Here is a 55,853-nt window from a genome sequence, read left to right as displayed (position 1 = left end):
TCGAGGAGACGGGCGATCGGCGCGCCGCCCTCCGGCCGGTCATACCTCTCGAGGTCCTCGCTCGTGGGCCATCCGAGCAGGGGCTCGGGGCCGCGCCCGGCCAGGTCTCCGGCATCCCCCGGCGGAGCGGGGTGCCGCGAAGCCGGCGGGGCAGGGTGCGGAGCGGCCGGTGCCTGCGGAGCGGCACGGCGCCGGCGTGCGACGACGACCAGTCCGGCGGCCGCACCGGCGACCAGCGCGACGACCAGAGCCACTCGTACAGGGCGAGAAGCGATCAAGCGGCGCACGCCGGGCACCTTATCGCGAACCACCCGGCGGAGTGACGCGATGTCATGACCTAAGGTCGGACCATGGAATACCGTCATCTTGGCCGCAGTGGCCTCATGGTCAGCGAGATCAGCTACGGCAACTGGATCACCCATGGGTCGCAGGTGGAGGAGGACGCCGCCGTCGAGTGCGTCCGAGCGGCTCTCGACGAGGGCGTCACGACCTTCGACACCGCCGACGTCTACGCCGGGACCAGGGCCGAGGACGTCCTCGGCCGGGCGCTGAAGGGCGTGCGCCGCGAGTCGCTGGAGATCTTCACCAAGGTCTACTGGCCGACCGGGGAGGGCAAGAACGACCGCGGGCTGTCCCGCAAGCACATCACTGAGTCGATCAACGGGTCGCTCCGGCGGCTGCAGACCGACTACGTCGACCTCTACCAGGCGCACCGCTACGACGCGGAGACGCCGCTGGAGGAGACCCTGCGGGCCTTCGACGACCTCGTACGGCAGGGCAAGGTGCTGTACGTCGGCGTCAGCGAGTGGTCGGCCGACCAGATCGCCAGGGCCCTGAAGATCGCCGACGAGATGGGCTTCGACCGGCTGGTGTCCAATCAGCCGCAGTACTCGATGCTCTGGCGGGTCATAGAGGCCGAGGTCGTGCCGTTGTGCGAGAAGGAGGGCCTGGGCCAGATCGTCTGGTCGCCGATCGCGCAGGGTGTGCTCACCGGCAAGTACCTGCCCGGCCAGCCGCCGCCGGCCGGATCCCGCGCCACCGACCCGTCCGGTTCGGGCTTCATCGGCCGGCTGATGGACGACGAGCTGCTGCGCCGGGTGCAGGACCTCAAGCCGATCGCGGCCGACCTCGGGCTCTCGATGGCCCAGCTCGCCGTGGCGTGGGTGCTGCAGAACCCGAACGTGTCGTCGGCCATCATCGGGGCCACCAAGCCCGAGCAGGTGCGCGACAACGTCAAGGCCGCGGGCGTGAAGCTCGACGCCGAGGTGCTCAAGAAGATCGACGACGTGCTCGGCCCGGTCGTCGAGCGTGACCCGGCCAAGACCGTCAGCCCGCCCACGCGTCCCTGACACCGTCGCCGGTCCTGCCGGACCGGTGTCGTCACGGGGGTCGGCACCGCGCTCGTCGCGGTCCCGGCCCCCGCCCGGCTCATTCGGCGCGCAGGGACATCCCCGAGTATTCGACCCGCTCGTCCTCCATGAGCGTGACCTGCTCGACACCGGCCTCGAGCAGCTCGCGCCAGCTCTCCCCCAGCCACGACTCCGCGTCCGACTGGCTGGAGAAGATCTCCCGGGGCAGCGGCCGGTCCGTGACCTCGCCGCCGTTCGCGTCCTCGTAACGCCACCGCCAAATCATCCGCACCCGCTCCTTCGGTTCCTCGCGGCCCCCGCGCGGGACTTCACGCCAGGGCCGGTGCGGCACAACGACCGTGCAGCCGGACCCTATCCTCTCTTCCCGGCGTCCACTCCCCCGCCGGCGCGGGGCGCCCGGCGACACGGACGCGGAAAGGCAGCGGCATGGAGATCCGCCTGGAGGGAACCGGCGGCCCGGAGGGCTGGCCCGTCCCCGGCTGTCCCTGCGCGTCCTGCGGCCGGCTCGCCCCCGGCCACCGGCGTCCGGCCTCCATCGTGCTCGACGGCCGCGTACGGCTCACGGACGCCCGCCCGCCCGCCGGGTACGTGATCCGCCGGACGGCCGACGGGTGCGAGGTCACCGGGCCCGGCGGCGATCGCCTGCTGTACGCCGTGGGACCCGCCACCGGCTCTCCCGCGCGGGACGCGGACGCGCCCTTCGACGTGGTGCTCATGGACCTGCCCGACCGGCCGGAGCGGCTGGGCGACCTGCGCCGCCGCGGACGGGTCACGCCCGCGACACCGATCATCGCGGTGCACCTCGGCCACCGGGTCCCGGCGGAGAGCGAGCTGGCCCGCCGCCTGGGATTCTGGGGCGCGACGGCCGTCCCCGACGAAACCGTCGTGGACACGGCGAGCGTGCGGGCGGCGAGCGTGGAGGCGGCGCCGTGGGTGCGGCCACGCCGGACGCTGCTGCTGGGCGGGTCGCGGTCCGGCAAGTCCGAGGAGGCCGAGCTCCGCCTGGCCGCCGAACCCGAGGTGACCTATGTCGCCACCGGGCCCTCGGGCGGTGACGACCCGGCCTGGCTCGCCCGTGTGCGCGCCCACCGTGAACGGCGCCCGGCGCACTGGCGGACCGTGGAGACGACCGACCTCGCGTCCGTCCTGTCCGGCGGTCCGGGGACGTCGCTCATCGACGGGATCGGCACCTGGCTCGCCGCCGTGTTCGACGAGTGCGCCGCCTGGCCGGACGGCACGCCCGCGGCCAGCCATCGCGCCGCCCTCGACCGGGTGGCAGAGCGGTGCGACGCGCTGACGGCCGCCTGGCGCGGCACCCGCGCCCGGGTGGTGGCGGTGACCGACGAGGTGGGCCTCGGGGTGATCCCGGCCACGCCCGCCGGACGGCTGTTCCGCGACGCGCTCGGCCGCCTCAACCAGGCACTCGCCCGCGAGTCCGAGGACGTCGCCCTGGTGGTCTCCGGGCGGGTCGTCCCGTTGCCCCTGTGAGAACTACGATCTGCCCTCGTGCCCCACGAACCCTCCCGCATGAGCGAGCGAAGCGAGCAGATCGGCAAGCACAGGGTGATCCGCTCATGCGACCGTGAGCCGCCAGGCAAGGAGCCGGCATGAGCGGCCCCGGCGCGGCCTGGCGGCTCGCGGTCGGGACCCTCACCGTCTTCCCCGTACGGCCGGTGGAGGTCGACCGCGCCGTGGCGGGACGCGCCATGTCGCTGGCGCCGTTCGTCGGCCTGCTCCTCGGCCTGGCCGCCGCCGTGGTGCTCGCGGTCGCCGGCGCGGTGTCGGGCTCGCCGCTGCTCGGCGCCGTCCTCGCGGTGGCGGCGCTGGCCTGGCTGACCCGGGCCCTGCATCTGGACGGCCTCGCGGACCTGGCCGACGGGTTCGGCAGCGGCAGGCCGGCCGACGGCGCGTTGGAGGTGATGAAGCGCTCCGACATCGGCCCGTTCGGGGTCGTCACCATCGTGATCGCCCTGCTCGTGCAGGTGGCCGCGCTGTCGCGGGACGGCACGGCCGCCTGGGCCGCGCTGGTGACGGCGGCGGCGACCGGCAGGCTGGCCGTCACGTGGGCGTGCCGCGGGGGCGTGCCCGCCGCCCGGCCCACCGGCCTCGGCGCGCTCGTCGCCGGCACCGTACGGCGGGGTGCCGCGATCGGGGCCACCCTCGCGACCGCCGCCGTGGTCGCCGTGCTCGCTCTCGCGGAGGCCGCCGGTCCGTCGCTGCTGGACTACTGCCGGCCGTCCGGTCTGTCGAACCCCTTCGACCGCCCTCATCCCGCGCTGGTCACCTACTCCGAGGTGACCGGGTACACCTCTGGCCCGGACGTGCGGCCCGCCGGGGTGCTGCACCACCTGGCGGCCGATCCGTACCTGATCACGGTGGCCGGGCTGCTGCTGGCGATGGCCGCCGGACTGGGGGCCGCCGCGCTGCTGCGCCGCCGGGCCGTACGGCGGCTGGGCGGCGTCACGGGCGACGTGCTCGGCGCCCTGGTGGAGACGGCCACGACGGTCACGCTGCTGACCGCCGTCCTGCTGATGTGACCCTCGCGAACAGGCGGCTCAGCGCGGCGCGGTGACGGGACGCAGCCGGTAGGCGACGAGGACGGCGGCCGCGAGCAGCACCCAGCCGACGACCCCGGTGATCCCGGCGAGCGCCGCGTTCGGCGGGGCGGCCGTGTCGCCGAGGAGCAGCGCCAGGCCCGCCACGGCGTTCAGCGAGCCGTGTGCGATGACCGCGGGCCACACGCTGCGGGACCGCAGCCGCATCCAGCCGAGCAGCGCCCCGAAGATGACGCAGAAGCCGACGAACAACACCGCCGCCCAGGCGCCGAGCTCCGGGTAGTTGTAGCCCTTCAACGTGAGCGGCGCGTGCCACAGACCCCAGATCACGCCGGACAGCACCATCGCCGGCCACACCCGGGCGGGCCGCCGCTCCCCCGGGCCGGGCACTCCCGCCGGCTCGGGCGAGACGCCCGGCATCGGCGAGACCGCCGGCACGGGGGCGACCGCCGGGTCGCCGAGCAGGCGCGGCAGCAGCCAGCCCCGCCAGCCCCACTCCTCTCCGAACGCGGGGATCGCGTTGATGAACGGGGCGATCAGCACGGCCTGCACGACCTGCACGACGTACAGGACCCGCGGGTCCAGCGGCACCTTGTCGGCTGCCGCGCCCAGCTGCGCGCGGAACAGGCTCAGCCCGGCGAAGTCGAGGCTCACGACGCCGACGGCGGCGCTCACCAGGAGGGCGACGGCCACGAGAAGCGGCACGCCGAGCAGCGCCGCCACCAGGAGCGGGGCCGTCGTGCCCCGGTCCGGTCCGAGCGTGAGCCCGGTCGCCCGCGCCCATTCCCGCAGCGGCGTGCCGCGCCGCCGGGTGAGCCACACGGCCAGTACGCCCAGGGACGGCGTGAACATGATCGGGATGCCGAGGAGCTGGAAGGCGGACGGGCTGACCGGTCCCGTCCACAGGGGCAGCGCGATCAGCCACGAGGCCCCGAACGCGACGAGGAGGAACAGGCAGACATCGGCGTTGCGCCGGATCACGCTCATCACCTTTCGACGGAGGGGTGCTGCCGGGCGATGAGGGCGTTGAGCAGGGCGGCGCCCGCGGCGGCGTCGTCCACCGTGATCCCCAGCTCACCGCCGGAGGTGTACCTGACGACCAGGCACTCGCCGCCGCGGATCATGATCGTGGCCCGTCCGGGGAGCCCTCGGTAGCCCCAGCCGCCCACCTGCGCCGGATACCGCTCCTCCACCCACGCCCGCTCCACACGGTCGAGACGCACCCTGCGCAAGGGCCACCGCAGCGGGCCGACCGACACCGTCAGCGATTCGGGGACGACCCGCACCGATACCGACGACAGCACCGCGCCGACCACGCCCGTCAGGGCCAGAGGCACCACGGCGCCCCACCCGTCGCGGATCAGGCCGGACCGGGCCGCGGCCGCGATGACCACCGCGGCGGCGAGCGCCACGAGCGTGAGCCAGGACGCCCACGGCGCGGTGGCGGTGGAGACCCACACCGGCCGCTTTCCCGGACTGAGGTCGATCACCGGTTCCGCCGGCGGCGGCGCCGGGGAGGCGTCCGGGCCGCGGCGGCCGGCGAGCCAGCCCAGCGCCCCGAGCGCGATCGGCGCGACGACGACCACCGCGACCTGCCAGGTCATGCCCGCCGCGCGGGTCCAGTCGCCGCGGTCGAGGTTGGCGGCGACCGTGAACGCCTGCGTGGTGATCAGGAGCCCGCCCGCCCAGGCCAGCCCGGCGCAGTAGAAGGCGCGCGGCGCCCGGCGGACCAACGTGCGAGCGCGCGCCGCGACGCCGATGCCGATCCCCGCGACGGCGACCCACAGCACGACCGGAAAGAGCGCGAAGGCGGCGAATGACATCGAGCCGTCGGGCCGCCCGGACGGCCCCCAATGAGTGGCCAGCGGGTCCGGCAGGCGGCCGGCGAGCACGAGCGGCACCGCCACGAGCACGGCGGCGACCAGGACGGCCCAGGCCGCGGCGGCCGGCAGGAATCGGGTGCGGAAGCCGGTTGCGGAGGTGTCGCGCGGGTCGGTCATGCCATTTCCTCACTGAGGTCCGTGATGAGAGCGACGACGTCGCCGGCGGTGAGGCCATACCTGGCGGCCTCGTCGAGCAGATCGCGCGCACGCGTCCTGAGCGCCGCGCGGCCGTCCGGCCGCCGCAGCACCGACACGCCGCGCCCGCGGCGGAACTCCAGCAGGCCCTCGTCCCGCAGGTCGCGCAGCGAGCGCAGCACCGTGTTCGCGTTGACGCCCAGCGCGTGGGCCAGGTCGCGGGCGGGCGGCAGCCGATCGCCGGGGGCGATGTCCCCGGCCTCGATCGCGCGCCTGATGGCGACGGCCACCTGTTCGTGCAGGGGCCGCGGATCGTTGAGATCGAGCGTGAGCAACATGATGCTACCGACATTAGCACCATATGTCCGGAAGGGCGCGATGGTACTAGTTCCATTGGCATCATCGAGGCCACCGATAGGTAGGATGAACCCTCGTTTATGCGTAGCCGAGTAAGCCCAGCTAGCATCGGCTCACGTGACCACAGTGCGCATCAACGCATCTGACGCGGTCTCCATCGAGACCAGTGCTCTCATAATCGGCGTCCACACGACCCCGGAGGGTCCACGCCCGGCTCCCGGAGGTGAAGGCCTCGACCAGGCCCTGGACGGACGACTAGCCGAGATCCTCACCACCATGGGGTTCACCGGCAAGGCCCAGGAGATCGTCAAGATCCCGACCTTCGGGGCGCTGCCCGCGCCCGTCGCCGTCGCCGTGGGACTCGGCGACGCCCCGCAGGACGGCCCCGGGGATAACTACGACCTTGAAAACCTGCGCCGCGCGGCCGGAGCCGCCGTCCGCTCCCTCGCCGGCACGGCGTCCGCCACGCTCGCTCTGCCCGCCCGTACGGCCGCCGAAGCGGAGGCCGTGGCGCTGGGCGGCCTGCTGGGCGCCTACGACTTCACGCGCTACCGCACCGGCGGTGACCGCAGGCAGCCGGTCGGCGAGCTGACCGTCCTGTCCGGCGCGGCCGGGGCCGAGGAGGCCGTCGCGCACGCGGCGACGCTCGCCGACTCCGTGACCCTCGTCCGCGACCTGGTGAACACGCCGCCGTCGGACCTCTGGCCCGCGCGTTTCGCCGAGATCGCCCAGGAGACCGGCCTTGAGGCCGGCCTGTCGGTCGAGGTGCTGGACGAGGTCAGGCTCAAGGAGGACGGCTACGGCGGCATCGTCGGCGTCGGCCAGGGCTCGGTCAACCCCCCGCGCCTGGTCCGCGTCGCCTACACCCACCCCGAGGCCACTCGGAAGGTCGCGTTCGTCGGCAAGGGCATCACTTTCGACTCCGGCGGCCTGTCGCTCAAGCCCTCCGCCTCCATGGACTGGATGAAGTCGGACATGGGCGGAGCGGGAGCCGTGTTCGGCGCGCTCGTCGCGATCGCCCGGCTGGGCCTGCGCGTCAACGCGGTCGGCTACCTCTGCCTCGCCGAGAACATGCCCTCGGGCAGCGCCCAGCGTCCCTCCGACGTCCTGCACACCTACAGCGGCAAGACCGTCGAGGTGCTCGACACCGACGCCGAGGGCCGCCTGGTGCTGATCGACGGCATCGCCCGCGCCGCCGAGGACGAGCCCGACGTGATCATCGACGTCGCCACCCTGACCGGCGCCCAGATCGTGGCGCTCGGGTGGCGCACGGCCGGCGTGATGGCCAACGACGACGCCCTGCGCGAGGAGATCGTCCGCATCGCCGGCGAGCAGGGCGAGGGCGCCTGGGGCATGCCGCTGCCCGCCGAGCTGCGCAAGGGGCTCGACTCCGCGGTCGCCGACATCGCCAACCTCCAGCCCGAGCGGTGGGGCAGCATGCTCGCCGCGGGCATCTTCCTGCGGGAGTTCGTCCCCGCGGGCGTCCGCTGGGCGCACGTGGACATGGCCGGGCCGGCGTTCAACAAGGGCGAGCCGCACGGCTACACGCCCAAGGGCGGCACCGGCGCGCTGACCCGCACGCTCGTCGCCGTGGCCGAGCGCTACACGGGGAACGGGACGTCCGCGCAGGCTGTTTAGACAGAAAGAGCCTTCGCGGGCTGTTCGAAGAGGGAAGACGGCTCCGCCGCGGCCTGCCGTGCGGGCCCGGGCCGGGGCCACGATCTTCCGGGACAAGTGAAAAGATGCTGCCGGATCCACCCGGCGGTGTGAATACGACCAAGGAGCATTCCAGTGGCTGATGGCAGCGGCCCCTACGACATCGTCGTCCTAGGTGGCGGTAGCGGTGGTTACGCCTGTGCCCTGCGGGCGGCCGAGTTCGGCATGAACGTCGTCCTCATCGAGAAGGACAAGGTCGGGGGCACCTGCCTGCACCGCGGCTGCATCCCCACCAAGGCGCTGCTGCACGCGGCCGAGCTCGCCGACCAGGCCCGCGAGGGTGAGTCGTTCGGCGTCCGCACCCGGCTGGAGGGCATCGACGTCCCCGGCGTCCACGCGTACAAGGACAAGGTGATCGCGGGCCTCTACAAGGGCCTGGCCGGGCTCGTCAAGAGCAAGAAGATCACCGTGGTCGAGGGCGAGGGCCGCCTGGCCGGCCCCGGCCGCGTCGTGGTCGGCGACCAGGTCTACGAGGGCCGCAACGTCGTGCTGGCGACCGGCTCGGTGCCGAAGTCGCTGCCCGGCCTCGACATCGACGGCGAGAAGGTGATCAGCAGCGACCACGCGTTGGTCCTCGACCGGATCCCGTCCTCGGTCGTCATCCTGGGCGGCGGCGTCATCGGCGTCGAGTTCGCCAGCGTGTGGCGCTCCTTCGGCGCCGAGGTCACCATCGTCGAGGCGCTGCCGCACCTGCTGCCGCTGGAGGACGAGTCCAGCTCCAAGCTGCTGGAGCGCGCCTTCCGCCGCCGTGGCATCAAGTACGAGCTGGGCACCCGGTTCGAGAGCGTCAAGACCACCGACACCGGGGTCGTCGTCTCCCTCGAGAACGGCAAGACCCTCGACGCCGAGATCATGCTCGTCGCCGTCGGCCGCGGCCCCGTCTCGGCCGGCCTCGGTTACGAGGAGAACGGCGTCGCGATGGAGCGCGGCTACGTGCTGGTCAACGAGTTCTGCCAGACCAGCGTGCCGGGTGTGTACGCCGTGGGCGACCTGATCCCCACGCTGCAGCTCGCCCACGTCGGCTTCGCCGAGGGCATCCTGGTCGCCGAGCACATCGCCGGGGTGAACCCGGTGCCGATCGACTACGACGGCGTGCCGCGCATCACCTACTCCGAGCCCGAGGTCGCGTCGGTGGGCATCGCCACGTCGGTCGCCCGCGAGCGCGGTCACGACGTCGTCGAGCAGAACTACAACCTCGCCGGCAACGGCAGGAGCAAGATCCTGCAGACCCAGGGCGAGGTCAAGGTCGTCGCCGAGCGCGACGGCCGGGTGCTCGGCGTCCACATGGTCGGCAGCCGGGTGGGCGAGCTGATCGCGGAGGCTCAGCTGATCTTCAACTGGGAGGCCACGGCCACCGACGTCGCCCAGCTCATCCACCCGCACCCGACCCAGTCCGAGGCCCTCGGCGAGGCCATGCTGGCCCTGGCCGGCAAGCCGCTGCACGTCCACAACTGAAGCCCTCCTAGCGAACGCGAGAGAAGACACACCATGCCGGTCTCCGTAACCATGCCCCAGCTCGGCGAGAGCGTTACCGAGGGCACCGTCACCCGCTGGCTGAAGAAGGAAGGCGACCGCGTCGAGGCCGACGAGCCGCTCCTCGAGGTGTCGACCGACAAGGTCGACACCGAGATCCCTTCGCCGTCCGCCGGCTACCTGACCAAGATCATCGTTGCTGAGGACGAGACGGTCGAGGTCGGCGCCGAGCTCGCCCTGATCGACTCCGAGGCGGGCGCCGCCCCGGCCGCCGCCGAGCCCGCGGCTCCGGCTCCCGCTCCGCAGCCCGAGCCGGAGCCCGCTCCGGCCCCTGCGCAGGCCGCGGCGCCCGAGCCCGCCCCCGCCGCGCCGATCTCGTCGATCCCGCAGCCGGCGCCCCCGGCGCCCGCCCCGGCCCCGGCCCCGGCCCCGCAGGCTCCGGCCCCGCAGGCTCCGGCGCAGCAGGCTCCGGCCGCGCAGCCGAGCGAGCCGACCCCGCTGCCCTCGTCCGGCGAGAGCCCGTACGTCACGCCGCTGGTCCGCAAGCTCGCCGCCGAGCACAACGTCGACCTCGACGCGCTGACCGGCACCGGCGTCGGCGGCCGGATCCGCAAGCAGGACGTGATCGAGGCCGCCCGCGTCCAGCGTGAGCAGGCCGCCGCCGCTGCCGCCGCTCCCGCGGCCCCGCAGGCGGCGCCCGCCCCGGCCCAGGCTCCCGCCGCCGCGCCCGCCGCGGCGGAGGTGCGGGTGGACACCACGCTGCGCGGCCGTACGGAGAAGATGTCGCGCCTGCGGCAGACCATCGCCAAGCGCATGGTGGAGTCGCTGCAGGTCTCGGCCCAGCTCACCACCGTGGTCGAGGTCGACGTCACCCGCATCGCCCGCCTGCGCGACCGGGCCAAGGGCGAGTTCCTGCGGCGCGAGGGCGTGAAGCTGTCGTTCATGCCGTTCTTCGCGCTGGCCGCGGTGGAGGCGCTCAAGCAGCACCCGAAGCTGAACGCCACGATCAACAGCGAGACCAACGAGGTCACCTACTTCGACGTCGAGCACCTCGGTTTCGCGACCGACACCGAGCGCGGCCTGCTCGTCCCGGTGATCAAGAACGCGGGCGACCTCAACATCGCCGGGCTCGCCCGTAAGATCGCCGACCTCGCCGAGCGCACCCGCACCAACAAGGTGAGCCCGGACGAGATCACCGGCGGCACGTTCACGCTGACCAACACCGGCAGCCGGGGCGCGCTGTTCGACACGCCGATCCTCAACCAGCCGCAGGTCGGCATGCTGGGCACCGGCGCGGTCGTCAAGCGCCCGGTCGTCGTGGACACCCCGGAGGGCGAGGTCATCGCGGTCCGCTCGATGGTGTACCTCGCGCTCAGCTACGACCACCGCCTGGTCGACGGCGCCGACGCGGCCCGCTTCCTCACGACGATCAAGCACCGTCTCGAGGAGGGCCGCTTCGAGGCCCAGCTCGGCCTGGCGTAGCCGCGGGCCCGGGGCCGGCGCGAGCCGTACGCCCCGGACGCCTCTGGGGGCCGTCCCGCGTTTCGCGGGGCGGCCCCCTTCGTTTCCGGGTAGTGATCGGTGCGTGGAGACGATGACGACAGTGGTGACGGGCTCCTCGGGACTGCTCGGGACGGCTCTGGTGCGCGTGCTGCGCGCCGACGGGCACGAGGTGCGCCGCCTCGTACGCCGCGCGCCCGCCGGGCCGGACGAGCACTTCTGGGACCCTGCGGGCGGCACGCTCGACCCCGGTGCGCTGGAGGGCGCCGACGCCGTCGTCCACCTGGCCGGCGCCGGGATCGGCGACCGCCGGTGGTCCGAGGCGTACAAGCGGGAGCTGGTGGCAAGCCGGGTCAGCGGCACGCGCACCCTCGCCGAGGCGCTGGCCCGCGCCGACGGCGGACCGCGGGTGCTGCTGTCCTCCTCCGCGATCGGCTTCTACGGCGACACGGGGGATCGCGCGGTGGACGAGTCCGCGCCGGCGGGCACGGGGTTCCTGGCCGATCTGGTGGGCGCCTGGGAGGCCGCCACCGCGCCCGCCGGGGAGGCGGGCGTGCGGGTGACGCCGATGCGCACGGGTGTCGTGCTCAGCGGCCGGGGCGGCGCGCTCGCCCGGATGCTGCCGATATTCAAGATGGGCGCGGGCGCCGTGCTCGGCAACGGCAGGCAGTACGTCTCATGGATCTCGCTGCCCGACTGGGTAAACGCGGTCCGCTTCCTGCTCGCGCACGACCTGGCCGGGCCGGTGAACCTGACGGCTCCCGAGCCGGTGACCAACGCCGAGTACACCGCCGCTCTCGCCAAGGCGCTGCGGCGCCCGACGATGCCGCTGCCGGCACCGCGCCTCGCGCTGCGTCTGGCGCTCGGGGAGTTCGCGGAGGAGGCCCTGCTCGCCGGCCAGCGGGTGCTCCCCCGGCGGCTGCTCGACGCGGGTCATCGGTTCGCCCATCCCACCGTCGGCGAGGCGCTGGCCGCCGTACTCTAAAGAGTCATTCGATCCGGGAACGGGAGTGGTGGGCATGAGCCGCATCGGGCAGTCGCACATCGTCGCCATCGGAGGCGGGTCATTCCGGCAGACGGAGCGATACGGGTTCATCGAGCCGACCGCCCTGCTGCGTTACGTCCTCGACCTGACCGGCCAGGACCGGCCCAAGCTCGGCCTGCTCGCCACGGCGACCGGCGACGACTCCGAGTGGCTGCTCAAGATGTACGGCGCGTTCGCCAGCTGGGACGTCGAGGTGAGCCACCTGACGGTCTTCCCGATGCCGAACGTCGAGGACCCCCGCGAGTGGATCCTGGAGCAGGACGCCATCTACGTGAGCGGCGGCAGCGTCGCCAACCTCGCCGCGCTGTGGCGGCTGCACGGCCTGGACGAGGCGTTCGCCGAGGCCTGGCGGGCGGGGATCGTGCTGTCCGGGCAGAGCGCGGGCGCGCTGTGCTGGCACGTCGGCGGCAACACCGACTCGTTCGGGCCGAGGCTGCGTCCCTGGGCCGAGGGCCTGGGCCTGCTCCCCTACTCCTGCGGCGTCCACTACAACTCCGACCCCCAGCGGCGGGCGCTGCTGCACGAGTCGGTCGCGTCGGGCGAGCTGCCCGAGGGCTACGCCGCCGACGAGGGCGTGGCGCTGCACTACGTGGGCACGGAGTTCATCCAGGCCGTGACCACCGACCCCGAGGGGTACGCCTACCGGATCGAGCGGGACGGGTCCGCGGTCAAGGAGCTGCGTGTCGAGCCCCGGCTGCTGACCTCTACGCTGTGAACGTGAAGGACGATGGGAACGTGAAGGGCGTGGCCATCGTCCGCCTGGGCGTCGACGTACCGTACGAGCAGGCGTGGACCCTGCAGCGGCGGCTGCACGCCCGGCGGGCGGCCGACGAGATCTCCGACCTGTGCCTCATCCTGGAGCACGCCCCCGTCTACACGGCGGGCAAGCGGACGCTGCCGCACGAGCGGCCGGTCGACGGCACGCCGGTCATCGACGTGGACCGGGGCGGGAAGATCACCTGGCACGGCCCGGGGCAGCTCGTCTGCTATCCCATCATTCGCATCGGCGACGTGGTCTCCTACGTCCGCGTGCTGGAAGAGGTCCTGATCCAGGTCTGCGCCGACTTCGGGGTGACGGCCCGGCGGGTCGAGGGCCGTGGCGGGATCTGGGTGCCCGGTGACCCCGCGCACGGGCTGCCGGACCGCAGGATCGGCATGATCGGCATCCGGGTCTCCGGCGGGGTCACCATGCACGGCTTCGCGCTCAACTGCGTCAACGACCTGAGCTGGTACACCCGCATCGCCGGTGACGACGCCGGCGTCACGTCGCTGGCGGCCGAGACCGGCCGGCGGATCACGGTCGACGAGGTCATCCCGTTCGCCGGCAAGCGCCTCGCCGAGGCGCTCGGCGAGGAGCCGTACGACCTGTACGAGGAGGATCTCGCCTGACGGCTACGCGCCGCGGCCCTTCCTGCGGATCTTGATCTGGCGCATGTCGGTCACCGCGACCCGCAGGATCTCGTACGGGTGCCCGTGCGCGTCCAGGGCGGCCATCGCTCCGAGCGCGGCCTCGTCCTCGCCGTCGTCCGGCCCCGCGGGCACCTGGCAGCGGAAGGTGAAGGCGGACACGCTCGCGTCGTGGGTGAACGTGCCGCCCTCGGTGTAGGCGGCGCCGCCCGCCGCCGTCACGGCGGCCCGGCCGGCGTCGTCGAGGTCCTTGAACTTTCCTCTGATCGTCACTCTGAACACGGTCGTCCCTCTCGTACGGCGTAGGTGCGGACGCGCTCGCCCAGAAGGCTCTCGGCGACGTCGAGCAGCTCCAGCACGGCCGCGGCGATGGCGTCCGGGCTCTCCCCCGCCGTCGTACGCCGCCCGATCTCCGCGTACACCAGCGAGTGGAGGCAGCCGATGTGCCAGGCGACCACGCGCGGCAGCGGATCGCCGGCGTCCGCGCCGGTCTCCTCTGCCAGCGCGACCGCCAGCGCGTCGGTCATCTGACGGCCGAGGTCCTCCAGCCGGGCGGTCAGCGTGGGGGCGGCCCGCATCATCTCCAGCACGCGCCCGAATCCCGCGCTCAGCCCGACCGCGCGTTCGCGACCGCGTACCTCCCGGCGCAGGCGCTCCAGCACCGCGACGGCCGCCGACTGACCCGGCGGCCGCTCCCCCACGATGTCGGCCAGCCTCCGGGGCGACGCCTCCTCGGGCGGAAGCACCAGGTCCTCCTTGGCCTGGAAGTAGTTGTAGACGGTGTTCACCGAGACCTCGGCGGCCTGCGCGACCTCGGCCATCGTGACGTCGTCGAAGCCGCGTTCCACGAACAGCCGAACCGCCACCTCGGCGATGCGCCGCCGGGTCTGCCGCTTCTTGCGCTCCCGCAGCCCCTCAGCCATTTCTGCACCCTACTGCAAAATTACAATCGATTGCACTTTCCCGTGGCCCGGCCGGGCCGGACGGCCTCGGACTCGGATCGGCGCCGAGCTGTGGCGCCACCTCGCGCGATGGTCCGGGAGCCGTCCCGGATCACCTGAAAGCAGGTAATAAGCTGGGCTCATGAACGAGCGTTCCGACAGGCACGCAGGCCCGCGTACGGCGCCGGGCCGCGTGCTCCCGCTCGGACCCCGGGCCCGCGGACCGCTACCGCGGAGTGCTGCGAAGGAAGTCGCATGACCGTCGCTCCTGAAGGCCGAAAGCTCCTCCGCCTGGAGGTGCGCAACAGCCAGACCCCCATCGAGAAGAAGCCGCCGTGGATCAAGACGCGGCTGCACAACGGCCCCAACTTCAACGAGATCAAGTCGTTGGTGAAGGGCGCGGGGCTGCACACCGTGTGCCAGGAAGCGGGCTGTCCCAACATCTCCGAATGCTGGGAGGACCGCGAGGCCACCTTCCTCATCGGCGGCGACCAGTGCACCCGGCGCTGCGACTTCTGCCAGATCGACACCGGCAAGCCGGCGGAGTACGACAGGGACGAACCGCGCCGCGTCGCCGAGTCGGTGCAGCAGATGGGCCTGCGCTACGCCACGGTGACCGGAGTCGCCCGTGACGACCTGCCCGACGGCGGCTCCTGGCTGTACGCGGAGACCGCCCGGCAGATCCACGAGATGGTTCCCGGCTGCGGCGTCGAGCTGCTGGTGCCGGACTTCAACGGCGACCGCGGCCAGCTCGAGGAGGTCTTCTCCAGCAGGCCCGAGGTCCTCGCGCACAACATCGAGACCGTGCCCCGGATCTTCAAGCGGATCCGGCCCGCGTTCCGCTACGAGCGCTCGCTGGCGGTCATCACCATGGCCCGCGAGGCGGGGCTGGTCACCAAGTCGAACCTCATCCTCGGCATGGGCGAGGAGCGCGAGGAGATCGTCCAGGCGCTGCGCGACCTGCACGAGGCCGGATGCGACCTGGTGACCATCACGCAGTATCTGCGTCCCACCCCGCGCCACCACCCGGTGGACCGCTGGGTCAAGCCCGAGGAGTTCGTGGAGCTCCAGCGGGAGGCCGAGGAGATCGGCTTCGCCGGCGTCATGTCCGGGCCGCTGGTGCGCTCGTCCTACCGGGCCGGCCGCCTGTACCAGCAGGCGATCGCCGCCCGCGTGGGCGAGTCTCGTTTTCATTAAGTCAGCTCGGCGTTTGTATCCTTCACACCATGGCGAAAGACGCAGCGGCTCCGGGTCGCCTCAAGCAACTCCGGATGGTCGCACAGATCATTCAGCAGGCGAACCCCAAGGGTATGCCGATCGTCTACGCGTCGGCTCTGGGCACGCTCATCGTGTTCGTCGTCATCGGCGTGATCTTCGGCTGGACGTGGATCGTGTTCGGCGTCTTCGCCGCCGTGCTGGTGGGGATGGTCGTCTTCAGCCGGTTGGCGCAGAAGGCGCAGTACTCGATGCTCCACGGCCAGGCGGGGGCGACGTACGCGATCCTGCAGAGCCTGCGCGGCACCTGGCACGTCGAGGAGAAGCCGGTCGCGGTCAACCGCGACCAGGACCTCGTGTTCCGGGTCGTCGGATTCCCGGGGGTCATCCTGGTCTCCGAGGGCCCGCCGAACCGGGTGCAGCGCATGCTCCTCGCGGAGAAGAAGCGCGTGCAGCGCGTCGCGGTCGACGTGCCCGTGTACGACGTCCAGTGCGGTGACGCGGAGGGCCAGATCCCGCTGGCCAAGCTCCAGCGGCACATGATGAAGCTGCCCCGCAACCTGAAGAAGGGCGCCGTGTCCGAGGTCAACAACCGGATGCGCGCCCTCACCCCGGCCATCCCGATGCCGAAAGGCCCCATCCCCAAGGGCGCCCGGATGCCGCGCGGCCCGAAGATGCGCTGACCGCGTTGGACCTCGTGGGAAGGCGGCCGGTGTCCCGGTCGCAGACCTCCCGGGCCAACCGGGGCTGGTGGGACGGCGCGGCCGACGAGTATCAGGCCGAGCACGGCGGCTTTCTGCGCGACGACGGCTTCGTGTGGTGCCCCGAGGGGCTCGACGAGGCCGATGCCCGGCTGCTGGGCGACGTGGCCGGGCGCCGGATCCTGGAGATCGGGTGCGGCGCCGGCCAGTGCGGCCGCTGGCTGCTGGGGCAGGGCGCGGCGGTCGCCGCCGTCGACCTGTCCTACCGGCAGTTGCAGCACTCCCGGCGGATCGACATGTCCGCCGGGGCGGCCCTGCCCGTCGTGCAGGCCGACGCCGAGACGCTGCCGTTCGCGGACCGGTCGTTCGACCTCGCGTGCTCGGCCTACGGCGCGCTGCCGTTCGTGGCCGACGCCGGGGCGGTGCTGGCCGAGGTGCGGCGGGTGCTGCGGCCGGGCGGCCGGTTCGTGTTCTCCGTCAGCCACCCCGTCCGGTGGGCCTTCCCCGACGATCCGGGCCCGCGCGGCCTGACCGCCGACCGCCCCTACTTCGACCGGTCGCCGTACGTGGAGTTCGGCGAAGGCGGCGAGCCGTCGTACGTGGAGCACCACCGGACGATGGGCGACTGGGTGGGCCTGATCGCCGCCTCCGGCCTCGTGCTGACCGGCCTGACCGAGCCGGAGTGGCCGCAGGGCCACGACCGCACGTGGGGCGGCTGGAGTCCGCTGCGCGGGCGGCTGCTGCCCGGCACGGCTATCTTCCAGTGCGCCAGGGCGGCGTCGTAGGTCCCGGCGGCGACGTCAGAGGAAGTAACGCGGCCGGACATGCACCCAGGCCATCGCAATGACCCTGACCAGGGTTCGACGCGGTGTCAGAGGTTGACCACGACCGTGCGGCTCGCACGGTCGTGCAGGCCGCGCCGGTCGCGGTCCCAGATGAGCGCGGGCACGGCGAGGCACAGCAGCAGCGTGCGCACCAGCACGCTGGAGAAGGGCGGCCGCCCGCCGTCGAGCGCGGCCACGCGGATGCCGAACAGGCGCATCCCCAGCGTCATGCCGATCGTGCCGACCAGCAGGACGTACTCCGCGGCGAAGACCCCGAGGCCGACCGCGCCGATGTCGTTGCCCTGCACGCGCAGCAGACCGCCGGCGATGGCCCAGGTGCACAGCAACCAGTCGACGACGACGGCGCCGACTCTGCGTCCCCACCCGGCGACCGCCCCGGGACCCTGCTCGGGCAGGCCGAGGCGCTCCCCCGGATAGCCCAGGTCCATCCCGGCGGCCCGCGGGCCCCCGATCCAGGTCTGCGTCCAACGCGGCTGCCGGTCACTCATGGTTTCCCAGCGTATCGGGGAGGGACACCGGTCTGGCGTCCGGCCGCGAAGCCGTACATCATGGGCGGGCTTATCGCGTTAGATCCCGGTATCGTGAATCGTTTCCTATCTGAGCGCTTTGGAGGGAACCGTGCGACCGGCGGACCCCGATGACATCGACGCGCGCTTCGAGGCGCTGGTCGCACAGTTCGACAAGGACGAGATCCGCCGGATGACCGCGGCGGCCGGGTCGGTCGCGCCACCGCCGGGTCGGCGACGCCGCCCGGCCGTGCTGGTGATGATCGCGGGCCTGGTCGTGCTCGTGGGGGTCGTCGTCCTGCGGCCCGGCGTCCTGGAGAGGCTCGGCTTCGTCCGCCCGGCGGCCGGCGGCGAGGACCTGGTGATCTCCGGCGCCGTGGTCGCCCGGCCCGGGCCCGTGCTGACGCCGATCCCCGACGGCGAGGAGGGCCTGTTCGACCACGGCCCCGTCCCGGCGCCGGCCGCCGGCCCGTTCGCCGGCACTCCCGCCGTCGACTACGCCGACGGGGAGCAGGGGCTGGCCATGCCCGCGGCCCGCGCGCTCGGCGGGCTCACGGAGAAGGAGGTCGGCCAGGCCCTGCAGCGCGTACGGCGGCTGCTGTCGGCGGCGCACCTCGACCCGGCCACCGTGCGTGGCGGGCGCCCGGAGGCGTTCGCCCGCCTGTTGCATCCCCGGCAGCGTGAGACGTTCCTGCGCCATCTGGACGACAGCGGCCCCTCGGGCACCCGGTCGTGGCTGTTCAGCCTCGCCCCGGACGCGGCCGAGCCGGTCGGGGACGTCGTGAAGGTCTCCGGCGAGACGACGGTCTCGGAAAGGGCCGGTGGAGGCGTCACGATCGGGACGGACTATCTGTTCGTCCACCCGGTCAGCCGCACCGGCGCGCCCCTGATCGTGACGAGAGTCGTCGAGCACCACAGGAGCGAGTTCTCCGCCTATCGGGAGGGCGGGAAGCTTGTGGTCTGGCTAGTAATGGACAGATCAGCCCTCTTTGGCGCGAATTGCGGTGCGGATAACGGATTCATCCACCCGCGATTTCCTGGTGACCCACAGGGAGCGAGGCCCTCCGGCGAGCCCGTCGATCCCTACGACCGCGCCTCCGGTGTTTCCGGCAAGCCGCGCTGCCCGGCCGCGTTGGGCACCTGACCTGCGAGAAGGCCGTAGGATGGAGCTCGTGAGCGGCGGGCCGACGTTGTGGCCGCAACCGCCCGGGTAGCGCTTTCCCTTAACATGCGCGAAACAATCGAGACATGGGGCGGAAACGGCATCGGCCTATTTTCGGGTTGCTAGCCCATGCCCCTGGGAGGTTCGAGAGTGTTCAACTCCGCCGATGACGTCCTCAAGTTCATCCGGGACGAGGGTGTGCAGTTCGTTGACGTCAGGTTCACGGACCTGCCGGGGACGACGCACCACTTCACCTTCCCGTCCGAGAACTTCGGCGCCAACGTCTTCACCGACGGCCTCATGTTCGACGGCTCGTCGATCCGCGGGTTCCAGGCCATCCACGAGTCGGACATGCTTCTGCTGCCCGACCCGTCCACGGCCGTGCTCGACCCGTTCCGTCAGCACAAGACGCTGAACATCAATTTCTTCGTGCACGACCCGCTGACCGGCGAGGCCTACAGCCGCGACCCGCGCAACGTCGCGCGTAAGGCCGAGGAGTACCTCAAGGGCACCGGCATCGCGGACACCGTGTTCTTCGGCCCCGAGGCCGAGTTCTACATCTTCGACGACGTCCGCTTCGAGACGAGGCAGAACGCCGGCTACTACTACATCGACTCCGTCGAGGGCGCCTGGAACACCGGCAAGGCCTCCGAGGGCGGCAACCTGGGTTACAAGCCCCGCTACAAGGGCGGCTACTTCCCGGTCCCGCCGATGGACCACTTCACCGACCTGCGCTCGCAGATGGTGCGCAACCTCATCGAGGCCGGCATCGAGACCGAGATGCAGCACCACGAGGTGGGCACGGCCGGCCAGGCGGAGATCGACTTCAGGTTCGGCACGCTGCTCGAAACGGCCGACAAGCTGATGCTGTACAAGTACATCATCAAGAGCACGGCCATCCAGGCGGGCCGTACGGTCACGTTCATGCCCAAGCCGATCTTCGGTGACAACGGCTCCGGCATGCACTGCCACCAGTCCCTCTGGAAGGACGGCGAGCCGCTGTTCTACGACGAGGTCGGCTACGCCGGTCTGTCGGACATGGCGCGCTACTACATCGGCGGCCTGCTCAAGCACGCCCCGTCGCTGCTGGCCTTCACCAACCCGACGGTGAACTCCTACCACCGCCTGGTGCCCGGCTACGAGGCCCCGGTCAACCTGGTCTACTCGCAGCGCAACCGCTCGGCCTGCGTTCGCATCCCGATCACCGGATCGAACCCGAAGGCCAAGCGCATCGAGTTCCGCGTGCCGGACCCGTCCTGCAACCCGTACTTCGCCTTCGCCGCCATGCTCATGGCCGGCATCGACGGTATCCGCAACAAGATCGAGCCGCCGGAGCCGGTCGACAAGGACCTGTACGAGCTGCCGCCGGAGGAGGCCCGCAACATCCCGCAGGTGCCGGGCTCGCTGGAGAAGGTGCTCGACGCGCTCGAGGCCGACCACGACTACCTGCTGGAGGGCGGCGTGTTCACGCCGGACCTCATCGAGACCTGGATCTCCTACAAGCGCGAGAACGAGGTCGACCCGATCCGTCTGCGCCCGCATCCGCACGAGTTCGAGCTCTACTACGACGTGTGATCGGTGACTGCGCGGTGACGTGCATGGTCATCGCGCGGTGATCCGGCTGGTTCTGCCTCGGTTCCGTCCGAGCGGCGAGCACCACATCGAGGGCGGCGTTCGGCGCCCGAAGAGGTCAGGAGCGACGCGAGGCAGTGCCGCGAGTCGTGGAGCAGGAAGCCCGTGGCAAGGTCCCGCGCCTTGCCACGGGCTTTCCGCATCGCCCGCCCGAGGCGGCCCTGACCGGGCCGGACTCCGCCGTCACGGCGCGCACCGTGACGGCGGGCGTGGCGATGCGCAGCGTCATGCGGCGCTGACGGCCGTGGTCGTACGGCCGCCGTTCACGTCCAGCACGATGCCGTGGACGAACGCGGCCTCCGCACTGGCGAGGTAGACCGCGGCATGCGCGACGGCGTGCGGCTCGCCCACGCCCCCGCCGGAGTGCCGTTCATCATGACCTCGCCCGGGTGCGCCGCTCCCGGCGTGGGCTCCAGGACCACACCCGGAGAGATCGCGTTCACGCGCACGCCGCCGTCATCCACGTCTGCCTGTACCCGCACCGGAACCTGGTCCGGTCACCCGTGCGGCACCGCCACTGTGCGAGACAGGAATTGGACCGGCAAGTCCAATCTTGGCCACCGCGGCCCTGGAGGACGGCTGCCGCGGCGGCATGTGGATAGTGTCGCTTCATGACCATTACGGACGACATCCGGCGCTGGGCCACCGCGCTGCCCGAGGTCGAAGAGGTCAGTCACTTCCGGTTCCACGTTCCCGTCTTCAAGGTCCGGGGCCGGACCTTCCTCGGCTTGGGCAGGGACGAGACGACGGCGGTGTTCCGCGTCGGCGAGCAGCAGGCCGCCGACGCGTCGCAGGCCGACCCGTCCGCCTACGAGGCCGTACGCCGCCCCGATGCGCGGAAGAGCTTCCTCGGACTGCAGGTCGAGCTCGGCAGAGTCCCTGCGGAACGCGTCAGGAGTCTCGTGGAAGAGGCATGGCGTCAGCAGGCGCCGAAGCGGCTGGTGGCCGAGCATGACCAGCACAGGCCGGCGTGAGACCGCGAGAAGAGGGGGGTCAGCGCGCGAGCGCGGCCCGGATCAGCGCCGCGTCCTGGTCGAGAAGGTCACGCGAGCGCTTCTTCCAGTCCGCGGCGACCACGACGCCGTCTCCCGGATAACGCGGCAGCACGTGCAGGTGAAGGTGGAAGACATCCTGGCCGGCGGCCTCCCCGTCGGCCAATGACAGGCGCACCCCGTCACAGCGCAGCCCCGACGCCCGCAACGCCGCCGACACGCGCCGCGCCGCCCGCCAGATCGCCGTACCGACCGCGTCGTCGGCGTCGGCCAACCCGGCCATGTGCACACGTGGGATCACCAGTACGTGGCCGACGGTGGCCGGCTTGTGATCCAGGATCGCCACCACGCTGTCGTCGGCATGGATCACGCTGGCCGCCTTTCGCCCTGCGATGATCTCGCAGAAAACGCACGCCCTCATCGGATCATCATGGCGTCCACGCCGTGTCCGGCGCGCCCGGATTTCTCGCGGCCGCCGAGGCGGACGACAACTTCACCGGACTTGGGTGGCCGTTAGCGCGCCAGCCGGGAGAGATCACTTCCCCAGAGCGGGGTCCTGCGCAGCAGGAGGGCGAGAGCGCCGGTGGCGGTGAGCAGGAGCACAGCGAGGGCGACCACGCCCGGCCATCCGGCGTCCGTCCAGGCGCGCCCCGCGAGGCTGCCGAAGACGGAGGACCCGAGGTAGTAGGTGAACAGGTAGAGCGAGGCGGCCTGGCCCGTGGACACCCCGCCCGCGTGCGCCCGTGCCGGGACCCAGCCGCTGGCCACCCCGTGGACGGCGAAGAAGCCCGCGGTGAGGAGAGCGAGCCCGATCACCACGACCGGCAGCGAGGACGACAGCGTCACCAGCGCGCCGGCGACGGCCAGCAGGCAGCCGAGCGGCGTCACGGTCCGGCGCCCGTAGCCGTCCGCCAGCCGGCCGGACACCGCGGAGCTGACCGAGCCGATGGGATAGACGAGGAACATCAGGCCGGCGGCTCCGACGCCGAGGTGGAACGGCGCGCCCGAGAGCCGGAAGCCTAGGGTGTTGAACACCGCGACCAGGGCCCCCATCGAACAGCCGCCGATGCCGTACAACGCGAGCAGTCCGCGGTCCGAGACCGCGCGCAGGCTCCCGCGGAGCAGGGCGCGCATGCTCGCGGGGGCCGCGGTGAAGCGCCGGGAGGCCGGAAGCAGCACGCGTACGGTCAGGGCGCACAGCAGGCCGAGTGCGGCGGCCGCGGCGAGAGCCCAGCGCCAGCCGCCGGCCTGGGCGACCGCGCCGGTCAGGAGGCGACCGGCCATCCCGCCCAGCGCCGTGCCGCCGACGTACAGACCGGCGACGCGGGCGTGCGTGGACGGGTGCAGTTCCTCGCGCAGGTAGGCGGTGGCCACCGCGGGGAGACCGGCCAGTGTGATGCCCTGGAGCGTCCGCAGCACCACGAGCGCCGGCCAGCCGGGCGCCAGCGCGCACGCGGCCGCGACGACGGCGGACGCCGTCAACGACAGATGGATCAGCCGGGTGCGCCCGACGACGTCGGACAGGGGGCCGGCCACCAGCAGCGCGACGCCGAGCCCGAGCGTGGTGAGCGACACGCTCAGCGTGCTCTCCGCGGTCGACACCCCGAACTGCGCCGCGAGCTCGGGCAGGATCGCCTGGGTGCTATACAGCAGCGCGAAGGTCGCCACCCCGGCGGCGAACAGCGCGACGACGACCCGCCGGTATCCGGCGGTGCCCGGCAGGTGTCCTTCCACGGCGGAGGTCTCGAGAACAGCGGTCACCCGAATGACTGTGCACTTTGCTGCCGTCATGCGTCCAATGCGATGAGAAGCGGCTTACAATACGCGACACGTATGATGGCGGGCATGCTGCTCCGGGACCTGTCCTGGCTGGTCGCCCTCGCCGAGCACCGGCACGTGACCGACACCGCCGCCATCCTGCGCACCAGCCAGCCGACGCTCTCGCGCGCCCTCGCCCGGGTGGAGGCCGAACTCGGCACCCGGGTGTTCGAGCGGGCGCCGGACGGGGTCCACCTGACGCCCAACGGGAGACTCGTGGTGGCGGCCGCGCGCGACCTCACGGCGCGCTACGAGCAGTTGCTGACCGACCTCCGGAGCCTGCTCGACCCGGACACCGGGGTGGTGCGCCTGGCCTTCCTCGACTCCATCGCCACCTCCCTCGTCCCGCGGCTGCTGCGCGCCTTCCACGAGCACGCTCCCCGGATGCGCATCCTGCTGCGCCAGGAACCGGCGCACGAGATCGTCCAGGATCTGCGCAGCGGGGCCGCCGACCTCGCGATCACCTCCCCACGCCCACCCGGAGACTTCGGCTGGCACCCGCTCCAGGAGGAGCGGCTGGTGCTCGTCGTCCCGCCGAGCCACCGGCTGCGCCACCGGGAGGAGGTGGCCCTCCAGGAGCTGGCGGACGAGGAGCTCGTCACCACGCCGGTCGGCTTCGGCTACCGGGCCCTGGTCGACACGCTGCTGCGCGACGCCGGGGTGTCCCCCGCCGTCTCCTTCGAGAGCCAGGACCTCGCGACCATCGAGGGCCTGGTCGCGGCCGGGCTCGGCGTGGCCGTCGTCCCGGAGCCCTTCGCCGGGCAGTCCGGCACCGTCGGCGTCAGGATCGCGGCGGAGGCCGCCCGCCGCACCATCGGCCTCACCTGGCGGACCGACCACGATCCGGCCGGCCCCGCCGCCCGCTTCCGCGACTTCGTCATGACGCCCGATCTACGATGACCCGATGCGCCAGGCCGACCCGGACCCGTACTGGAACACCAACGTCGCCCGGCACCCGGGCGTCCTCCGCGCCGTCCCCGCAGGGTGCGGTGACGCACTGGACGTCGGCTGCGGAGACGGGCTGCTCGCCCGGAAGCTGACCGGCCGGTCCAAACGCGTCACCGGCGTCGACAGATCGCCGGAGATGATCGCCCGTGCCCGCGAGCTGTCCGCCGGCCGGCCGGAGCTCACCTTCGTCGAGGGCGACTTCCTCACCGCCGTCCTGCCCGCCGGGGAGTACGACTTCGTCTGCTCGGTGTCCGCGATCCACCACATGGACTTCGACGCCGCCCTCACCCGGATGCGCGCACTGCTGCGCCCCGGCGGCACGCTGGTGGTGGTCGGCCTCGCTCGCGAGGCGTCCGTCGCGGAGCGGGCGGCGATGATCGCGGCCGCTCCCGTCGTGCGCATCACGAAGGTGCTGCGACGCGCGCGGGAGCCCGAGGGGATGCCGGTGGCCGGACCGCGGATGAGCTACGGGCAGGTGCGGGCCGCGGCACGCCGCCTGCTGCCGGGCGTGCGCTACCGCCGGCACGTACTCCGCCGATACTCCCTGACCTGGACGAAGCCCGGTCCCTAGCGCTCGGCGGTCAAGGCCCCAGGGCCCGGCGGTAGCGGATCTCGGTCAGCGGGAAGCCGTCCGACTCGTCCCGCTGTACGGCGCCGTCGGGGCGCCAGCCACCGCGCTCGTAGAACCGCCGGGCGCGGGCGTTCCCGTCGACGACCCAGAGGACGGCCTGCTCATACCCGGCGGCGGCGAGGCGGTCCAGCGCGGCGGCCATGAGGCGCCCGCCGACCCCGGCGCCCCATGCCTCGGGCATCAGATAGATCGCCGAGATCTCCGCGACCTCGGCCGGGTCGACGTCGTCGTCCCGGCCGGGGCCGAGCGAGGCGAACCCGGCGACGGAGCCGTCCGCCTCCGTCACGAGGACCTCCGTGCCGGGCGGGGAGGACTCCCCCAGCAGCCGTTCCCAGACGGGCAGGCGCATGGCCGGAGTGAGCCCGTCGAGATGGGCTTGGGGCATGAGCCCCGGATAGGCGGCCTGCCACGACCGGACGTGGACGGCGGCGACCGCCTCCGCGTCCGCCGGTTCGGCGCGTCTGATGACCATGCACGCTCCCTGTCCGCTTTCGGCTCCGGGCGTCCTGGTATAACACTGCCACGCGCGGGCCAAGCGGATCAATGTTCACAAAACGACTTCCTGTGGACTTTGGGTGGCCTACCTTCGTCGTCCGTGAAACTCGCCAAGATCGCGCTCGCCGGTTCGGTGGCACTGGGGCTCGTCCCGGCCGTCTCCGGCACGGCCGCCGCCCATCCGATCAAGAGCAGGACTCTCACCGACAACCGCCTGTACGGCGCGGGAGCGTTGCCGGCCACCGACTGCCGGGAAAGACCGGTCAAGAAGAAGGACACCAGGTCCGCCAAGGCCTACCTGAACGAGGTACTGACCTGCCTCACCCGCTCCTGGGGCGCTGAATTGCACCAGGCGGGTCTCAAGCAGTCCCGGATGAAGCTCACGTACGCCACCAAGGCGCCGGCGAAGTTCTGCGGCATCAAGTGGGGTGATTGGGACGCCTATTACTGCGACGCGTCGCACACCGTCCTGATCGTGCTCAGGAAGGACCTCCTGGAGGAGCCGGGGGATCTGTACCTGTTCAACCTGCTGGCGACGAAGTACGGGGAGCACGTGCAGAACGTCGCCGGCATCTTCCGGGCCTGGGCGGACGTCCACTACCGGAGCAATGCCGAACTCGCCGAGCAGACACGGCGCTACAGCCTGCAGAGCTACTGCTTCGCCGGAGCCTCCCTGCGGAGCTTCTGGAAGTCCTTCCGGCGTGACCAGGAGGACTGGGACGATCTGCTCTACTACCTGCGCGGCTGGGCGGGCAAGTACGACGGGAACAGGAAGTCGATCACCTACTGGGCCAACGAGGGATTCAAGTCCGGCGACCCGGGGGCCTGCAACACCTGGACCGCCCCGTCCTCGAAGGTGGCCTGACGTCGCCGCCGGCCGACGGGCCTCACGTCCATGTCCACGTGTTCGGCGTTGTGGCGGTGAGTCGCTGCCTTTCTCACCCTCACCGGCCCGCCGGCGCCCTGTAAGCGCGCCCATTCCTCCATCGAGATCGAGCTCCACTGGGGACGAGCGCGGCGACGCGGCGAGCCGGCGCGGCAGCCGCGGGCCTGACATTCCGGGGTGCTGCTCGGTCGTACCAGTGAGAAGTCAAGATTGCCCACCGATGCGAAGGACTTAGGACCGATGCCCACGCACCGCGAGGAAGACGAAGCCGAGATCAGGCAGCAGATCGGCAACGTTGCCGAAGGAATCCGGGCCAAGGATCTCGACGGCCTGAGGCGGCTCTACGCGACGGACGTCGTGTCCTTCGACGTCGAGCCGCCGCTGCAGCATGTAGGGATCGACGCGAAGTTGAAGAACTGGGTGAACGCGTTCGCGTTCTTCCAGGATCTGGATTATGAGGTTCGGGACCTGACACTCACCGTGGGCGACACGGTGGCGTTCGGCCACTTCTTCGGCCGGCTCAGCGGCACACTGAAGAACGGGACCGCGACGAGCGGTATGTGGGTCCGGGGCACTGTGTGCTTCAGGAAGACCGACGGCGGCTGGCTGATCGCGCACGACCAGGTCTCCGTTCCACTCGATATATCGAGCGGCAAGGGAGTGACCGACCTCGAACCCTGACGAGCCGCGGAAGCCCGGGAGCCCGCGGGCGACGCCGCCCGTCGAGCCGCTGACCCGGCTTCCGCAGCCGCGCCCGCGGAGGGACCGTGAGGCCGCCCCATCACCTCACGGCCCCCCGGGGCCGGTGCGCCGCGCCGCCGACCGCATCGGCACTCCCGTTTCCCGAGCCGCAGCCGCCCGCGTCCCTGTGGGGAGAACCGTCATGGACGAACGACGGCCGCCGGGCTCTGGTGGTCGGTGACGCGGCCCTCGCCGATCACCCGCCGATGCCGCGGTAGGTCCACATCTCGGCGAGCAGGCCGTCCTGTACGCGGATGAGCCAGACCAGGGGGGTGCCCTCCGCGTCCTGGCCGCGGCCGGCGTTCCCGACGACCGCCACCAGGTCGCCCTCGCCGAGGACGGCGTCGATCCGGAACCGCAGGTCCGGCTGCGCGCCGCGGATCCGCTCGACCGCCTCTCGCACGCCCTGCGGCCCGGCCACCTCGGGATGCGCGTGATCGCTCCAGTCCGGGCTCAGGATCTCCTCGGCCGCCGAGGTGTCACCGGTGTTCCACATCTCGAAATAGCGCGTCGCGAGCCGCCGAGGGGCGCGCGGCCGGTCGTCGTCCATCATGGTCATTTCCCATCCACGGTGCGTACGGGTGACAGGAACAGCAGGAGCGGCCACAGCAGGGTCGCGCCGCCCAGGATGATCAGGGCGGGGCGCAGGCCGATCCAGGCGCCGAGGGCGCCGGCCAGGAGCGGCCCGAGCGGCAGCAGGCCCGCCTGCATGAAGTGGGTGGAGCCGTTCATCCGGCCGAGTATGCCGGGCGGGCACAGCGACTGGCGCACGGTCTGGGCCGCGGTCATCTGGACCATCCCGGCGGCCGTCAGGAAGGTGAAGACCAGCCCGACGGTCCACTGGCCGGCCAGGCCGGGTGGCACGAGGGGGGTGACCAGCTCGAAGGGGGCCGACAGCAGGGCGCCCAGGACGATCACGCGGCCGATGCCGAACCGGGCCGTGACCCGCCCGGCCACCATGCTCCCGACGACCCCGCCGACGAGGCTCAGGCCGTAGACGAGCCCGGCCGCCCGGGCGCTCCAGCCCAGCTCCCGCACGACGTACAGCAGCCACATCGAGCTGATCCCGCGCAGCAGCACGGCGCTGAACGCCCCGGAGACGGCGAGCACGCGCAGCACCGGCTGGGCGAGCACGAACCGCAGCCCCTCGGCGATCTCCCCGAGGAAGCGCCCGCGGTGCGGGGTGCGCTCGGGCTTCGGCTCCCGCAGGCGCATCGACGCCAGGGCCGCGGCGCTCACGGCGTACGAGAGGGCGTCCGCGGCCACCGCGCGGGCGGCGCCGACGAGGCCGACCAGGAAGCCTCCGACGCTCGGTCCGGCCATTTCCGCCAGGCCGCGCGCGGTGTTCATCTTGGCGTTGGCGTCGGTGAGCCGGTCGCCGCCGAGCAGCACCGGCGTCAGGCTGCCGGCCGCGGTGCCGAAGACCACGCCGAGCGCACCGACCACCAGCGTGACCGCGTAGAGCTGGGCCATCGTGACCCGGCCCGCGACGGCGACGATCGGCACCGACGCCATGGCCAGCGCGGACCCCGCGTCACAGGCGATCATGAGACGCCGCCTGCGGTGACGGTCGGCCAGCACGCCCGCCGGGAGCGAGACGACCAGCGCCGGCAGCGTGCTCATGGCCCCCAGCACCGCCACTTCGAACGTGGTGGCGCGCAGCCCGGCGACCGCGACCATCGGCAGGGCGATCCAGCTGATCTGCGAGCCGAACAGGCTCACCGTGTGGCCGCTCCACAGCAGCATGAAGTCCCGGTGCCGCCACAGCGACCCGGCCGACCCTCGCCCGTGCACCCGGCCGACCGTACGCACGGAGATCGGCCGCCGCAACCGGATATCGCGGCCCGGGACGGCGGCGTGCGGTGCCGCCGGTCAGGAGGGGGTGGAGCCGGAGGTCCGGGCGCGCAGGCCGCTCAGGCGGCGCAGGATGTCCCACCAGAACGGCGCGCCGAACAGCAGGGCGATCAGCGTGATGAGGAACCCCGGCCAGTGGCCCGGCGAGGTGAGGCGCTGCCACCAGTCCCCGCCGTGCCAGGCCCACGCCGGGCCCTCGGCCGCGTCCATCGTGACGCTCACCGGGGCGTGCGTGAAGATCTTCACGAACGCGGGGGTGCTCAGCACGTCGGTGACGCACACGTACGGGTCCTGGCCCGGCTCGCACTGCTCACGCAGCGGTTCCAGCGCCTGGGGGCCCGACTGCCCGAAGGCGGTCACCGCGCCGCGGTAGGCGTTGTCGCGCAGCAGGGTCTTGCCGTACTCCAGGGAGTCCATGCCGAACGCCAGCGTCACGATGAGGCCGAGCCCGACGAGGACCCAGCGGACGTAGCGGCGGTAGAGCAGGCTGAGCCGCTCCATCTCGCCGTCGAACCAGTCCTCGACGCCGCGGCCAAACGCCTCCAGGTCGTGGCTCGCCCTGTCCCACACGGCCTTGAGCGGCTGGGAGAAGGGACTCTTCAGCGCGTCGAGGTCCCGCATGAGAGCCTCCACGCCGCCGTGCTCGATGGCGATCTCCATGACGGCGACGGCGAAGCGCGCGGGCGGGATGTCGGCGATGCTCGTCCTTCCGCGCTTGGCGTGGTCGATCTCCTGCAGCCGTTCGTGGAGCAGTTCGGCCATCGACTTGCCCTGGTCCGGCGGCAGCACGCCGCCCGCCGCGCCGACCGCCGCCGGTTCCACCGTGAGGACGGCGATCTCCTCGGGATCGGCCTGTCCGGCGGGATGCGCGGGGTCGGCCGACGCGCCTGCCGGGACCTCGGCCGAGGCCGTCGCCTGCTCGGCTGCCCCAGAACCGGCGGCCACTGGATCGGCTGCCACCGACTCGGCGGCTACCGAGTCTGCGGCCACCGAGTCGGCGGCGGCGGCGAGCGGCGGGCTCTGCGCGGGCGGCGGCTGACGGCTGAACGCGGGCCGCGGGTCCCGGCCGAACGGCAGCCGCGCGAACACCCCCAGAACGCTCGCGGGCAGGCGTGACCGGCCCTCCTCCGGCGACGCCGCCTGTGTCAGCGGCGTCCGCGCCTTGCGGCCGAGCCTCTTGAGCGCGTCCAGGATCCGGTCGAGCCGGGAGGTCCCGTCCGCCGTCTCCGCGCCGTCGAGGGTGTCGCGCAGGTACGCCCACAGGAACTTGCTGCGGATTCCGAGCAGCTTGACGATGCCCTCGTTGATGCCGCTGACGAGAAGCGACAGCAGCAGGAAGGCGAGGATCAGCCCGATGGCCAGGTCTGCGTAATACGAGATCAAAGAGATCACCCGTACCGTTGATACAGCGTCGCCTCTGTGAGGGCAACGCTTTAGGCGACCCCGAATTTCGATCAGTCGACCGGACGTGGGGGGCGAATGGATAAGATCAGGAAAACCACGTCCTTGGAGCACGTAATGGCCGACGAGACACCCGCTGCCCCGAAGCTCAACACCTTGGTGCCGCACCCCGCCCGGGTGTACGACTACTGGCTGGGCGGCAAGGACAACTTCGAGGCCGACCGCAGGGTCGCCGAAGCGGTCAAGATCGCCTCCCCCGGGGTCGTCCAGGGGGCCCGGGACAACCGGGCGTTCCTGGGCCGGGCCGTACAGTTCCTCGCGGAGCAGGGGATCACCCAGTTCCTCGACATCGGCACCGGCATTCCGACCCAGAGCAACACCCACGAGGTCGCCCAGGCCGTGAATCCGGCGGCCAGGGTCGTCTACGTCGACAACGACCCGATCGTGATGGTCCACGCCCGCGCGCTGCTGCGCGGCACGCCGGAGGGCAGGACCGCCTACATCGAGGCCGATCTGCGCGACCCGGACTCCATCCTCACGCATCCGGACACGCTGGCGACGCTCGACTTCACCCAGCCGATCGGCGTGGTGATCGTGGGCACGCTCATGTTCGTCAAGGACGAGGACGACCCGTTCGGCATCGTCAAGCGCTACACCGACGCGGTCGTGCCCGGCAGTTACCTCGCCGTCACCCACGTCACCGGCGACTTCGCCCGCGAGAGCCTGGAGGCCTTCGCCGAGGCGTACAACACCGGGCCCGTACCGCTCACCTTGCGCACCGGAGCGGAGATCAGCCGCTTCTTCGACGGCTTCGAGCTCGTGGAGCCCGGCCTGGTGGCGGTCGGCGAGTGGCGCTCGGACCCGGACGAGGCCCTCCTCCTGGGCGACCGCGTCCACGGCGGGTACGGGGCCGTGGGCAGGAAGCTCTGACCGTCCGCCCCCCACGACCCCCTCAGCAGCACGGCCCCTCCGCACGGCCCGCCCCGCACCGGCCCTTCACCGGCCCCGTACGGGTCCACCCGGCCCAGGGCCCGGGTCAGCCCTCGTAGAAGACGCGCTCCACCACGGTCCTGGCCCGCCGGGTGGCGCGCCGGTAGTCCTCGACGAAGTCCTCGGTGCCCTCGGGCGGATAACCGAGCGCCCGCGCGAGCAGCACCCGCTCCTTGACGGGAGTGGGGATGCTGTCGGCCGCCCGGCCGCGCACCAGCATGAGGGCGTCGCGGATGCGCGAGGCGAACAGCCACGCCTGTGCGAGCACCTCCTCGTCGGCCGGGTCAAGCAGGCCCTCCCCCGCCGCGGCGCGCAGCGCGTCCAGAGTGCGCGTCGTACGCAGCACGGGCACGGCTCCCGCGTGCCGCAACTGGATGAGCTGGGCCACCCACTCCACGTCGCTCAGCCCGCCCCTGCCGAGCTTGGTGTGCAGCGCCGGGTCGGCCCCGCGCGGCAGCCGCTCGGCCTCCATGCGCGCCTTGAGCTTGCGGATCTCGCGTACGGCGTCGCCGGAGATGCCCTCGGCCGGATAGCGCAGCGGCTCCACGAGCGCGACGAACTCGCGGCCGAGTTCGGCGTCGCCGGCGCAGAACCGGGCCCGCAGCAGTGCCTGGGCCTCCCAGTGCGAGGCCCAGCGGTCGTAGTAGGCCCGGTAGGAGGCGATCGTGCGCACGAGCGGCCCCTGCCGCCCCTCCGGCCGCAGTCCCGCGTCGATCTGCAGCGGCGGGTCGGGGGCGGGAAGCGCGAGCAGCCTGCGCGTCTCCTCGGCCACCGCGTGGGCGGCGACGGCCGCGTCCCGCTCGACCGCTCCAGGCAGTGGCGCGTGCACGAACATGACATCGGCGTCGCTGGCGTAGGAGCTCTCCAGGCCACCCAGGCGGCCCATGGCGATCACGGCCATCCGCGTCGGGAACGGAGCCCGCCGCTCCAGGGTGACCTTGTTGATCGCCGTGTCCAGCGCCGCCTGGATCGTGATGTCGTTCAGCGACGAAAGGGCCTGGCCGACCTCCTCGATGTCGATCAGCCCCGACAGGTCGGCGCAGGCCGTACGGAACAGTTCCCTGCGGCGCAGCGCCCGGACGGCGGCGACGGCGGTCTCGGCGTCCTCCGCGTAGCGGCCCACCGCGGCGGCGGCCTCGGCGGCGAGCGTCGCGGCGGGCCGTACGGCCAGCTCGGTGGGCGAACCCAGCATCGCGACGGCCTCGGGGGCGTGCAGCAGCAGCCCGGTGACGTACTTGCTGGTGCCGAGCAGGCGGGCGAGGCGGTCGGCCGCGGCGGTCTCGTCGCGCAGCAGGCGCAGATACCACGGCGTGGTGCCGAGCTTGTCGCTCACCTGACGGAAGCCGAGCAGGCCGGCGTCGGGGTCGGGGGCGTCGGCGAACCAGCCGAGCATGACCGGCAGCAGCGTCCGCTGAATGGCCGCCCGGCGAGAGACACCGCTGGTGAGCGCGGCGATGTGACGCAGCGCGCCCTCGGGGTCGGCGTAGCCGAGCGCCTCCAGCCGCGCGGTGGCGGCGGCCGTGGACAGGCGGGCCTCGGTCTCCGGCAGCCGGGCGACGGCCTGCAGCAGCGGGCGATAGAACAGCTTCTCGTGGAGCCGCCGCACCTCCAGCGCGTGCCGCTTCCAGGTGGTGGTGAACTCCCCCACCGGGTCGGTCGTCATACCCAGCCCCCGGCCGAGCCGCCGCAGGTCGGCGGTGTCCGACGGCACCATGTGGGTGCGGCGCAGCCGGTGGAGCTGGAGCATGTGCTCGACCTGGCGCAGGAAGGTGTAGGCCTCGGCGAGCGCCTTGGCGTCGTCGCGCCCGACGTAGCCGCCCCTGGAGAGGGCGGCGAGGGCCGACAGCGTGGCCCTGCGGCGCAGCAGCGGGTCGGAGCGGCCGTGCACGAGCTGGAGGAGCTGGACGGCGAACTCGATGTCCCGCAGCCCGCCCGGCCCGAGCTTGATCTGCCGGTCGGCCTCGCCCGCGGGCACGTGCGCCTCCACCCGGCGGCGCATGGCCTGCACGTCCTCCACGAAGTGGGGCCGGGCGGCGGCCTGCCAGACCAGCTCGTTGACCGCTGCGACGTACTCCTGGCCGAGCTCCAGGTCGCCCGCGACCGGGCGCGCCTTGAGCAGCGCCTGGAACTCCCACGTCTTGGCCCACCTGCGGAAGTAGGCCAGGTGGCTTTCCATGCTGCGCACGAGCGGGCCCATCTTGCCCTCCGGGCGCAGGTTGGCGTCCACCTCCCACAGCGCGCCCTCGGGGGTGCTCGCCGAGCAGGCCCGCATCATGCCCTGCGCGAGGCGTGTGGCGGTCTGCAGCGCCTTGGTCTCGTCCACGCCTTCCTTGGGCTCGGCCACGAAGACGACGTCGACGTCGGAGATGTAGTTCAGCTCGCGGGCCCCGCACTTGCCCATGCCGATGACGGCCAGCCGCACGTCGCCCGCGTCGGCCACCTCGGCCCTGGCGATGGCCAGGGCGGCCTCCAGCGCGGCCGAGGCGAGGTCGGCCAGCGCGGCGGCGGCCTCGGCGAGGGTGCACTCGCCGGTCACGTCGCGTGTGGCCAGGTGCAGCAGGCGGTTGCGGTAGGCGACGCGCAGCGCCTCCATCGCCGGTCCTGACGTGCCCGGCCCGGCGGCGACCCCCTCCGTCGCCGGCTCGGCCACGGGTTCGGCCGCGTCGGGGTCCGCCCCGACCGCGACCAGCATCTCCTCACGCAGGTCGCCCAGCGTGGGCCACCGCGGCGACCGGATCGACGGCAGGCACTCCGGGTGCCGTACGACGTGCTCGCCGAGCGCGGCGCTGAGCCCGAACACGCCGAGCACCCTGCGGCGCAGGTCCGGGTCGTCGCGGAACGCCCCGAGCACGCTCGCGTCCCGCTCCACCAGGCGGCTCAGCGTGGTGAGCGCCAGATCCGGGTCGGCGGCCCTGACGATGTCGTCGAGCAGCGCGAAGTCGCCGACCGCCTCGGGGCCGAGCTCGTCGAGCAGCCGTTCGGCCCGCGCACCGTCGGCGAATCCGAGCGCCGCCAGGCGCCCTGCCGTCGTCTGTATCCGAGGCGCGGCGTTCACCGTTCCTTCCTCCACTCCGACGTCGATCACGTCGGCCCCCCCGAGACGAACCTTCCCAGTAACCGTACACATGGGTCGGAAGCCTCCTCACAGAGATCGGCCCCCTGCCGCGGAGCCGACCTTGGATGTCACCGCCCGGCACCTGCCGGGCTCAGCGCACACGCTAACCCTCCGCGATGTGCGCGTCCTTAGCGGTTTCTCTGCGTAATCGGCCCATCACTGGTTTTCTCCGCGCGCCCCTCCACCCATGCCGGCCCACGCAGGCCCGCGCCGGCTCCTGTCGGCGCCGGGCGAGCTGGGCCGCGAACGCCTCGGCCCGCTCGGGCGGCGGTTCCCCGCCGCCGGGCCAGGAGAACATAACGGGACAGTCGAGACCCGAGAGGGCCGTACCGTACAGTCCGCACCATGAACATCGATGAGGTCGCCGTCCCCGGCGGACGGCTGCGGATCGCGCGGTTCGGCGGCGGTCCGCGCCTGATCATCGCGGCGCACGGCATCACCGCCTCCCTCATGGCGTGGCGGGCGGTGGCCGAGGCGCTGCCGCCCGGCTGGTCACTGGTCGCCGCGGACCTGCGCGGGCGCGGCCACAGCGCCGACCTGCCCGGCCCGTACGGCCTGGACCGGCACGCCGAGGACCTGGAACGAGTCGCCGAGCACGTGGGCGCGGACGGCACCAGCGTGCTCACCGGGCACTCGATGGGCGCCTACGTCGCGGCGCTCCACGGCGCGCACCGGCGCTATGCCCGGGTGGTGCTCGTGGACGGCGGCCTGCCACTGCCGCTGCCGCCCGGCGCCGACCCCGACGAGGTGCTGGAGGCGACGCTCGGGCCGGCCGTCGCCCGGCTCTCCCGGACCTATCCGAGCGTGGACGCCTATCTCGACTTCTTCCGCGCTCATCCCGCGCTCGCCGACGACTGGTCGCCGCTCATCGAGGAGTACGTCCGCTACGACGCCACCGGGCCGGACGGCGCCGTCCGCTCACGCGCCCGCGAGGACGCCGTGCGGCAGGACGGCCGCTGGCTGCTCACCGAGCACGAGGCTATCGGGGCGGCGCTGAAGGCCGTCGAACCGGCGCCGCTCCTGCTCCGCGCGCCGCGAGGGCTGCTGAACCAGGACGTCGGAATGCTCCCGGACGACCTCACCGCGCGGTGGGCGGCGGAACTGCCCAGCCTGCGCGACGAGGTCGTGCCGGACTGCAACCACTACACGATTTTGTTCGCTCCCCGCTGCGCCGCGGTCGTGGCCGCCCGCCTCACCGGATAACCGCGGCAGGGCGGGTCACCCGCGGGGCAGGATCCACGTCGCCTTGGCCGCGGCGACGAGCGCGCCGTCCACCTCGTAGACCGCGCTCGTGCCGAACAGCTTGCGGCCGTCGCGGCCTTCCGCCCGGGCCACGACCGAGTATCGGCCCATCGGGTAGACCCGGCGGAACACCTGCCCGGTCAGCCGCCCGAGCAGCGGGGGCTGGATGGGCCGCCGGTCCGGGAAGCTGCGGTAGTGCGCCCATCCGGTGGCACAGTCCAGCGCCGCCCAGATGATCGAGTCGGGGACCACGCCGTGCTCGTCGGTCACGTTGAACGGCACCCGCCAGCCGGCGGCCACGAGCTCGGCGCCGTCCACCGGATTGCCCACCGTGTTGTCCACCGGGCCGGGGAAGATGCGCAGTCCGTCGCCCGGCTCGCGCAGCCCGCAGGCGAAGCAGCCCGCGATCGCGTGGCCGTGCCTGCCGGGGAAACCGGCCTCCGCGCGGGCCGCGTCGGTGAACCGCACGAACGGCGGCGGCGCCAGCGTCTCGGCGACGGGAATCGCCTCGACGAGGTGGTCGTCGCCCTGGCTGAGGACGACGGCGTTGCCGACGTGCTCGACCGGCAGCTCGCTCTCCAGCGGGACCGGTCTGCGAAGGGTGACCTCCACCGGCGAGTCGTGACCGCCCCCCGTCAGCGTTCCCGCGAGGGTCCCCGCGATCCAGCCGCCGTTGGCGGTGCCCTCGGGCCCCCGGAAACGCTTCGGTACCGTCAGAACGGTCTGCAGCCCCGCAGCCGCCGTCATATAGCCCACGCCCTCCCTGAGTCACGTCTTGATACGGCTCACCCGCAAAAGTCGTAACAAGTGAACCGATTTTACTGTTCCGGCGTACGGATCAGATAAACAGACGGGAGTGTCAGAAGAATTTGCAGGCTGTTAAGCCCCGGTGACGGAGCGGGCGTCGGTCAGAGCACGGGCAGGTAGCGGCCGAGCTCGTACTCGGTCACCTGGCGGCGGTAGTCCTGCCACTCCGCGCGCTTGTTGCGCAGGAAGTAGTCGAAGACGTGCTCGCCCAGCGTCTCGGCGACCAGCTCGCTGTGCTCCATCGCCGCGATCGCCTCGTCCAGCGACTGGGGCAGCGGCTGGATGCCGAGCGCCCGCCGCTCCGCGCTGGTCAGCGCCCACACGTCGTCCTCGGCGCCCGGCGGCATCTCGTACCCCTCCTCGATGCCCTTCAGCCCGGCGGCCAGGATGACGGCGAAGGCGAGGTAGGGGTTGCAGGAGGAGTCGACCGACCGGAACTCGATGCGGGTCGAGCCGCCCTTGTGCGGCTTGTACATGGGCACGCGCACGAGCGCGGAGCGGTTGTTGTGCCCCCAGCAGATGTACGCCGGAGCCTCGCCGCCGGCCCCGGCGATCGCCTCGGCGCCGCCCCACAGCCGCTTGTAGGAGTTGACCCACTGGTTGCAGACGGCGGTGATCTCCGCCGCGTGCCTGAGCAGGCCGCCGATGAACGATCGGCCGATCTTGGAGAGCTGGTAGTCGGCGCCGGGCTCGTAGAAGGCGTTGCGGTCGCCCTCGAACAGCGACATGTGCGTGTGCATGCCGGACCCGGGATAGTCCGTGAACGGCTTGGGCATGAACGAGGCCCACACGCCCTGCTCCAGCGCCACCTCCTTCATGACCAGCCGGAACGTCATGATGTTGTCGGCCGTGGTCAGCGCGTCGGCGTAGCGGAGATCGATCTCCTGCTGGCCCGGCGCGCCCTCGTGGTGGCTGAACTCCACCGAGATGCCCATCGACTCCAGCATCATGATCGCGTTGCGGCGGAAGTCGTGGCCCGCGCTGTGCGGAGTGTGGTCGAAGTAGCCGCCCTCGTCGATGGGCTGGGGCCTGTCGCCCTTCTCCGGCCGGTTGCGCAGCAGGAAGAACTCCACCTCGGGGTGGGTGTAGAACGTGAAGCCCATGTCGGCCGCCTTGGCCAGCGTCCGCTTGAGCACGAAGCGCGGGTCGGCGTGCGACGGCGAGCCGTCCGGCATCAGGATGTCGCAGAACATGCGGGCGGCGCCCGGCGACTCGCTGCGCCACGGCAGGATCTGGAACGTCGACGGGTCGGGCTTGGCCAGCATGTCCGACTCGTAGACCCGCGAGAAGCCCTCGATCGCCGAGCCGTCGAAGCCGATGCCCTCGGCGAAGGCGCCCTCAAGCTCGGCGGGCGCGATCGCCACCGACTTCAGGAACCCGAGCACGTCGGTGAACCACAGCCGGATGAACCGGATGTCTCGCTCTTCGAGCGTGCGGAGGACGAATTCCTGCTGGCGGTCCAAGGCGTACCTCACGGAGTTACAGGTCTGGTCGCGTACCAGTCTGCCTCCTGAGTGTTTCACAGGGGTTACAAGGGAGTGTGAGCCGGCTGTCCTGGAGATCACCACGGACCCGGGACCGCGACGGCGCCCGGAGAAACGGGCGGAGACACGCGCGGGTCACGGGCGGACAGACGGGCGGGCAGACGGGCGGAGACCACCCGGCCCGGCGTGATCAGCTGACGGCGGCGAGCGACTCGCCGACGGGTGTCCGCCGGTAGAGCACCTCGCGGCCGAGCCGCCGCCGCGCCACCAGGCCCGCGTCGGACAGCACGGCGAGGTGCTGGCTGACCGCGCCCGGCGTGAGGCCGAGCCGCCGGGCGAGCGCGGTGGTCGAGCCGGGCTCGGCCAGAGCGGTGAGCACCTGCGCCCGGGTGCGGCCGATGAGGGCGGCCAGCGCCTCGGGCGTGCAGGGCGCGCCGTCCGACCACAGCGTCCCCACGCCCCGCGCCGGGTAGCACAGCATCGGCCGGTACGGCTCGTACATCACCCAGACGTCCGGCCAGGAGAAGGCGCTCGGCACGAGGACGAGGCCGTCCCCGCCGAGGTCGCCGTCATAGTCACAGCTCTTGGCCGCGACGAGCCGGTCGCCGTGCCAGGCGACCCCCGGGTGCAGGTCGGCGAACAGCTCGCGCACTCCCCCGGCCGCCAGCGTGCGGGCCCGCCACATGACGTCGGCCTCCAGCAGCGCGCGGATCCCCGGCCAGAACTCCTCGAACGCGACCGCCCAGTAGGCCCGCAGCTGGTCGGCCACCCTCCGCACGCCCTCCGCCGGGTCGTCGGCGAACCGCCGCAGCGCCGCGGTGTCGGGCGTCTGCACCCACACGATCTCCTCGTACGCCGTGGCGGGCGGCGTGGCCCGCACCCGCTCCAGCTCGGCGGCGAAGTCCGGCAGCGGGGTGCCGGGCGGCGGGGTGAGGAAGTCGGGGATGTAGCCGTTCACCGGGACCAGCGCGAACAGATCCCGCAGATCCGCCTCGCGCAGGCGCGGCCGTACGGCCCGCAGCCACGGCAGGTGCAGCGAGTGGCGGCCCGGGGCGCGCAGCACCCGGAGGCTGGCCACCAGCTCCCACATGGGGGAGAACGCGAAGCGCAGCCGCGCGACGTCGTCCGGTGTGAACCGCCACTCCACCGCCACGGCCGTCCCCCCATGTTTCAGCCAGGGCTAAAAGATTGGCACGGGGCGTCCTCGTTGTCCAAGGCTGGACGCCGTGACCACTGTGATCAGCAGGACCGGCTTCATCCAGTCGAAGGTCGGCGGCCTGCCCCGTCCCTTCTGGGTGCTGTTCGGCGGATCGTTCGTCAACCGGCTCGGCACGATGGTGGAGCCGTTCATCGGCATCTATCTCACGCAGGCGCGCGGCGTCTCCCTCGCCACCACCGGGCTGGTCATGACGATGTTCGGCGTGGGATCGCTGCTGTCGCAGCCGGTCGCCGGATGGCTGGCCGACCGCCTCGGGCGCCGGGTCACGCTCACGGGCGGCATGGTCGCCACGGCCGTCACCATGATCGCGCTCGGTTACACGACCAGCGTGGCGGGGCTCGTCGTGGGCATGCTCGTGCTGGGCATCGTGGTGGACGCCTACCGGCCGGCGTCGCAGGCGATCGTCGCCGACCTGGTGCCTCCGGAGGACCGGCCCCGGGCGTTCGGGCTGCTGTTCTGGGCCATCAACCTCGGCTTCTCGGTCGCGATGGTGGCCGGCGGCTGGCTCGCCCGCTCGGGCTTCACCGTGCTGTTCTGGGTGGACGCCGTCACCTGCCTGGTCTTCGGCCTCCTCGTGTGGCGGGCGATCCCGGAGACCCGCCCGGCCCGCGAGGACGCGCAGCCCGGCCGCTTCGCCGACGTGCTGCGCGACCGCCTCATGCTGGCCTTCGTGCTGGGCAACCTGGCCTACTCGCTGGTCTACCTGCAGGCGTACACCACGCTGCCGCTCGCCATGACCGGCCAGGGGCTGCCCACGAGCGCGTACGGCATCGCGATGGCGGTCAACGGCCTGCTGATCGTGGTCGTTCAGCCGCTCACGAACGCGTGGCTGGCCAGGTTCGACCCGTCCAGGGTGCTCGCGTCCGGGTTCGCGCTCGTCGGGCTCGGGTTCGCGCTGACCTCGCTGGTCTCGTCCGCGGCCGGGCACGCCGCGACCGTGGCCGTCTGGACGCTCGGCGAGGTGCTCACCGCCGGGATCCCGGGGGCGATCGTCGCCGCGCTCGCACCGCCCCACCTGCGGGGACGCTACTCGGGCCTGTACGGCCTGTCCTGGTCGGCCGGATCCCTGCTCGCGCCCCTGGTGGGCACCCGGCTGCTGGCCGCCGCCCCCGGGCTGATGTGGCCCCTGCTCGGCGGCCTCGGCCTGCTCGCGGCCGCGGGCCAGCTCCTCATCGGCCGCGCCGTCCGCCGCCGCTCCGCACTGGCGACGTAGGTCCGCGTTCCCCCGCCTGGGGAGACCGGGACGTGATCCACTTCAGGAATCCTCTACGGCAGGGTGGGCGATCCGGCGCTGCTCGCCGGGAATCATGGCGGTTCGCGCCCGCCCCGCCTCGTGACCCAACCGAGAGGCGCTCGGCACGTCCGGGAAGGACACTGCCTCTACGCTTACCGTGCGATGGTGACTTTTCGTGCTCTTGGGCCGTTCGGGGCGATTTCCAACGGGGAGACGCTCGACCTGGGCGGCCAGCGGCAACAGGCCGTGCTCGCCCGGTTGCTCGTGGCCGGAGGGCGCGCCGTACCGGTGAGCGTGCTGATCGACGAGCTGTGGCCCGGCGAGCCGCCCGCCCAGGCGTTGTCCACGATCCAGGGGTACGTCTCCCGGCTGCGCCGGGCGCTCGAACCGAACCGCGCGCCGCGCGAGGAGGCCGGCGTCCTGGTGTCGGCGCCGCCCGGCTACGCCCTGCGGGCGGCCGTCCAGGACGTGGACTCCTGGCACTTCGAGCACCTGGTCAAGAGCGACCACGAGGGCCCGGCCGTGACGCTGGAGCGGATGGAGACGGCCCTCGCCCTGTGGCGCGGGCCCGCACTCGCCGGCTTCCAGGAGCTGGCCTGGGCGCAGACCGAGGCCACGCGGCTGGACGGGCTTCGCCTGCTCGCCGTGGAGCGCCGCGCGGACGCCGCGCTGCGGCTGGGCCGTACCGGTCCGGTGATCCCCGACCTGGAGGCGCACGCGTCGGCACACCCGCTGCGGGAGGAGGCCTGGCGGTTGCTGGCGCTCGCGCTCTACCGCGCCGGGCGGCAGGGTGACGCGCTCGGCGCGCTGCGCCGGGCCCGCGAGACGCTGCGCGACGAACTCGGGCTCGACCTCGGCCCCGCCCTGCAGCGGCTGGAGCAGGACATTCTCGTGCAGTCCGAGCATCTGGACGTCCCCGATCCCGCCGCCCCCGATCGTGCCGCCGGCGGGCCGTCCGGGCCGGGAGGGGCGGTCCTGCGCGTGCTGATCGCCGACGACCAGGCACTGGTGCGCACCGGTCTCAAGGTCATCCTCGACAGCGAGCCGGGGCTCGAACTCGTCGGCGAGGCGGAGAACGGCGAGCAGGCGATCGCGCTCGTCCAGTCGGCGCGGCCCGACGTGGTGCTCATGGACATCCAGATGCCGCGACTGGACGGCCTGGCGGCGGCCCGGCGGATCCTCGCCGGGGAGGCGCCACCGAGGGTGATCATGATGACCACCTTCGGCACCGACGCGAACCTCTACGCCGCGCTGCGGGCGGGAGTGAGCGGCTTCGTGCTGAAGACCTCCGCACCCGAGCAGCTCATCGCGGCGGTCCGCGCGGCCGTCGCGGGCGACGCGCTGCTCGACCCCGCGGTCACCACACACCTGATCGCGGCCTTCGCCGGGCGGCGCGACCCGGCGGCGCCGGAAGGCCTGTCCGACTCCGACATCGACCTGATCAAGCTCGTCGCCCGGGGTCTCACCAACCGGCAGATCGCGATGACGCTCGCCGTGCCGGAGCAGGAGGTCGCCGACGAGGTCACGGCGCTGCTGCGCGGCCTCGGCCTGGTCGACCGCGCCCAGCTCGTGGTCCTGGCGTACGAAAGAGGGCTGGTCAGCCCCGGGTCGCCCGACACCCGACCCTTATCGTCGCTTTGACGACAACGAATCGGACACTTTAGGGTGGGACCGTGGCTCAACTGCGTATCGCTCTCGCCCAGACCAATCCGGTCGTCGGTGACATCGCCGGCAACGCCGACATGCTCGTCGAGTGGACCCGCAGGGCCGCCGAGCGCGGCGCGCACCTCGTGGTGTTCCCCGAGATGTTCCTGACCGGCTACCCCGCCGAGGACCTGGTGCTCCGGTCGTCGTTCGCGGAGGCGTCGGTCACGGCGCTGTCGAAGGCGGCCACGCGGCTCGCCGACGAGGGCCTCGGCGACCTCCCCGTCGTGGTGGGCTACCTCGACCGGGCCGACCTCGCCCCGCGCGTGGGACAGCCCAAGGGCGCCCCGCTCGACGCGGTCGCGCTGCTCCACGAGGGCCAGGTGGTGACGAAGTCGGCCAAGCACCACCTGCCGAACTACGGGGTGTTCGACGAGTACCGCTACTTCGTGCGCGGCGACCGCCTGCCGATCTTCCGCCTGCACGGCGTGGACGTCGCCGTGGCCGTGTGCGAGGACCTGTGGCAGGACGGCGGTCCCGTCTCGGTGGTCGCCGAGGCCGGCGCCGGCCTGCTCGTCGTCCCCAACGGCTCGCCGTACGAGACGAACAAGGACGACGTGCGGCTGGAGCTGTGCGCGCGGCGAGCCCGCGAGGCGGGCTGCGCGCTCGCGTACGTGAACATGGTCGGCGGTCAGGACGAACTGGTCTTCGACGGCGACTCGCTCATCGTGGACGCCTCCGGGGAACTGGTCGCCCGCGCGCCGCAGTTCGAGGAGGACCTGCTCGTCACCGACCTGGAGCTCCCGGAGGGCGCGGGCGAGCTGGGCGAGTCGCGCCATGAGGCGCACGACGGCACGGTCATCACGGTCGAGCGGGTGCTGCTGTCGGCCGCGCCGGTCGAGCCGTACGAGCCGGAGGCGCCGGTCGTCGCCGGGCGGCTGGACGACCTGGCCGAGATCTACCACGCGCTCGTGCTCGGCGTGCGCGACTACGTGCGCAAGAACGGCTTCCGCTCGGTCATCCTCGGTCTGTCCGGCGGCATCGACTCCGCCCTCGTCGCCACGATCGCCGCCGACGCCGTCGGGGCAGAGCGGGTCCACGTGGTGCTGATGCCCTCGCGTTACTCCTCGGACCACTCCATCACCGACGCGGAGGAACTGGTGCGCCGCCAGGGGATCAACTCTCAGATGGTGCCGATCGCCGACATCGTCGCGGGGTTCGAGAAGGAGATCGAGCTGCACGGCCTGGCGGCCGAGAACCTGCAGGCACGCGTGCGCGGCATGCTGCTGATGAGCCTGTCGAACGAGCACGGCCACCTGGTGCTGACCACCGGCAACAAGAGCGAGCTGGCCACCGGCTACTCCACGCTGTACGGCGACTCGGCGGGCGGGTTCGCCCCGATCAAGGACGTGCTCAAGAGCGTGGTCTGGAAGCTCGCGGAGTGGCGCAACGCCCAGCCGGGACAGCCCCCGATCCCGGAGAACTCGATCACCAAGGAGCCGAGCGCGGAGCTGCGGCCCGACCAGCGCGACACCGACTCGCTCCCGCCGTACGAGGTGCTCGACCGGCTGCTGCGCGACTACGTCGAGCGGGACATGGGCCGCGACGAGCTGGTCGCGGCCGGTCACGACCCCGAGCTGGTTACACAGATCATCCGGCTGGTGGACCTGGCCGAGTACAAGCGCCGTCAGTACCCGCCGGGTCCGAAGATCACGCCCAAGAACTTCGGCCGCGACCGCCGCCTGCCCATCACCACCCGGTGGCGCGAGCGCCTCTAGGCCCGCACGTCGCGCGTGCGGACCAGCAACCAGGCGCCGAGCAACGCCGCGGCGGCCCAGGCGGCCGCCACGCCGAGGCCCTCCCACGGGCCGAGCGGAAGGTCGTCCAGGTGCGTGGTCGTCTGGACCGCGAGCCCGGCGTTCGCCGGCGTGGCCTGCCAGAGCAGCCGCCGCCAGCCCGGGTCGGCGACCATGCGCGGGATGAGCGGCAGCACGTACAGCACGCCGCACACCACGCCGGCCGCGGTCGCGGAGTCCCGCACGGCGGTGGCGGCGCCGAGGCTGAACAGGGCGATCAGCGCGAGGTAGAGCACCGTGCCGGCCGCCGCGCCCAGCGTCGGGCCGTCGGCCAGGGACGGCGGCGGGTGGCCGCCGGCGGCCGTGAACCCGTTGCCCGGCAGGATGAGCCGCGCCGCCAGCACGGACGCGAGCACCGCGACCGTCCCGGCGGCCAGCGTCAGGCCGGTGAGGACGGCGGCCTTCGCGGCCAGAACCCGGCCCCGGCGCGGCATCGCCGCGAACGTCGTCGCGATCATGCCGGTGCCGTACTCGCCGGTGACCGCGAACACGGCCAGGACGGCCACGGCCGCCTGGCCCGCCTGGATCCCGGCGAGGCCGAGCCGGGGGACGTCCTGGTCGCAGCCCCCCGCCGTACAGGAGACGGTCGCGGCCACGGCGGCGCTCGCGGCGGCGCTGAGCACGACGACGGCCGACAGTAGCCACGCCGTGCCCGGTGCGGTGCGCGCCTTGGTCCACTCCGCGCGAAGCTCGCGTCTCACGCGTCCCCCTTGCGGATGCGTACGGCGGCCAGTACGGCGGCGAGTGCGGCATAGCCGCAGAGCACGGCGAGCCCGGCGAGGGGCGGCAGCGGATAGTAGCCGCCCTGGGGGCTGTAGTAGCCGAGCACCTGGGCGTACTCCGGAACGCTCTGCTGCACCGCGAACCCGGCCGCCGGAGTGAGCCGCAGCAGCCACCGCGCCACGCTCAGGGGCAGAACGGATGCGGTCGCGAGGATGTGCGGCACCACGACCAGCCCGGCCACCACGGTGACCGCTGCCGCGCCCCGGCGCACCAGTGCGCCGCAGGCGAGGGCGAGGACCGCGACGGCGGCCGTCAGTGCCGCGACACCGGCCACGACCCGCAGCTCGGTGAACGTGCTCACCGGGAGGACGGCGTTGCCGTTCGCCCGCAGGACGCGTGCGCCGAGGGGAACGGTGAGGGCGGCGGCGGTCAGGCCGGCGGCGAAGGCCACCGCGCCGACGACCACGGCCTTGGCCGCGAAGGCCCGGCCCCGCCGTGGTGCCGCCAGCGCAGTGGTGCGGAACAGGCCCCGCCGGTGTTCCGCGCTGACGAACAGCACCGCCACGACGATCACCGCGACCAGCCCGGCGACCAGGCCGGAGAGCGTGCTCTCGACCCGCACGCCGTCTACGCTCGGCGCGACGTCGCCTACCCCGGTGATCGCGAACGCTCCGCCGGACTCGGTGAACCGGCCCGGGTGGTGGGGCGTCCTGCCGTCGGCCTCGTACGCCACGCCGACGTCGTCATGGCTCCACGTGCCGCCCGCCCGGCCCTCCACCCGGACCTGGTCGAGGACGGCGGTCGCCTCGGTGAACCGGACCTGGACGGAGGCGCCGCCCAGATCCCCTCTGCTCACCGTCAGGTCGCCCGGGGATGCCACGAACATGCCGGCCTCCACCGTGGCCGGCAGATGGGCCGGACGGGCCGTGCCGACCACGGTCCACCGCCTGCCGTCCACCGACTCGTAGCCGGTCAAGGTGCCGCCCGACCGAGTCAGCCGCAGCCAGCGCGGCGACCCCGGCGAGACGCCGCCTGACCCGCCCGCGACGTCCTCGGTGAAGTCGTGCTGCATCCGCACCCCGTGCCGGGCGGTGACCATCACCGCGGCGTACGACGCGCCCTCCCGGACGCCGTCCTTGACCATGATCCCGGCCTTCGCCCACGGCACGACTCCTGCCACGACGTTGCGCACCCCCGGGCTGGCGTCGGGAAGCCGGATCTGCCCGGTCATGGAGTCCACCCGCACGGTGATCGAGCCGTCGCCGTCCAACCGGCGGTGGACAAAGAAGAAGCGGTCGCTCACGGCCTCACCGCCCGGCCCGGTCGTGAGCGTGCAGGCGGTCTCGACGCCGCCCATGCCGCAGGAGGCGTGGCTGCCCGCCGCGGACAGCAGCCCCAGCGCCACGACGAGCACCACGGCGAGGGTCATACCGGCCACCCAGCCGCGTACGGTCCTGAACTTGGTCCATTCAGCACGGACCAGGTGCGGAAAGCCGTCGCGCCCGCCCGTCGTGGGGTCTGTCATGGCCGTCGAGGGGTCCGTCATGAGGTCGCCGTCCCGTCTCGCGGGGTCGTGGCGCGGAACTCGACCGCGTCCCTGGTCAGCTCCATGTACGCCTCCTCCAGCGACGCCCGGTGCGCGGCCACCTCCGAGAACGGCACGTCGTTCGCACCGAGCAGGGCGACGATCCGCCCGGCCTCCAGCCCCGAGACGGTGAGCGTGTCGCGGTCCTGGACGGCCACCGTGGCGCCGGCGCGGGCCAGGGCCTCCATCGCCTCCGTACGCGCGGTCGTGCGCAGCGTGACCCGCCCGTCGGAGGCGGCGGCGATCAGGTCGGCGACGCTCGTGTCTTCTACAACCCGCCCCCGGCCCGCCACCACGAGGTGGTCGGCCATGTCCTGCATCTCGCTCATCAGGTGGCTGGACACCAGCACCGCGCGTCCCTCGGCGGCCAGTGACCGCAGCAGGCCGCGGATCCACACGACGCCCTCCGGGTCGAGGCCGTTGACCGGCTCGTCCAGCAGGAGGACGGGCGGATCCCCGAGCAGCGCGGCGGCGATGCCGAGACGCTGCCGCATGCCGAGCGAGAACCCGCCCGCCCTGCGCCGCGCCACGGCCCCCAGCCCGACCTGCTCGATCACCTCGTCGACCCGCCGCGCGCCCAGCCCCTGGGAGTGGGCCAGCCACAGCAGGTGGTTGCGCGCCGTACGGGACGGCTGCAACGCGGCGGCGTCCAGCAGGGCGCCGACCTGGCACAGAGGAGCCCGCAGGCTCCGGTACGGCCGGCCGCCGATCAGCGCGGAGCCCTCGTCGGCCGCGTCGAGGCCGAGGATCACCCGCATCGTGGTGGACTTGCCCGCGCCGTTGGGCCCGACGAAACCGGTGACCCGGCCCGGGAGCACGGTGAAGGACATCCCGTCCAGCGCCACGGTGCGGCCGTAGCGCTTGCGCAGTCCGATTACTTCGATGGCCGCTCGCATGCCCGGCAGGTTAGGCGGCGGCGGGAACGCGCGGCGTCACGGTGGGGAGCGATCTTCGCTCTCCCCGACGTGAGGGACCTTCCATCCCTCCTGTGAGGGATGTCCGGAAAGGGAATGCCTGGGACAATCTCCTCCCGTGGAGCGCGCGGACGACCGGAGAGACAGACAGGGGTGGACGCTTCGCGCGCGGACACCTGCCTTCCGGGCCTCGTACGCGCCCGTCGCGCTGGGAGTGCTCGCCGCCCTGCTCGCGCTGGCCGAAGCGGTCGCGCACGCCCGCGGCGCGACCGCGCCGCCCTTGTTCGGGCACGGCGTGAGCACACCGGTGGGCATGGCATCGAGCGCTCCGGGCATCCCAATGGGCACAGGTACCGGCACGGGCACGGGCACCGCGCTCACGCCGCTCACCGGCCCGGGGGGCGATCCCGCCGGAGCCTCGCTGCGTCTGGTCGCGTTCGGCCTGCTCGCCCTGGCCACCACGGTGCCGGTCGTGTTCCTGCGGACCCAGCCCGCCACCGCCGCCGTGGCCGTCGGCGTCGCGGGCCTGCTGTCGTTCACGGCCTTCCGGACGCTCACCATCGCAGGCGCGGCCATCGTGGTGGTCTGCCTCTACCGGCTCGGTCTCACCGGAGCGCGGTGGCTCGGCCCCTTACTCGCCGTACCGTACGTCGTGGCGGCGCTGCTCGGCCTGCCCGGCTGGACCCCACCCCGAGGGGTGGAGATGCTCGTTCCCGCTGAGGGCGAGACGCGCGTCCTCGTCCTGCTGCTTGCGTGCATCGCCCCGGCGGCGGCCCTGGCCGGAGTCGCCCGGCGGGCCAGAGGTGAGGCCGCGGACAACCTGGCCGCCCGGCAGGTCATCGCCGGCACCCTGCTGGAACACACCGCGCGCGGCGAGCGGGCGCGCATCGCCCGGGAACTGCACGACGTGGTCGCCCACCACATCTCCATGGTCGCCGTACAGGCGGAGACGGCCCGTGTCGCCGTACCGGGCATGCCGTCCGCCGGGGCGGAGCGGCTGCGGGCGATCGGCGACACCGCCCGTGCGGCGCTGACCGAGATGCGGCGCCTGCTCGGCGTGCTCCGCGAGGACGACAGGAAACGGGCTGCGGATCTGCGCCCGCAGCCCGGCCTGCGGCTGGCCGAGCTGAACGCGCTGCTCGACGAGGCGCGCGACGCCGCGGGAACAGCCGTGCGCCTCGTTCTCAGCGGTTACCCGGCCGTGCTCGATCCCGGCGTCGAGCTCGCCGCCTACCGAATCATCCAGGAGGCGCTCACCAACGCCCGGCGGCACGCGCCGGGCGCCGCCGTCGACGTGGAGCTGCACTACACCCGCGACGCTCTGCGGCTTCGCGTACGGGACAACGGCCCCGGCGTTCCGCTCTCCTCCGGCACGACGACCGGCACCTGCGGGTCCGACGACATGGGCATTCCGGGCGGCGCCGTCGTGCCCGGCGGAGCCGGCCCATCCAGAGACGCGCGCGTGCACGACGGCATGACCGATCGCGCGTTCACCGAACACGAATCGGCCGAACACGGATTACCCGGCCACGGATTGGCCGGGATGCGGGAACGGGCCGCCGCCGTCGGCGGCGAACTCCGCATCGGCTCCGCGGCCGGCGGCGGATTCATCGTGGAGGCGCGCCTCCCCCGCCTCCCGGGTGCCGAGGGTTCCCCGGCTTGCGGCGCCCCTGGCAGTCCTGCGCACCCTGACAGTCCTGCGTACCCTGATGGTCCTGCCTGCCGTGGTGGCCCTGTCGCACCCGCCTCCCCTGAGGGAGGGCACCCGTGACCGGCGTGACGCCGATCCGCGTCGTGGTGGCCGACGACCATCTGGTCGTCCGCACCGGCTTCGCCGAACTGCTGGGCAGCCAGCAGGACTTCGTCGTCGTCGCGACCGCGTCAGACGGGGCGCAGGCGGTCCGGACATGCCGAGAGCTGCGCCCCGACGTCGTCGTCATGGACATCCGCATGCCGGTCATGGACGGCATCGAGGCCACCCGACGGCTCACCGGTTCCGGAACACGGGTCCTCATCCTGACGACCTTCGACCTGGACGAGTACGTCTACGACGCGCTGCGCGCCGGAGCCGGCGGCTTCCTACTCAAGGACGTCACCGCCGAGCGTCTCTTCGACGCGGTCCGCGTCGTGGCGGCGGGCGACGCGCTGCTGGCCCCCTCGATCACCCGCCGCCTCATCGCCGAGTTCGCCCGATTCCGGCCGACGCCCGAGCCCGCCGTCCCGGCCGCGCTCACCCCGCGTGAGACGCAGGTGCTACGGCTGGTGGCCGAGGGGCTGTCCAACGCCGAGATAGCCACCCGGTTGACCGTCACCGAGGAGACGGTCAAGACGCACGTGAGCCGGGTGCTGGGCAAGCTCGGCCTGCGCGACCGGACCCAGGCCGTCGTCATGGCGTACGAGACCGGACTGGTCGTTCCCCGCTCCACCGCCGCTCCGGGTCATGAGGGTCGCGGCACGCCGGGGCCAGGCTTCGCGGACCGCCCCTGACCTGCGACACCGGCCCACTGATGCGCTCGACGCGGGTCTGGAACAGGCAGGCCCGGAACGAGAAAGCCGTGACCGGTGCCGGCAGGCGTCCGGCACCGGTCACGGGGATATCGGAGAGGTCATAGGAGACGGCGTGGTCGGCGAACGGCCGCCCGCCCTCGCGTCCATTCCCGCCAGTGGTACCCGGCTCTCCCGAGGATGCTCCGCGCCGTTCCGCGCGCAGCGCACGACGGCGACGGCGGCGACCAGGGCGGGGGCGTCGCCCGCGCACGGCCTCGCCGCGGTCCGTACGACCGTCGGCCGCACGGACCAGGTCACGGCCCGGAGGTGAAGGGCCGCATCGCGGCTCGGGGGTGGGGAGCCGGGTCACAGCTCGGGGGCGGAGGGACAGGTCACGGCTCGGGGGTGAAGGGACGGGTCACGACTCGGAGGGGCGGGGGCGGAAGCCCTTGAGCGCCTCGTCGACGATCCGCTCGGGAAGGTCGGCCTGGGAGTCGCCGGCGTGGGACCACTTCGTGAGCCAGATCATCGCCCCGCTGAGGAGCGCCAGCGCCATGTCGATGTCGAGGTCCGCGCGCAGTTCCCCGGTCTCCATGCCGCGCCGCAGAACCGCCGACACCACCGCCCTGCGCGGCTCCACGGCCAGCTCGCGGAACCGCTCCGCCAGCCGGGGATGCCGCTCCGAGTCGCTCATGGCGATGTTCATGATGCAGCGGGTGCGGTGATGGCGGGACTCCTCCTGGATCACTCGGAGGTAGGTCACCAGGTCGTCTCGCACGGTCGCGCCCTGCGGCAGCGGGATCGGCGGCTTGAGCGTCGCCAGCGCGTCCACCACCAGGTCTTCCTTGTTGGACCACCTGCGGTAGATCGTGGTCTTCCCGACACCGGCGCGGCTGGCGATCGACTCGATGGACAGCTCCGACACGCCGATGCCCTCGCCGAGCAGTTCGAGAGTGGCCTCGATGATCGACCGTTCCGCCTTCTCGCTGCGCGGGCGGCCCGCCGGGCGGGCCACCCCCTCAGCCGTCTGCTGCGTCTTCATGACGAGTTCACACTACCGCCGCTTCCTTGTCGGTTTCAGCCTTGGTGATCGCGGCGTCCGGCGAAGCCTTGCCCGGCATCCAGCGGGCCACCACGAGAGTGCCGACGAGGGCGACGAAGGCCGATCCGAGGGCCGCCAGGTGGATGCCCGAGACGAACGCGGCGTTCGCGGCGTCGAGCAGGCTCGCGCCCTGCGCGCCCAGGTTGCCGGCGACGCCGGCCGCGCCCGAGATGGACTCGGTCACGACGTGGCGGAGCTGCTCCGGCAGTGCGGCGACCTTGCCCTCCATGTCGCTGCGGTAGCTGGCGGACAGGATCGCGCCCAGGATGGCGATGCCCAGCGTGCCGCCGACCTGCCGGACGACGTTGCTCATCGAGGAGCCCACGCCGGCCTTCTCGCGCGGCAGCGCGTTCATGATGGCCGTGGTCGCCGGGGGCATGATGTTGGCCATCGCGGCGCCCTGGACGAAGCCGAGAGCCAGCAGGATCCAGATCGGGGTGTCCACCTGCACGAAGGCGTAGCACGCCAGGGCCAGCGTGATGACCAGCATGGCCACCGTGCCGACGGCGCGGGCGCCGTACTTCTGCACCATGCGCGCGCTCTGCGGCGCGAAGATCAGCTGAGCGGCCGCGAACGGCAGCACGAGCGCCCCCGACTGCAGCGGCGAGTAGTTCCGGACGATCTGCCAGTAGAAGGCCAGGAAGAACATCACGCCCATGGCCGCGAAGAACACGAGGCCGACGGTGGCGATCGCGGTGGAGAAGCCGGCGTTGCGGAAGTTGCGCACGTCGAACGCGGGGTGGGCGATCCGGCTTTCGTACCAGACGAACGCGGCGAGGATCGCGAGGCCCAGCAGCGTCGGCACGAGGACCGAGGCGTCGGCGACGGTGCCGAGGTCGCTGATCCGGACGATGCCGTAGACGAGGCTGATCAGGCCGAGGATGGACAGCAGCACGCCGACCGGGTCGAGACCGGACTTGTTCGGGTCCTTGGAGTCGGGCACGATCCCGGCGATCAGCGCGAGGCCGATGATCACGATGGGCACGTTGACGAGGAAGACCGAGCCCCACCAGAAGTGCTCCAGCAGCAGGCCCCCCGTGATCGGGCCGATCGCCACGGCGATGCCGACGCCGCCGGCCCAGATGCCGATCGCCTTGCCCCGCTCGTGGATCGGGAAGACGTTCGAGATGATCGCCAGCGTGGCCGGCATGATGGCGGCGCCGCCGAGGCCCATCAGGGCCCTCGCCGCGATGAGCTGCATCGGGTCCTGCGCGTACGCGCTGGCCAGGGAGGCCAGGCCGAACAGGACCATGCCGACCATGAGCATCCGCTTACGCCCGTAGCGGTCGCCCAGCACCCCGAAGGTGAACAGCAGGCCGGCGAACACCAGGGTGTAGGAGTTCATCGCCCATTCGAGCTCGCTCTGGGTCGCGCCCAAACCGTGGACGGGATCGGCGATCGTCTTGATCGCCACGTTGAGGATGGTGTTGTCGAGGACGACGGCCAGCAGGCTGAACACCATCACGCCGAGGACCTGCCATCGGCGTGGGTGGCCTGTGTGAGCTTCCACGGATTTCCCCCATGATTTCGATACGACCGAGTTTCGCAACGCAAGCGTAGCGTTGGTCATTTCGATACGCAACGGGACCGTTTCATAATCATCTTCGGTGCCGCCGTATGTGCTGGTCAGTGGGCAATATGACGCTCGGCCGAAGTGTGGGGCCCGCGCTCCGCTCGTCCCGATTCCCGCGCCTTCCGGCGTACGGGGACCTCGCAGCGCCTCGCACGGCCACCCGGAGCGGGCGGCGGACACCCCCTCGCACGACGGCCCCCGGGGGACAGTCGCGCGCCCCTTGTACATCCACGCGGGGGCCGGTTCTATTCCCGCTCCGGGACGGGATTCAATCCCGTGTGACCCGGTTTCAGTCCGCGGCGGGGGCGGACAGGGCCGCCGTGCTCGATCCGGCCGGGGTGAGAACGGCCCCCGGAGCATCCGGCCTGACCAGGGCGACGAGCAGAGCCAGCGCGACGCCGACCGCTCCGGACACGGCGAAGGCCCAGGCGGGGCCGTGGGCGTCCAGGAGCCCGCCGGCGAGGGGCCCGGCCAGAGCCCCTCCGATCGTCAGCGACGTGCCGTGCAGGCCCATCGCCTCACCCCGCGCCGCCGCCGGGACGCGCCGGTTGACGGCGTCCACGGTGGACGACAGCGCCGGGGCGCACAGCAGCCCGGCCGGCACCAGCGCCAGGCACAGCCAGCCCCAGCCCCCGCCGACCAGGCCCACGGGCGCGGTCAGCACCGCCAGGCCGCCCGCGAGCGCCACGGGCGGCAGCCCCCGCGGGAGCGCCCCGTACACGAAGCCGCCGACGAGCGAGAACGCGCACCACAGCGCGAGGACCAGCCCGGTCCAGAGGGTCGCTCCGTCGGCCTTGAGCATCGCCACGACGCTCAACTCGGTCGTGGTGAGCACGAAGGTGAGCCCGGACACCAGGAAGAGCAGGGCCAGCAGGCCCGGCCGCAGCCACTGCCGCCGGGGAACGGCCCCCTCGTGCCCCGCGTCCTCCTCGGCCGACCGTGTGGGCGGGTTGAGCAGGTACAGCGCCACTCCCGAGCCGGCCAGACCGGCGGCCACGCCGTACATCGTCGCGGTGCTGCCGAACGCCGTCACGCTCGCGACGGCGAGGGCCGGGCCGACCATGTACGACAACTCCACGCCCATCGAGTCGAGGGCGAAGCCGGTCTGGTGGTTCTCCGCCGGCACCATCGCGGCCACGCACTGCCGGATGGTCCCGAACACCGGCTGGCTGAACAGCCCGCCGATCAGCGCGCCCGGCAGCAGCACGGCGTACGGCATCGCCGGCGCCGCGCACCACAGGCACAGTTGCACGATGGTCGTCACGGCCATCACCGGCCGCAGCCCGCGCCGGTCGACGAGCCGGCCGACGAGAGGCGAGCCGATCGCGGCGCCCGCCATGGAGGCGGTGCCGACCAGGCCTGCCTGGAAGAAGCCCAGCTTCTGGTCGTTCACCACGTGCAGGGTCAGCGTCATGCCGGTGCCGGTGAGGGGAATTCTCGCGATCATGCCGACCAGCAGCAACGCCCGCACGCCCGGCAGGGCGAGCACCCGCCGGTAACGATCAAAAGCCATTGTGGTTCCTTACCTCCGCACGGCATTGTGCCGGGTGCCTCCGACATTCGCGCGCCCGGGTCGCCTCGTTCGTCCCTTTAGTCCCACTGGTCGAAGCCCAGGATTACGGCGCCCGTATGGGGGTGTTCCAGCCCATGTCCGCATGCGATGATCTGACTGTCCGGGGACGCCACAGGGGCGCCACGAGGCCAGGAGGTAGCCATGTCCTCTGTTTCCGTTGTGTCCACGCCCGCCCTCTACGGCGGGGCCGCGGGACGCAGGGTCACCGTCCGCGACATCGCGGCGGCCAAGGAGCGCCACGAGAAGTGGCCGATGGTGACGGCGTACGACGCGATGACCGCGAGAGTGTTCGACGAGGCGGGCATCCCGGTGATGCTCGTGGGCGACTCGGCCGCCATGGTCGTCTACGGCTACGACTCGACGCTGCCCGTCACGGTCGACGACCTCATCCCGCTCACCGCCGCGGTCGTACGCGGCTCGTCGCGGGCGATGGTCGTGGCCGACCTGCCGTTCGGTTCCTACCAGGCCTCACCGCAGCAGGCCCTGGAGACCGCGGCCCGCTTCATGAAGGAGGCCGGCGCGCACGCCGTCAAGCTGGAGGGCGGCCACCGGGTCCTCCCGCAGGTGGAGATGCTCGTGTCGGCCGGCATCCCGGTCATGGCCCACCTCGGGCTGACCCCCCAGTCGGTCAACGCGTTCGGCGGCTATCGGGTGCAGGGCCGCGGCCAGGCGGGTGACGAGCTCATGGCCGACGCCAAGGCGCTGGAGCACGCGGGCGCCTTCGCCGTCGTGCTGGAGTGCGTCCCCGCCGACCTCGCCCAGCGGGTCACCACGTCGCTGAGCATCCCCACGATCGGCATCGGAGCAGGTCCGCACACCGACGCGCAGGTGCTCGTCTGGCAGGACCTGATGGGCCTGACCCCGCAGCCCGCGAAGTTCGTGAAGAAGTACTTCGACCTGGCCGGGGAGATGGACCGGGCGATCCGCGCGTACGCCGACGAGGTCGTCTCCGGCGTCTTCCCCAGGCCCGAGCACAGCTACCGCTGACGCCCGGCGGGCGGCCGCGGCGTCGCGCGGCGGCCGCCCCTGACCGGCGTCACCTACGGGGGTGCCTCAGATCGCGTCGAGCGCCTGGGCGAAGTCGGCCCACAGGTCCTCGGCGTGCTCGATGCCCACGGCCACCCGGACCGTCCCCTCGCCGATGCCCGCCGCAGCCAGGCCCTCGGCGCTCACCGAACGGTGCGACGTGGTGGCCGGGTGGAGGATCAGCGTCTCCACGCCGCCGAGCGAGGGCGCGAGCAGCGCGAGCCGCACGTTGCGCATGAACGCCTCGCCGGCGGGACGCCCTGCGGCGAGGTCGAAGGAGAACACGCCGCCGAAGTCGGGCAGGAGCTTCGCCGCGAGCTCGTGCGACGGGTGCGACGGCAGGCCCGGCCAGTGGACCGCGGCCACGGCCGGATGGCCGGCGAGCCGCGTCGCGAGCACGCGGGCGTTGGCGCAGTGGCGCTCCATCCGCAGCGGCAGCGTCTGCATCCCCCGCAGGGTCAGCCACGCGGCGAACGGGTCGGCCGTCGCGCCGAGCTCCACCGAGTAGGACCACACCCTGCGATACACCTCATCGGAGGCGAACACGGCGATCCCGCCGACGACGTCGGTGTGCCCGGACAGGTACTTGGTGACGGAGTGCACCACGATGTCCGCGCCGTGCTCGATGGGACGGCACAGGATCGGCGAGGCGAAGGTGTTGTCGACCACGGTGAGGATCCCGGCCTCGCGCGCCGCCGCGCACATCCCCGGCAGGTCGGCGACCTGCGTCATCGGGTTGGCGATGGTCTCCAGATACAGCAGCTTCGTCGTGGGCCGCACGGCGGCGCGTACGGCCGCGGGGTCGTCCTCCGGCACGCGGGTGACCTCGACGCCGAAACGCTCCGCCAGGTCGGCCAGCGTCTGCGCGGTGGCACCGTAGAGCGCCGACTGGGCGATCACGTGGTCGCCCGACTTCAGCAGGCCGAGCAGCACGGCGTTGATCGCGCCCATGCCCGAGCCGGTGGCGACGGCGGCCACGCCGCCCTCCAGGCCGGCGACCGCCTCCTCCAGCGCGCGCACGGTGGGGTTGGAGAGCCGGCCATAGACGTACGCCCCGTCGGGCCGCCCCA

The 55,853-nt window shown here is 72.5% G+C and carries 55 protein-coding genes (2 of these 55 running past the window's edge); 29 read left to right on the top strand and 26 right to left on the bottom strand.

What is annotated here, in order from left to right:
* Positions 1–254, bottom strand: the 5' end (the start) of a protein-coding gene (locus FLX07_RS05960; protein WP_142568421.1) for an SMI1/KNR4 family protein. The gene continues 829 nt to the left of window position 1, outside the view; 254 of the gene's 1,083 nt are visible here — the first part of the coding sequence; its start codon is at positions 252–254; its stop codon lies off the left edge, out of view.
* A gap of 96 nt (positions 255–350) precedes the next feature.
* Here FLX07_RS05960 and FLX07_RS05955 point away from each other — a divergent pair, with 96 nt between their 5' ends.
* Positions 351–1,349 carry an aldo/keto reductase family protein gene (locus tag FLX07_RS05955; protein WP_142568420.1) on the top strand — a complete coding sequence of 333 codons (999 nt, stop codon included), beginning with the start codon at positions 351–353 and terminating at the stop codon, positions 1,347–1,349.
* A gap of 79 nt (positions 1,350–1,428) precedes the next feature.
* On the opposite strand, the gene FLX07_RS05950 is transcribed toward FLX07_RS05955, so the two are convergent.
* On the bottom strand, positions 1,429–1,635 hold the full coding sequence (locus FLX07_RS05950; RefSeq protein ID WP_079313380.1) for a hypothetical protein: 207 nt from the start codon (positions 1,633–1,635) through the stop codon (positions 1,429–1,431).
* 161 nt (positions 1,636–1,796) lie between these two features.
* On the opposite strand from FLX07_RS05950, the gene FLX07_RS05945 reads away from it, so the two are divergent.
* Together FLX07_RS05945 and FLX07_RS05940 are read left to right on the top strand one after the other, a co-directional pair.
* Entirely contained in the window at positions 1,797–2,858 is a 1,062-nt protein-coding gene (locus FLX07_RS05945) for a bifunctional adenosylcobinamide kinase/adenosylcobinamide-phosphate guanylyltransferase (protein ID WP_142568419.1), read from the top strand.
* A gap of 119 nt (positions 2,859–2,977) precedes the next feature.
* Entirely contained in the window at positions 2,978–3,907 is a 930-nt protein-coding gene (locus FLX07_RS05940) for an adenosylcobinamide-GDP ribazoletransferase (protein WP_142568418.1), read from the top strand.
* Positions 3,908–3,925: 18 nt separating this feature from the next.
* On the opposite strand, the gene FLX07_RS05935 is transcribed toward FLX07_RS05940, so the two are convergent.
* The 3 genes from FLX07_RS05935 to FLX07_RS05925 are packed head-to-tail and all read right to left on the bottom strand — an operon-like array spanning position 3,926 to position 6,281.
* Positions 3,926–4,906 (bottom strand): CPBP family intramembrane glutamic endopeptidase, encoded by a 981-nt coding sequence (locus FLX07_RS05935; RefSeq protein WP_229689633.1) that lies wholly within the window; start codon positions 4,904–4,906, stop codon positions 3,926–3,928.
* 5 nt (positions 4,907–4,911) lie between these two features.
* Complete coding sequence (locus tag FLX07_RS05930; RefSeq protein WP_142568416.1) at positions 4,912–5,925, bottom strand: DUF1648 domain-containing protein; 1,014 nt, start codon at positions 5,923–5,925, stop codon at positions 4,912–4,914.
* Positions 5,922–6,281 carry a GntR family transcriptional regulator gene (locus tag FLX07_RS05925; protein WP_142568415.1) on the bottom strand — a complete coding sequence of 120 codons (360 nt, stop codon included), beginning with the start codon at positions 6,279–6,281 and terminating at the stop codon, positions 5,922–5,924. Before FLX07_RS05925 ends, FLX07_RS05930 begins: the two co-directional genes overlap by 4 nt.
* 136 nt (positions 6,282–6,417) lie before the next feature.
* On the opposite strand from FLX07_RS05925, the gene FLX07_RS05920 reads away from it, so the two are divergent.
* From FLX07_RS05920 to lipB, 6 genes are all read left to right on the top strand, one after another.
* Positions 6,418–7,938, top strand: coding sequence for a leucyl aminopeptidase (locus tag FLX07_RS05920; RefSeq protein ID WP_142568414.1), 1,521 nt, complete (start codon positions 6,418–6,420; stop codon positions 7,936–7,938).
* A gap of 153 nt (positions 7,939–8,091) precedes the next feature.
* Positions 8,092–9,471 (top strand): dihydrolipoyl dehydrogenase, encoded by a 1,380-nt coding sequence (gene lpdA, locus FLX07_RS05915; protein ID WP_142568413.1) that lies wholly within the window; start codon positions 8,092–8,094, stop codon positions 9,469–9,471.
* A gap of 33 nt (positions 9,472–9,504) precedes the next feature.
* Positions 9,505–10,971 (top strand): 2-oxoglutarate dehydrogenase, E2 component, dihydrolipoamide succinyltransferase, encoded by a 1,467-nt coding sequence (gene sucB, locus FLX07_RS05910; RefSeq protein WP_142568412.1) that lies wholly within the window; start codon positions 9,505–9,507, stop codon positions 10,969–10,971.
* Positions 10,972–11,083: 112 nt separating this feature from the next.
* On the top strand, positions 11,084–11,974 hold the full coding sequence (locus FLX07_RS05905) for a TIGR01777 family oxidoreductase (protein WP_142568411.1): 891 nt from the start codon (positions 11,084–11,086) through the stop codon (positions 11,972–11,974).
* Between the two features lie 34 nt (positions 11,975–12,008).
* Entirely contained in the window at positions 12,009–12,749 is a 741-nt protein-coding gene (locus FLX07_RS05900) for a Type 1 glutamine amidotransferase-like domain-containing protein (RefSeq protein WP_142568410.1), read from the top strand.
* Between the two features lie 2 nt (positions 12,750–12,751).
* The gene (gene lipB / locus FLX07_RS05895; protein WP_229689632.1) at positions 12,752–13,423 is read left to right on the top strand and encodes a lipoyl(octanoyl) transferase LipB; all 672 of its coding nucleotides are present in this window, start codon (positions 12,752–12,754) and stop codon (positions 13,421–13,423) included.
* A 3-nt stretch (positions 13,424–13,426) separates the two neighbouring features.
* On the opposite strand, the gene FLX07_RS05890 is transcribed toward lipB, so the two are convergent.
* Both FLX07_RS05890 and FLX07_RS05885 read right to left on the bottom strand, forming a co-directional pair.
* Positions 13,427–13,714: a DUF6204 family protein gene (locus tag FLX07_RS05890; RefSeq protein WP_229689631.1), complete on the bottom strand. Its 288-nt coding sequence runs from the start codon at positions 13,712–13,714 to the stop codon at positions 13,427–13,429.
* On the bottom strand, positions 13,711–14,364 hold the full coding sequence (locus tag FLX07_RS05885) for a TetR/AcrR family transcriptional regulator (protein ID WP_142568408.1): 654 nt from the start codon (positions 14,362–14,364) through the stop codon (positions 13,711–13,713). The genes FLX07_RS05890 and FLX07_RS05885 overlap by 4 nt, the downstream gene beginning before the upstream one ends.
* 273 nt (positions 14,365–14,637) lie before the next feature.
* Between FLX07_RS05885 and lipA the strand changes: the two genes are divergently transcribed.
* Genes lipA through FLX07_RS05870 form a run of 3 tightly spaced genes read left to right on the top strand, consistent with a single transcriptional unit; the run spans position 14,638 to position 17,083 of the window.
* The gene (lipA, locus tag FLX07_RS05880; RefSeq protein WP_142568407.1) at positions 14,638–15,579 is read left to right on the top strand and encodes a lipoyl synthase; all 942 of its coding nucleotides are present in this window, start codon (positions 14,638–14,640) and stop codon (positions 15,577–15,579) included.
* A gap of 29 nt (positions 15,580–15,608) precedes the next feature.
* Positions 15,609–16,280: a DUF4191 domain-containing protein gene (locus FLX07_RS05875; protein ID WP_142568406.1), complete on the top strand. Its 672-nt coding sequence runs from the start codon at positions 15,609–15,611 to the stop codon at positions 16,278–16,280.
* A 29-nt stretch (positions 16,281–16,309) separates the two neighbouring features.
* Complete coding sequence (locus FLX07_RS05870) at positions 16,310–17,083, top strand: class I SAM-dependent methyltransferase (RefSeq protein ID WP_229689630.1); 774 nt, start codon at positions 16,310–16,312, stop codon at positions 17,081–17,083.
* 86 nt (positions 17,084–17,169) lie between these two features.
* On the opposite strand, the gene FLX07_RS05865 is transcribed toward FLX07_RS05870, so the two are convergent.
* Positions 17,170–17,631, bottom strand: a complete 462-nt coding sequence (locus FLX07_RS05865; protein ID WP_142568404.1) for an RDD family protein — start codon at positions 17,629–17,631, stop codon at positions 17,170–17,172.
* Positions 17,632–17,761: 130 nt separating this feature from the next.
* Here FLX07_RS05865 and FLX07_RS05860 point away from each other — a divergent pair, with 130 nt between their 5' ends.
* The 3 genes from FLX07_RS05860 (at position 17,762) to FLX07_RS36315 (ending at position 20,682) form a co-directional block, all read left to right on the top strand.
* The gene (locus tag FLX07_RS05860; protein ID WP_142568403.1) at positions 17,762–18,793 is read left to right on the top strand and encodes a hypothetical protein; all 1,032 of its coding nucleotides are present in this window, start codon (positions 17,762–17,764) and stop codon (positions 18,791–18,793) included.
* 168 nt (positions 18,794–18,961) lie between these two features.
* The gene (glnA, locus tag FLX07_RS05855) at positions 18,962–20,386 is read left to right on the top strand and encodes a type I glutamate--ammonia ligase (protein WP_142568402.1); all 1,425 of its coding nucleotides are present in this window, start codon (positions 18,962–18,964) and stop codon (positions 20,384–20,386) included.
* Positions 20,387–20,520: 134 nt separating this feature from the next.
* Positions 20,521–20,682, top strand: a complete 162-nt coding sequence (locus FLX07_RS36315; RefSeq protein WP_167748131.1) for a hypothetical protein — start codon at positions 20,521–20,523, stop codon at positions 20,680–20,682.
* Here the strand turns inward: FLX07_RS36315 and FLX07_RS38295 are convergent.
* The gene (locus tag FLX07_RS38295) at positions 20,669–20,794 is read right to left on the bottom strand and encodes a hypothetical protein (protein ID WP_263407583.1); all 126 of its coding nucleotides are present in this window, start codon (positions 20,792–20,794) and stop codon (positions 20,669–20,671) included. The genes FLX07_RS36315 and FLX07_RS38295 overlap by 14 nt on opposite strands.
* Before the next feature lie 260 nt (positions 20,795–21,054).
* Here FLX07_RS38295 and FLX07_RS05845 point away from each other — a divergent pair, with 260 nt between their 5' ends.
* Entirely contained in the window at positions 21,055–21,417 is a 363-nt protein-coding gene (locus FLX07_RS05845) for an MmcQ/YjbR family DNA-binding protein (RefSeq protein ID WP_142568401.1), read from the top strand.
* Between the two features lie 19 nt (positions 21,418–21,436).
* Here the strand turns inward: FLX07_RS05845 and FLX07_RS05840 are convergent, their stop codons facing one another.
* Together FLX07_RS05840 and FLX07_RS05835 are read right to left on the bottom strand one after the other, a co-directional pair.
* Positions 21,437–21,856 carry an HIT family protein gene (locus FLX07_RS05840; RefSeq protein ID WP_142568400.1) on the bottom strand — a complete coding sequence of 140 codons (420 nt, stop codon included), beginning with the start codon at positions 21,854–21,856 and terminating at the stop codon, positions 21,437–21,439.
* A gap of 92 nt (positions 21,857–21,948) precedes the next feature.
* On the bottom strand, positions 21,949–23,196 hold the full coding sequence (locus tag FLX07_RS05835) for an MFS transporter (protein ID WP_208762095.1): 1,248 nt from the start codon (positions 23,194–23,196) through the stop codon (positions 21,949–21,951).
* Between the two features lie 84 nt (positions 23,197–23,280).
* On the opposite strand from FLX07_RS05835, the gene FLX07_RS05830 reads away from it, so the two are divergent.
* Both FLX07_RS05830 and FLX07_RS05825 read left to right on the top strand, forming a co-directional pair.
* Complete coding sequence (locus FLX07_RS05830; protein WP_142568398.1) at positions 23,281–24,153, top strand: LysR family transcriptional regulator; 873 nt, start codon at positions 23,281–23,283, stop codon at positions 24,151–24,153.
* A gap of 4 nt (positions 24,154–24,157) precedes the next feature.
* Positions 24,158–24,772: a class I SAM-dependent methyltransferase gene (locus FLX07_RS05825; RefSeq protein WP_142568397.1), complete on the top strand. Its 615-nt coding sequence runs from the start codon at positions 24,158–24,160 to the stop codon at positions 24,770–24,772.
* 10 nt (positions 24,773–24,782) lie between these two features.
* Here the strand turns inward: FLX07_RS05825 and FLX07_RS05820 are convergent, their stop codons facing one another.
* Positions 24,783–25,304, bottom strand: a complete 522-nt coding sequence (locus FLX07_RS05820; protein WP_142568396.1) for a GNAT family N-acetyltransferase — start codon at positions 25,302–25,304, stop codon at positions 24,783–24,785.
* A 123-nt stretch (positions 25,305–25,427) separates the two neighbouring features.
* Here FLX07_RS05820 and FLX07_RS05815 point away from each other — a divergent pair, with 123 nt between their 5' ends.
* Positions 25,428–26,192 (top strand): neutral zinc metallopeptidase, encoded by a 765-nt coding sequence (locus tag FLX07_RS05815; RefSeq protein WP_167748130.1) that lies wholly within the window; start codon positions 25,428–25,430, stop codon positions 26,190–26,192.
* A 231-nt stretch (positions 26,193–26,423) separates the two neighbouring features.
* Positions 26,424–26,894 (top strand): YybH family protein, encoded by a 471-nt coding sequence (locus FLX07_RS05810; protein WP_223852723.1) that lies wholly within the window; start codon positions 26,424–26,426, stop codon positions 26,892–26,894.
* Positions 26,895–27,150: 256 nt separating this feature from the next.
* Here the strand turns inward: FLX07_RS05810 and FLX07_RS05805 are convergent, their stop codons facing one another.
* The 3 genes from FLX07_RS05805 to FLX07_RS36900 form a co-directional block, all read right to left on the bottom strand.
* Positions 27,151–27,513: an ester cyclase gene (locus FLX07_RS05805; RefSeq protein WP_142568394.1), complete on the bottom strand. Its 363-nt coding sequence runs from the start codon at positions 27,511–27,513 to the stop codon at positions 27,151–27,153.
* Positions 27,510–28,748, bottom strand: a complete 1,239-nt coding sequence (locus FLX07_RS05800; RefSeq protein WP_142568393.1) for an MFS transporter — start codon at positions 28,746–28,748, stop codon at positions 27,510–27,512. Before FLX07_RS05800 ends, FLX07_RS05805 begins: the two co-directional genes overlap by 4 nt.
* Before the next feature lie 78 nt (positions 28,749–28,826).
* A complete protein-coding gene (locus FLX07_RS36900) occupies positions 28,827–30,200 on the bottom strand; it encodes a hypothetical protein (protein ID WP_189104942.1) in 1,374 nt (457 codons plus the stop codon).
* Positions 30,201–30,326: 126 nt separating this feature from the next.
* Here FLX07_RS36900 and FLX07_RS05785 point away from each other — a divergent pair, with 126 nt between their 5' ends.
* The gene (locus FLX07_RS05785; RefSeq protein WP_208762094.1) at positions 30,327–31,139 is read left to right on the top strand and encodes an SAM-dependent methyltransferase; all 813 of its coding nucleotides are present in this window, start codon (positions 30,327–30,329) and stop codon (positions 31,137–31,139) included.
* A 106-nt stretch (positions 31,140–31,245) separates the two neighbouring features.
* On the opposite strand, the gene FLX07_RS05780 is transcribed toward FLX07_RS05785, so the two are convergent.
* A complete protein-coding gene (locus FLX07_RS05780) occupies positions 31,246–34,254 on the bottom strand; it encodes a bifunctional [glutamine synthetase] adenylyltransferase/[glutamine synthetase]-adenylyl-L-tyrosine phosphorylase (RefSeq protein ID WP_229689628.1) in 3,009 nt (1,002 codons plus the stop codon).
* Positions 34,255–34,659: 405 nt separating this feature from the next.
* On the opposite strand from FLX07_RS05780, the gene FLX07_RS05775 reads away from it, so the two are divergent.
* Positions 34,660–35,517: an alpha/beta hydrolase gene (locus tag FLX07_RS05775; RefSeq protein WP_142568390.1), complete on the top strand. Its 858-nt coding sequence runs from the start codon at positions 34,660–34,662 to the stop codon at positions 35,515–35,517.
* Positions 35,518–35,532: 15 nt separating this feature from the next.
* Here the strand turns inward: FLX07_RS05775 and FLX07_RS05770 are convergent, their stop codons facing one another.
* The 3 genes from FLX07_RS05770 to FLX07_RS05760 all read right to left on the bottom strand — a co-directional run bounded on the left by FLX07_RS05770 (position 35,533) and on the right by FLX07_RS05760 (position 39,000).
* Entirely contained in the window at positions 35,533–36,303 is a 771-nt protein-coding gene (locus FLX07_RS05770; RefSeq protein WP_142568389.1) for a hypothetical protein, read from the bottom strand.
* A 161-nt stretch (positions 36,304–36,464) separates the two neighbouring features.
* Positions 36,465–37,826, bottom strand: a complete 1,362-nt coding sequence (gene glnA, locus FLX07_RS05765) for a type I glutamate--ammonia ligase (protein WP_139578245.1) — start codon at positions 37,824–37,826, stop codon at positions 36,465–36,467.
* A gap of 211 nt (positions 37,827–38,037) precedes the next feature.
* The gene (locus FLX07_RS05760) at positions 38,038–39,000 is read right to left on the bottom strand and encodes an ArsR/SmtB family transcription factor (protein WP_142568388.1); all 963 of its coding nucleotides are present in this window, start codon (positions 38,998–39,000) and stop codon (positions 38,038–38,040) included.
* A 73-nt stretch (positions 39,001–39,073) separates the two neighbouring features.
* Here FLX07_RS05760 and FLX07_RS05755 point away from each other — a divergent pair, with 73 nt between their 5' ends.
* The 3 genes from FLX07_RS05755 (at position 39,074) to FLX07_RS05745 (ending at position 43,722) form a co-directional block, all read left to right on the top strand.
* Positions 39,074–40,279: an MDR family MFS transporter gene (locus FLX07_RS05755; protein ID WP_208762093.1), complete on the top strand. Its 1,206-nt coding sequence runs from the start codon at positions 39,074–39,076 to the stop codon at positions 40,277–40,279.
* A gap of 183 nt (positions 40,280–40,462) precedes the next feature.
* Positions 40,463–41,941, top strand: coding sequence for a BTAD domain-containing putative transcriptional regulator (locus tag FLX07_RS38680; RefSeq protein WP_142568387.1), 1,479 nt, complete (start codon positions 40,463–40,465; stop codon positions 41,939–41,941).
* Between the two features lie 32 nt (positions 41,942–41,973).
* Complete coding sequence (locus FLX07_RS05745; protein ID WP_142568386.1) at positions 41,974–43,722, top strand: NAD+ synthase; 1,749 nt, start codon at positions 41,974–41,976, stop codon at positions 43,720–43,722.
* Here FLX07_RS05745 and FLX07_RS05740 read toward each other — a convergent pair.
* Genes FLX07_RS05740 through FLX07_RS05730 form a run of 3 tightly spaced genes read right to left on the bottom strand, consistent with a single transcriptional unit; the run spans position 43,719 to position 47,004 of the window.
* The gene (locus FLX07_RS05740; RefSeq protein WP_142568385.1) at positions 43,719–44,501 is read right to left on the bottom strand and encodes an ABC transporter permease subunit; all 783 of its coding nucleotides are present in this window, start codon (positions 44,499–44,501) and stop codon (positions 43,719–43,721) included. The two genes, FLX07_RS05745 and FLX07_RS05740, sit on opposite strands and share 4 nt — an antisense overlap.
* Positions 44,498–46,048, bottom strand: a complete 1,551-nt coding sequence (locus tag FLX07_RS05735; protein ID WP_142568384.1) for a DUF1349 domain-containing protein — start codon at positions 46,046–46,048, stop codon at positions 44,498–44,500. Before FLX07_RS05735 ends, FLX07_RS05740 begins: the two co-directional genes overlap by 4 nt.
* Positions 46,049–46,065: 17 nt before the next feature.
* Complete coding sequence (locus FLX07_RS05730) at positions 46,066–47,004, bottom strand: ABC transporter ATP-binding protein (RefSeq protein WP_142568383.1); 939 nt, start codon at positions 47,002–47,004, stop codon at positions 46,066–46,068.
* A 136-nt stretch (positions 47,005–47,140) separates the two neighbouring features.
* On the opposite strand from FLX07_RS05730, the gene FLX07_RS05725 reads away from it, so the two are divergent.
* From FLX07_RS05725 to FLX07_RS05715, 3 genes are all read left to right on the top strand, one after another.
* A complete protein-coding gene (locus FLX07_RS05725) occupies positions 47,141–48,793 on the top strand; it encodes a sensor histidine kinase (RefSeq protein WP_142568382.1) in 1,653 nt (550 codons plus the stop codon).
* Between the two features lie 5 nt (positions 48,794–48,798).
* Positions 48,799–49,509 carry a response regulator gene (locus FLX07_RS05720; RefSeq protein ID WP_167748147.1) on the top strand — a complete coding sequence of 237 codons (711 nt, stop codon included), beginning with the start codon at positions 48,799–48,801 and terminating at the stop codon, positions 49,507–49,509.
* A gap of 133 nt (positions 49,510–49,642) precedes the next feature.
* Positions 49,643–49,840 carry a hypothetical protein gene (locus tag FLX07_RS05715; RefSeq protein WP_142568380.1) on the top strand — a complete coding sequence of 66 codons (198 nt, stop codon included), beginning with the start codon at positions 49,643–49,645 and terminating at the stop codon, positions 49,838–49,840.
* Positions 49,841–49,927: 87 nt separating this feature from the next.
* Here FLX07_RS05715 and FLX07_RS05710 read toward each other — a convergent pair whose 3' ends face one another.
* From FLX07_RS05710 to FLX07_RS05700, 3 genes are all read right to left on the bottom strand, one after another.
* Entirely contained in the window at positions 49,928–50,551 is a 624-nt protein-coding gene (locus FLX07_RS05710) for a TetR/AcrR family transcriptional regulator (RefSeq protein WP_142568379.1), read from the bottom strand.
* Positions 50,552–50,558: 7 nt separating this feature from the next.
* Positions 50,559–52,121 carry an MFS transporter gene (locus FLX07_RS05705; RefSeq protein ID WP_142568378.1) on the bottom strand — a complete coding sequence of 521 codons (1,563 nt, stop codon included), beginning with the start codon at positions 52,119–52,121 and terminating at the stop codon, positions 50,559–50,561.
* Between the two features lie 352 nt (positions 52,122–52,473).
* Entirely contained in the window at positions 52,474–53,697 is a 1,224-nt protein-coding gene (locus tag FLX07_RS05700) for an MFS transporter (RefSeq protein WP_142568377.1), read from the bottom strand.
* A 201-nt stretch (positions 53,698–53,898) separates the two neighbouring features.
* On the opposite strand from FLX07_RS05700, the gene panB reads away from it, so the two are divergent.
* The gene (gene panB / locus FLX07_RS05695; protein ID WP_142568376.1) at positions 53,899–54,744 is read left to right on the top strand and encodes a 3-methyl-2-oxobutanoate hydroxymethyltransferase; all 846 of its coding nucleotides are present in this window, start codon (positions 53,899–53,901) and stop codon (positions 54,742–54,744) included.
* Positions 54,745–54,810: 66 nt separating this feature from the next.
* Here the strand turns inward: panB and FLX07_RS05690 are convergent, their stop codons facing one another.
* Positions 54,811–55,853: the 3' portion of a trans-sulfuration enzyme family protein gene (locus FLX07_RS05690; RefSeq protein WP_142568375.1), read on the bottom strand. 136 nt of this gene lie beyond the right edge of the window; the window shows 1,043 of its 1,179 coding nt (coding positions 137–1,179); the start codon falls outside the window, past its right edge — the gene reads right to left on this strand; its stop codon occupies positions 54,811–54,813.

Source organism: Microbispora bryophytorum, assembly GCF_006874465.1.
Taxonomy (GTDB): Bacteria; Actinomycetota; Actinomycetes; order Streptosporangiales; family Streptosporangiaceae; genus Microbispora; species Microbispora bryophytorum.
The sequence above is the reverse complement of the archived record's forward strand: the minus strand, read 5'-3'. Positions and strand labels throughout refer to the sequence as shown.

Excerpts from the sequence above, each read along its gene's own strand:
- FLX07_RS05955 (WP_142568420.1), top strand. The coding sequence starts at position 351 with ATGGAATACCGTCATCTTGGCCGCAGTGGCCTCATGGTCAGCGAGATC.
- FLX07_RS05950 (WP_079313380.1), bottom strand. The coding sequence starts at position 1,635 with ATGATTTGGCGGTGGCGTTACGAGGACGCGAACGGCGGCGAGGTCACG.
- FLX07_RS05945 (WP_142568419.1), top strand. The coding sequence starts at position 1,797 with ATGGAGATCCGCCTGGAGGGAACCGGCGGCCCGGAGGGCTGGCCCGTC.
- FLX07_RS05940 (WP_142568418.1), top strand. The coding sequence starts at position 2,978 with ATGAGCGGCCCCGGCGCGGCCTGGCGGCTCGCGGTCGGGACCCTCACC.
- FLX07_RS05930 (WP_142568416.1), bottom strand. The coding sequence starts at position 5,925 with ATGACCGACCCGCGCGACACCTCCGCAACCGGCTTCCGCACCCGATTC.
- FLX07_RS05925 (WP_142568415.1), bottom strand. The coding sequence starts at position 6,281 with ATGTTGCTCACGCTCGATCTCAACGATCCGCGGCCCCTGCACGAACAG.
- sucB (WP_142568412.1), top strand. The coding sequence starts at position 9,505 with ATGCCGGTCTCCGTAACCATGCCCCAGCTCGGCGAGAGCGTTACCGAG.
- FLX07_RS05905 (WP_142568411.1), top strand. The coding sequence starts at position 11,084 with ATGACGACAGTGGTGACGGGCTCCTCGGGACTGCTCGGGACGGCTCTG.
- FLX07_RS05900 (WP_142568410.1), top strand. The coding sequence starts at position 12,009 with ATGAGCCGCATCGGGCAGTCGCACATCGTCGCCATCGGAGGCGGGTCA.
- FLX07_RS05885 (WP_142568408.1), bottom strand. The coding sequence starts at position 14,364 with ATGGCTGAGGGGCTGCGGGAGCGCAAGAAGCGGCAGACCCGGCGGCGC.
- lipA (WP_142568407.1), top strand. The coding sequence starts at position 14,638 with ATGACCGTCGCTCCTGAAGGCCGAAAGCTCCTCCGCCTGGAGGTGCGC.
- FLX07_RS05875 (WP_142568406.1), top strand. The coding sequence starts at position 15,609 with ATGGCGAAAGACGCAGCGGCTCCGGGTCGCCTCAAGCAACTCCGGATG.
- FLX07_RS05865 (WP_142568404.1), bottom strand. The coding sequence starts at position 17,631 with ATGAGTGACCGGCAGCCGCGTTGGACGCAGACCTGGATCGGGGGCCCG.
- FLX07_RS05845 (WP_142568401.1), top strand. The coding sequence starts at position 21,055 with ATGACCATTACGGACGACATCCGGCGCTGGGCCACCGCGCTGCCCGAG.
- FLX07_RS05840 (WP_142568400.1), bottom strand. The coding sequence starts at position 21,856 with ATGAGGGCGTGCGTTTTCTGCGAGATCATCGCAGGGCGAAAGGCGGCC.
- FLX07_RS05830 (WP_142568398.1), top strand. The coding sequence starts at position 23,281 with ATGCTGCTCCGGGACCTGTCCTGGCTGGTCGCCCTCGCCGAGCACCGG.
- FLX07_RS05825 (WP_142568397.1), top strand. The coding sequence starts at position 24,158 with ATGCGCCAGGCCGACCCGGACCCGTACTGGAACACCAACGTCGCCCGG.
- FLX07_RS05820 (WP_142568396.1), bottom strand. The coding sequence starts at position 25,304 with ATGGTCATCAGACGCGCCGAACCGGCGGACGCGGAGGCGGTCGCCGCC.
- FLX07_RS05805 (WP_142568394.1), bottom strand. The coding sequence starts at position 27,513 with ATGACCATGATGGACGACGACCGGCCGCGCGCCCCTCGGCGGCTCGCG.
- FLX07_RS05785 (WP_208762094.1), top strand. The coding sequence starts at position 30,327 with ATGGCCGACGAGACACCCGCTGCCCCGAAGCTCAACACCTTGGTGCCG.
- FLX07_RS05775 (WP_142568390.1), top strand. The coding sequence starts at position 34,660 with ATGAACATCGATGAGGTCGCCGTCCCCGGCGGACGGCTGCGGATCGCG.
- FLX07_RS05770 (WP_142568389.1), bottom strand. The coding sequence starts at position 36,303 with ATGACGGCGGCTGCGGGGCTGCAGACCGTTCTGACGGTACCGAAGCGT.
- FLX07_RS38680 (WP_142568387.1), top strand. The coding sequence starts at position 40,463 with ATGGTGACTTTTCGTGCTCTTGGGCCGTTCGGGGCGATTTCCAACGGG.
- FLX07_RS05735 (WP_142568384.1), bottom strand. The coding sequence starts at position 46,048 with ATGACAGACCCCACGACGGGCGGGCGCGACGGCTTTCCGCACCTGGTC.
- FLX07_RS05730 (WP_142568383.1), bottom strand. The coding sequence starts at position 47,004 with ATGCGAGCGGCCATCGAAGTAATCGGACTGCGCAAGCGCTACGGCCGC.
- FLX07_RS05710 (WP_142568379.1), bottom strand. The coding sequence starts at position 50,551 with ATGAAGACGCAGCAGACGGCTGAGGGGGTGGCCCGCCCGGCGGGCCGC.
- FLX07_RS05700 (WP_142568377.1), bottom strand. The coding sequence starts at position 53,697 with ATGGCTTTTGATCGTTACCGGCGGGTGCTCGCCCTGCCGGGCGTGCGG.
- panB (WP_142568376.1), top strand. The coding sequence starts at position 53,899 with ATGTCCTCTGTTTCCGTTGTGTCCACGCCCGCCCTCTACGGCGGGGCC.